This window comes from Kitasatospora sp. NPDC097605 (assembly GCF_040302725.1).
Classification (GTDB): Bacteria; Actinomycetota; Actinomycetes; order Streptomycetales; family Streptomycetaceae; genus Kitasatospora.
On the sequence record NZ_JBEOSF010000003.1, the window covers coordinates 339279 to 385903 of the forward strand.

Here is a 46625-nt window from a genome sequence, read left to right on the forward strand (position 1 = left end):
AGTCGAGGAGCTTCTGGAACACGGCCACAACGTCACTTCAGCCGTTCTCTTTGGCCCTTTGAGCCCAGGCATTCCCGCTCCGAGGCCGTTCGCCGAAGTCGACCACTATCGCATCCTGGATGCTGACGGCGACGACGACTACGACCTCTACCGCACGCTGAAGAGAATTACCTCGGTGCTCGAAATGAGGCCATACGAATTCGTAAACCTCAGCCTGGGGCCCGATCTTCCGATTGAGGATGATGAAGTTCACCCGTGGACAGCAGTTTTGGACGAATACCTGTCACAGGGTAATACGCTTCTGACCGTGGCTGCCGGAAATAACGGCCAGAGCGACAGGGAATCCGGAAACGCCCGAGTCCAAGTTCCGTCCGACTCCGTAAACTCCCTAGCCGTTGGTTCTGCCGACAGCCGGCGGACCCGCTGGGAACGAGCTTCCTACAGCGCTCTCGGACCAGGGCGATCCCCCGGAATGGTCAAGCCCGACATTCTCAACTTCGGAGGAGAGACATTCGAGCCGTTCTGCTTTGCGCCTCGTAGTGCTGCAGCTTCACCCACCCAGGGCCGCGGAACGAGCTTCGCTGCGCCCGCCGCCCTGCGGATGGCTACTGCGATTCGCGCGCACTTCGGCAGTGAGCTCCGCCCCCTCGCGCTTAAAGCTCTCCTAATTCACTGCGCCGAGCGGGACGACCTGTCCATCGAGGAGGCCGGCTGGGGACGTATCCCAGACCAGATCGACGACTTCGTCCTCTGCCAGCCAAACGCGGTACGCGTTGTGTATCAAGGGTCGATCGAGCCAGGCCAGGCGGTACGGATGCCCATTCCTCTGCCCGAATCTGTTAGTGAGGGCGACGTGCGGATTTCGGCGACCTATTGCATTAACTCCCCTGTGGATGCAAGGACACCAAGCACATATACCGGCAGCGCGATTGAACCGTTCTTTCGCCCTCATGCAGAAAGAATGACATCCGAGAACTCTACCGTTGCAGCCACCCGGGCATTCTTCCAGACTGCAGACTACGCAACGGAAAGCGATCTCCGGAAAGACGCTCACAAGTGGGAGACAATCAAACATAAGACGCTTACCTTCAGGGCGTCCTCGCTCTACCAGCCCGTATTCGACGTCCGGCATGTTTCGCGAGTTGACCAGCTTGCGGGACCCGCAGCCGAGCGGGTCGAGTACGCATTCGTCGTCACTCTCACCGCTCCGAAGCATCCTGAGATCTACAACCAGGTTGTAAGGTCTTTTGCAGGCCGGCTGGAAATTCTTCAGCCGCAGATTGAGATCCCGATCAACATTCGCCCGTAGAGCGCCACCCGAATGGTCGGTGTTCAGGTCGGACCATTCTTGCAGCAGGCGGGCGAGCCTGAGGCCTGGGTCGGGCAGCTTCGGCTGCCCGACCCAGGCCTTTCTGCGTTCTCCTCAGGCCAAGGCGTCAGCGATTTGCTGCATCGAGTCGACGACAACCACCGCCCCGGCGGCAGCCAGCTTGGCATCCTTCCCCGGCTTGTTCGCGTAGCCAATCGTCGGTACACCTGCAGCGGAACCGGCTTCCACGTCCCGAGCTGCATCACCGATGAACACGCACTCAACCGGCCTAGCACCCATGGCTTCCATGGCATCAATGAGGAGGCGTGGGTTCGGCTTCATGGACGACGGGTCCCCGGGGACTCGCCCGAAGACGCCAGCCACGTAGCCGCTCAGCCCGTGGTCCGTTAGGTATGCCTCAATCGCCGCGCCGGCGTTGTTGCTGACCACCGACACGGATCGGCCGGAGCGCGCGCAAGCCAGCAGCACCGCTTCGCCACCCGGGTTCGGCGTACCGATCCAGACGGCCTCCGTCTCCAGCGCCGCCAGCGCCACATCCGCGCTGGCAGCGAGATCCGGCTTGGCGTCGGCGACGAGCCGCAGCAACACAAGCGGGTCGCTCTCAGTCCCGCCCACAGATGAGGCCTGCTCGCTGACGGCGAGCAGACCCTCGCGAAAGCGCCGAGCCACCTCAGGGGCGGGCAGACCGGCGAACACTGAGCAAATCGGGCCGTCGAAGTCAAGGAGCACGTGCTTCACCGGCCGCAGCACATCAGCGAGTTGCTGAGGGGTGGCGTTCATGACTGCCGCTTGTACGCGATCGTGCTCCACACGCTGTCGAACCACATCTGGGCCTGCTGGACGTACTGCGAGCCGAGCGAGGCATCGTCCGGGCCGGCGGCGTGGTGGAACAGGGTGGTGTCCTTGCCGGTCACGTCGTAGAAGGTGTGGGCCGTGTCGTCGATCGCCACGGTGCGCTCGCGGAGCGGGTAGAAGCCGAAGAACGCCTCCTGCCGGTTCAGGATGTACAGCTTGAACAGGCTGGACGCCCGATGGACCTTGACCTCGACGCGCGCCTTCTGGATGAGGCCCAGCTCGGCCAGCATCTCCACCGAGTGCGCGATCCCGCCGGCGTTCGTCAGGGCGATGTTCCGCGCGCGTTCCCGGAGGGCGGCCTCGTCCTGGAGCCCGTCGACGAGCACCGGCACGGCCATGGGCACCGTGGTGTCCGGCAGCAGGAGCCGGATGGTGATGGACTCCGGCGCCAGTCGACCGGAGCGGACCTTGTCCAGTGGCTCCTGGAGCGCGTTGTGGAGCGTCTCGCTGGAGAAGCCGGCGAAGTCGAGGGTCACCTGCTGCTGCTCGAAGGCCGCTTCGAGGTGAGGCCGCAGCCCGACCGGCCGGGACGTCCGCTCCCGGACGAAAGACCCGCTCCCCTGCCGGGTCACGATCAGCCCCTCGGTGCGGAGCAGGTCGAGCGCCTTGTCCACCGTGCCGCGCGCCACGCCGAAGTGCTTCGCCAGCTCGGGGCCCGAGGGGAGCTTGTCGCCGGTCTCGAAGCCCGGCTTCTTGGTGAGGATCGAGGCCCGCAGTGAGCTGCTGACCTGCTGATACGGGGGGCGCGAGTCGTCCGGGTCCAGGGCCATGGACCAATGCTAGGGCAGGTACCCAACAGGCGCGAGAAACCCAAGTCTCTTGACCTGCATAAGCAGGTTCTCTATGTTGTGAGTGTCGCACCGAGTGAGACAGGGGTGACACAGAGGGGCCTTCTTTGGGCTGCTCTGACCTGCACGAATGCGCCCGTAGATGGCCGGTCTTCCGCCGTGCCCAGGGCGAAGGGGCCCGGGACAGATCGGGCCGAGGTATCCCGGCGCCTTGTCAGATCGGAGACCTAGATCAAAAGGCCGCGCCCGCCTTCAAGCGGCGCAGACCTGCTGGCCGTCCACGGCAACCAGGGCGGCCAGTGCTGTTGATCAACGTTGGCCGGGCCTGTGAGAACGGGGCCGCCGCGCCTTCCTTGGCCGGAGCGCGGCGGCCCCTCACGGGCCCACACCCCAGAGAAGAGGTAGGCCCATGAGGCTGATTATCGCGGGCCAGACGGCCGCGGACGACTACGAGTTCGCCGAGTTGGCGCTCGGCGTGGACGAGCAGCTGTTCGCCGGCGTCGCTGGCGAGGACGAGTTCGAGCGCGAGGCCCGGATGGACGCCGCGGCCGACGTCCTGGCGGACCTGCGTCGGGAGGACCCGGTGCTGGCCGCGTTCGCCGAGCGCCTGCTGCGGTGGGCGCCGGTGCCGTTGCGACGGCCGGCCGTCATCCGCCGCATGGCGAGCACCGACCGGGTGGCGGTGTGAACGCCGGCGTGTTCGCCGCGCTCACGGTCGCCGTGAGCGCGCTCACGGGCCGCTCACGGCGCCCGGTTCGGGGGTCGCGATGAAGACGGCGATGAGCCCCGCGCAGATCCGCTCGGCCGAGCGGGCGCTGAGCGTCGGAACGTGGGCGATCACGTTCGGCGCGGTCCTCTACAGCGTGCTCACGGTGACCCCGTTGATGGCCGGCCACACCCCGAAGGGCTGGGAGTGGACGGCGCCGATCCTGCCGCTCGTGGTCGACGCGGCGGTGGTGATCGTGGTGCGCATGGACGCCACGCTCGCCCGCCTGAACGGCGACGGCGGGCGCTGGCCGGTGGTCCTGCGCTGGATGACCGGCCTCATGACCGTGTTACTCAACATCGGTTTGAGCGCCCTGGACAAGGACGGGGTCGGGGTCGCGGTGCACTCGGTGGCGCCGCTGCTGCTGATCGTCACGGCCGAGACCTCCCTCGCCTACCGGCGGGCGATCGGTGCCGCGCTGGCCGCCCGTGAGCACGGCGAGCGGGCCGAGCGCGAGCAGCGCGAGCAGCGGGCCGAGGCCCGGCGGCAGGAGGAGAGGGCGGAGCGGATCGCCCGGTTCGACGCCGCCGAACGGGCCGAGCGCGAGCGCCGTGAGCACGACGCGCTCATGGTCCGCGAGCAGCGTGAGCACGAGGAGCGCATCGCTCGCGAACAGCGCGAGGAGACCGCGCGCCGGGAGGCCGCCGCGCGCGAGGAGAAGACCCGGCGGGAGGCCGCCGAGCGGGCCGAGCGCGAGCGGCGTGAGCGGGAGGCGAGCGAGCGTGAGCACCGTGAGCGCGCTGCCCGGGCCGAGGCCGAGCGGCGTGAGCGGGAGGCCGTCGAGCGGAGCCGTGTCGAGTTGCTGGCTGCCGGACCGGCCGCCGGGAAGCTGTCGGAGGAGCGGGCCCGGGAGGTCGCCGGTGCTGCCGCCGAGGCCGGGCTGCCGCAGCGCCAGGCCGTCGAGCTGACCGGCTGGTCGGCCGGCTGGATCGCCGCCCGCTACCAGGAACACCGCGCCGCCCTCGCGGCCTGAACCCCACCCCACCCCCCGTGAACTGCTCCGCTGCCATCCGCGACAGGAGACAACTGTCATGTCCGTGACCGCCATCGAGGTCATCAGCTTCGGCTACCTGCACGGCGCCCCGCCCGCCGCCCACCTCACCCTCGACCTGCGCACCCACTTCCGCGACCCGCACGTCGACCCCGCCCTGCGCCACCGGACCGCCGCCGACCTGCCCGTGCGGCGGGCGGTCCTCACCACCCCGGGCATCCGCGAGACCATCGACGCCGCGGCGCTGCTGGCCGAGGCCTACGACGCCGGGCCCGCCGGGGCGTCCATGACGATCGCGGTCGGCTGCGCGGGCGGCCGGCACCGCGCCGCCACCGTCGCCATGGCGCTCGCGAACCGTCTCGCCAAGTCCGTCGCCCCGGTCCTCCTGACCCACCGCGACCTCGACAAGCCCGTCGTCGAGCGCCAGGTCCAGCAGCTCGACGCTCTCGCCCCGCAGCAGCCCGCGGGCCGGAGCTGACATGGGACTCCTCCTCCTGGTCCTGCTCTGTGCCGCCGACGCCGGCCTCATCCTGTGGGGCATCCGCGAACTGACCCGGCGGTGGTCACGGTGACCACGCCCCACGACGACGACACCGAGCCGTCCGTCTACGCCGACGCCGGGGCTGGCGCGGTCCTGGCCCTGCCCGGGCCGGGCACCCCCGCGCACGACCCCGCGCCGTCCTGGTGGACGGCCCTGGTCGACGCCGCGATGGCCGACCCCGCCGCGGACCCCGGCCCGGACGGCGGCGACGACCTGGACGCCGTGCTGGAAGGCATCGTCATCCCGGCCCCGACGGCCCCGCCCGCCCAGGACATCCCGCCCCCGCCGCGGGTCATCCGGGGCCAGGCCGAGAAGCCCACCCCGGCCCCGGCCGCTCCGGTCGCGCCGCCGGTTGCGCCCGCTCCTCCCACCCCGCCGCCGGCCCCCGCCGCTCCGCCGGTTCCCCCGGTACCGCCGACTCCTCCCGCACCGCCCACGCCGCCGCCCCGGGTCCCGACCGCCCCGGCCGGGGGCGGCTCCGGCCAGGTGCCGCCCCCGCCGGCGGCTCCGGCCGATGCCGCACCCTCGCCGGACCAGCAGCCCGACGGCGACGGCCAGGGGCCGCAGGACGTCACGCCGCCCGCCTGGTGGACCAGCGGCGCCCGCCGCGCGGCCACCGACCGTGTGGCACGGGAGGTCGGCGGCCCCTACGCCGCCCGGACCGCCGCCCGCGTCGCGCCGCTCTTCGACGTCCCCGACACCGAGGACGGCGCCGAGCCGGTGAAGAAGCCGAGCCGGGCCGAGCGTGACAAGGCCCGCGACGCCGCCGGCGCCGAGCGGGCCCGCCGCTTCCGCCGCTGGGCGGCCCTCACCGTTCTGTCCGCCGGCATCGGCGCCGAGGTGCGCCTGCCCCAGGCCATGGGAGCGGTGATCTCCGGCGTGTGGGAGCAGAGCGGCCAGTGGGCCGGGACCGGCGCCGCCGGCTTCCTCCTCACCATCACCTGGTCCGTCGACTGGTACCTGCGCGGCGGCACCCGCGAGCAGGGCGCCACCCGGATCGGCGACGTCTGCCGGGCCCGCCTCCCGTTCCTCGTCGTCGTGCGCGTGCCCTTCGCCTCCGCCCTGATCGCCGGTCTCGGCGCCGACGGCCTCCTCGACGCCGTGAACCTCAGCGTCCACCAGCTCTTCGCCTGAACCCGCACCGCCGCACACCACCCAAAAGCACGCTCAAATCAAGGGAGTTCGCACCATGGACGGGATCATCGCCCTCGGCAGCGGCGGCGCCGCCTGCGTCGGGACCCTCACCCTCCTCGTCGGCGTCCGCGGCAACAACAAGATCAAGATCGACAAGGAGTACGTGCCCTACTGGGCCTACGGCATCGGCCTGCTCAGCGCCGGCGCCGGGGCCGCGTTCTCCAACCTCGGCACCATCGGCAACCAGTTCACCCAGGCCTTCCAGCAGACCAACGGCCTCGGCGAGTGGAAGACCGGCGCCACCGCCGCCGTGCTGACCATCTGCGTATTCGGCTTCAAGGCCCGCCCCTGGAAGGACGCCCTGTTCGGATCCATCGCGCCGTCGGTGTTCACCGCGGCGGGCGGTCTGTGGATGCTGCCCGTCACCCTGCCCGCCGGCCTGCTGAAGGCCCTGGTGGGCGCCTGATGCTCCGCCAGGCCGTCACGAACGCGGCCGTCCCGGTCCGCGCCGTCATCACCGGCAGCCCCGTCCTGGCCGCCCGCCTCTGGGCCCCCGCCGCCACCCGCCTCGGCCAGGCCGCCGAGGAACGCGCCGCCATCGCCAAGGCCCTCGCCGAGACCCGCGCCACCGAACTCGCCAAGCTCACCGACGAGAAGGCCATCGCCAGGGCCAGGGCCGGACACGCCCAGGCCGACAAGACCGCCCGCGCCGCCAAGCGCGGCCGCGCGGCCGACGCCGCCGGCGGCGCCGTCCTGGCCGCCGTCGTCGCCGGACCCGTCTCCTGGTCGCTGGTCGGCCCGTGGGTACCGGTGGCCACCTGGTCCGGTATCGGGCTGTGGTGCATCGGCGCCATGATGCACGCCCCCAAACCCCCGGGGGAGCAGGGACAGCAGGCCGACACCGCCCACGGCTTCGACACCGGCCACGACGACGAGCAGGCGGACGCCGGCGGCGGCCAGGAGCGGGCCGAACCGACCGTCTCCCCGACCCTCGCCCCGGCCGAACTGGCGGCCACCGTCGAGCACATGGTCGCCCTGCGTGCGCAGAGCGACGGCGGGGCCGGGAAAGTACTCCTGTCCGAGGTCCTCGCCAGCCTCCAGCGGCACGGCCGTTACCCCGGCGCCAGCACCCGCGATTTCGGGGCCGCCGTGAGGGCCGCCGGCCTCCCCGTCGAGAAGCGCGTCCGGGTCGGCGAAGCCATCTCCCCCGGCCTCACCGCGGCGGGCCTCACCACCCACTTCGGACACCCCCCGCGCCTGCCCGCCCACGCCGTCCCCGACCACACCCCCACCGCGGCTGCCTGAGCACCCCCCACGAGTCCCCGTCCGGCGCTCCCGGACGGGGACTGCCGGGGCGCCTCCAGCCCCTTCCGCGCCCCCGCTCCCCCGGCCCCGCCCAAGCCCCCTCCCGCTCGACCACACCTCTGTTCCGACCTGCGTAAACCACACGACCACACCCTCGACCACAGCCCGACTACACCCCCGACCACACCACCCCGGGAAGGGGCCGGCGGAGCGTGCCCGCCGGCCCCTCCCCCGCCCGCACCACCGTCCGAGAGGAAGCCTGCATGGCCACCGAGCACGACGACCCGTACGACGCCTGGGACGACTACAGCGACGTCGACGGGCTGACCCGCGCCGAGGAGAAGGCGTTCGAGATCGCCCTCGACGTCGCCGACGAACAGCGCCGCGCCGAGGAGGAGCGGACCGCCGGCCCGCAGCCCGGTCACACCGAGATGTGCGAGGGCTGCCACGGCACCGGCGGCGGCTACGAGAACGAGGTCCAGGACGACGACACCGGCGACGTCGTCACCGTGGACCACGACCGCTGCCCCGAGTGCGGCGGCTGCGGCTTCTACGACTGCGACGGCACCTGCGAGACCGACCAGGACTGACCCGGCCCGCCCGGCCGGCCGTGCCGTCCGCACCCCCGCCGCAGCCGGCGGCCCGGGGCGCGGGCGGCGCGGGGACCGGACAGACCGGATCCGTACCACCCCTGGAAGGACCAGCCATGGCCGACCCGCACACCCCGTACTTCAAGGACCTCCTGACCGCACTCGGCGACAACGCCGACCGCACCGAGTCGTTCGCCCAGTACGGCAACGACGACGGCGAGCAGATGCTCGCCGAGATCTTCATCCAGCTCGACAACGACCGCGCCAAGGCCGCCGGCCACCCGCACGGCCTGGGCCTGTTCTGGAACCAGGTCACCGGCTGGCTGTGGATGCGCGGCACCAGCGACGGCCGTCTCTCCAACGAGCAGCCCCTGGTCCTCGCCTTGGTCGCCACCCCCGCCAGCATCGCCGCCGCCGTCGACGCCCTCCTGACCGATCGGGCCACCGAGCTTCCCCTGCTCGGCGAGGACGCCTCGGCGACCGCTTACCCGGCGGTCGAGGACCTGGCCGCCGCGGCCCGGTCCTCCGAGGACGACGACCAGGCCCCGCTCGACATCTGACCTCCCACACCGTCGGGCGGTCCGCGCCCGACGTCTTCCGTGGCTCGGGCCGCCCTGCTCCGCACGAAAGGAGCCACACGTTGAGCGCTGAGCCCGCGCACCCGAACGTGATCCCGTTCCGGCCCGAACCCGCCGAGGTCAAGGCCGCCGAACAGGCCGTCATCGGTGCCGCCCTGCTCGACCCTGTCCAGATCCCCGCGCTCGCCGCCCAGCTCGGCGGCCCCGGGGCGTTCTACCACCCCGCGCACGAGACCATTTGGCGTGCCATCACTCGCATGGCCGGCGGTGAGCGGCCGGTGGATCCGCTGCTGCTGACCGGTGTCCTTCGCGCGCAGGGCGACCTCGGCCGGATCGGTGGGCCCGGCTACCTGCACACCTGCATCGAGGCGACGCCCACAGCGGCGAACGGCGACTACTACGCCGAGATCGTGCGCGCCGCCGCCGAACGCCGCCGGATCAACACCGCCACCAGCCGCCTCGCCCACATGGCCGGCGACGGCCAGGCCGACCTCGACGACGTGCGCGCCGCCGCCCTGGCCGCGCTCGCCGACCTCGCCACCGGCGAGACCTGGCTCGACCCCGTCCCCCTCGGCTCCCACGGCACCCTTCCGACCTTCCCCGTCCACGCCCTCCCGACGTGGGTCGGCGCCTACGTGGAGGCGGTGGCGGAGTTCACCCAGACCCCGCCCGACATGGCCGCCACCATGGGCCTGGCCGCGCTGTCGACGGCCGCCGGGGGACGGGTGGGGGTGGAGATCCGGCCCGGCTGGCGGGAGCAGTCGAACCTCTACCTGGTGTGCGCGATGCCTCCGGCCAGCCGCAAGTCCGACGTCTTCGCGTCCATGGTTGCGCCCGTCTACCGGGTCGAGGACGAACTGCGGGCCGAGACGCGGGCCCGGATCATCGAGGCCGAGACCGCCAAGGAGACCGCCCTCGCCGAGGTCGACGCCCTCATGGCCAGGGCCCGCAAGAACCCCGACCTCGACCGCGCGCACCTGGTCGCCGAGATCGCCGGCGCCCGGATGCTCGCCGACGAGATCGTCGTCCCGCCCAGCCCCCGCCTGACCCTATCCGGGGACATCACCCCCGAGACCGTCACCCACCAGCTCGGCGTCCACCGCTGCCTGGCCGCGCTCTCCCCCGAGGGCGACCTCTTCGACAGCATCGTCGGCCGCTACAGCAGCAAGCCCAACCTCGGAGTGTTCCTCCAGGCCCACAAGGGCGAGCGCCTCCAGGCCGACCGGATCACCCGCGAACAGCCCACCGTTGACAAGCCCGCGCTGACCATCGGCGTCACCCCGCAGCCCGCCGTCCTCCAGGAACTCGGCGCCGCACCGGGCGCTCGGGACCGCGGCCTGCTCGCCCGCTTCCTGTACTCCCTGCCGCCGTCCAACCTCGGCTGGCGCAAGATCCGCACCACGCCCGTTCCGGAGCAGGTGGCCGGCGCCTACGACCTGCGCCTGACCGAGCTCCTGCGCGCGCTCGTCGCCCTGGACGAGCCGGTCACCGTCAGGATGACCGCGGCCGCCGACCTCGCCGTCGAGAAGCTGCAGGAGAAGTTCGAGGTCCAGCTCCGCCCGGACGAACCGCTCGCCCACATCAAGGACTGGGCCGGCAAGCTCGTCGGCCACATCGCCCGCATCGCCGTCCTCCTCCACCTCGCCGACCGCACGGGCGGCGACTGGCGCGCGCCCGTCGAGGCCGCCACCGTCGACCGGGCCGCCGAGATCGCCGAGTACTACACCGCCCACACCCTCGCCGTCTTCGACCTCATCGCCGCCGACCCCGCCACCGAGGACGCCCACGCCCTCCTCCAATGGCTCCGGCGCCCCAAGAAGGACGGCACCCACCGCACCCACATCAAGGCCCACGACGCCGTCGCGTCGTCCCGGCGGTTCAAGAAGGTCGCCGACGTCGAACCCGCCCTCGCCCTCCTCGAACAGCACGGCTGGCTCCGCACCGACCAGCCGCCCGCCGGCGGCCAGCGCGGCCGGGCCCCGGCTGTCACGTTCCGTGTCCACCCGGCCGTGAGCACCCCCACGGACGGGGCCGAAGCCCCGTAACCGTCAGGGATGTCAGGGGAAATCCCTGACCAGCCAAAACACCGCCGGACGGCCTGTCAGGGCACGTCAGGGATGTCAGGGAAATGCCGAATTTCCCTGACATCCCTGACAATCCCTGACGCCCTGCCAGGAGCCAACGCCGCAGGTCAGCGATTTTCCCTGACATCCCTGACACTTTCCGCCCTCCGCCTCCGTCCGCGAGAGGGCCAGTAACAATCCGCAACCACCATTCGCACCCGCCGATGGAGTCGCCGCCATGCCCACGCAGGACCCGAAGCTCAAGCTCGCCGCCGTCCTCGAAGAGCTCGACATGTCCCGCTCCGCCTTCTACCGCATGGTCGCCCGCGGGAAGGCCCCGAAGCTCATCAAGCTCCCCAACCACCAGATCCGCGTCCGCCGCAGCGACCTCGACGCCTGGTGGGCCGCGCAGGAGCAGAACGCCGCCGCCTGACCTGCGCCCCGCCCTTCCCTCGCAGCCCCGGCCGACTCGGCCGGGGCTGCTCTCTTTCTGGAGCCCCATTGCTCACCTACGACGTCCAGATCCACGCCATCCGCGATCTCGGACGCGGTCGACGGCCGCACCAACTCCGCTGGCGCGTGGGGAAGAACCCCCACTCCTCGACCTTCGCCACCTTCCCGCTCGCCGACGGCCGGCGGGCGGAACTGCTGACCGCGATGCGCAAGGGCGAGCAGTTCGAGACCGAGTCCGGACTGCCCGCGTCCGAGTTCCGGAAGCTGAACCAGGTGTCGTGGTTCACCCACGCCAAGGAGTACGCCGAGGCGAAGTGGACGCGCTCGTCGGCGAAGAACCGCGCCACCCGGGCGGATGCCCTGGCCACGCTCACCGAGGCGCTGGTGACGGATCGTCGAGGGAAGCCGGACCGAAAGGTGCTCCGCCGTGCGCTCTCCTGCTGGGCGTTCAACTTCTCTGAGCACCTGGCCGAGCCGCCCGAGGAGATCAGCTCGGCCCTGGCCTGGATGACCAAGAAGTCCATCCCCCTCGACCAGTTGGACGACTCCGAGAACGTCCGCCTCGGCCTGGAGGCCATCGCCCGGTTGATGGACGGGAGCGTCGCCGCGGACACCACGCTCACCCGGAAGCGGATGGTGTTCAACAACGCCCTTCGGTACGCGGTCGAGCGCCGCCGACTGCCCACCAACCCGCTCCAGTTCGTCGACTGGACGCCGCCGGCCACGAGCGACGAGATCGACTTCCGACGGGTGCCCAGCCCGGAGCAGGGCCGCGCGCTGCTGGCAGCCGCCGGGCAGATCTCGGCCCGGGGGCAGCACCTTCGGGCGTTCTACGGGTGCATCCTGTACGCCGCCACGAGGCCGGCGGAGGCGACGAACCTGCGGCTGGTCGACTGCACCCTGCCGGACAGCGGGTGGGGCGAGCTGGTGCTCGGCAGCAGCTCGCCCCGGGTCGGGTCCCGCTGGACGAACGACGGCCAGTCGCACGAGGAGCGCGGCCTCAAGCGGCGGGCCCGGAACGCCACCCGGGAGGTGCCGATCCCGCCCGTGCTGGTCCAGTTGCTCCGCGAGCACGTCGACGCCTACGGGGTGGCGCCGGACGGCCGGCTCTTCCGGGCGGCGCGGGGCGGGCGGCTGTTGACCAAGGAGACCGCGGCCGTCTGGAAGCGGGCCCGGGAGATCGTCCTCACCCCGAAGGAGCTGAAGACCAAGCTCGCCGAGGTGCCGTACTCCTGCCGCCACACCGCCGTCTCGGGGTGGCTGGCGGCCGGCGTCGACCAGACCGAGGTGGCCCGGCGGGCGGGGCACAGCGTGGCCGTCCTGCTCCGGTTCTACGCGAAGGTCATCAACGGGCGGCAGGAGCGCGCGAATGGCCTGATCGAGCGGTTCCTCGACGGCGAGGAGCCCTCGGCGTAGGGCCCGAATCCGTTCCACGGGCGTTCCACACAGGGTGGTCCGGAGGGGCATCCGGGTGGGACACCCCGGGACGGAATCGAAAAGGGCGGGTATCGGCCTGAGGCCGATACCCGCCCTGATCTGGGCTTTCTCCTACCGGCGGAGAGCGTGGGATTCGAACCCACGGTACGGGGTCACCGCACGACAGTTTTCAAGACTGTTCCCTTAGGCCGCTCGGGCAGCTCTCCAGGCGGAGGTCAGCCTAACGGGTCCGGCGGGGTTCGGTGCACAGGGTTTCCGGGGTGGGTCGGGGGTCAGTTGTCGCCGACGCGTTCGCTGAGGGTGACCTTGGTGGTGGCGGTCTGGCCGTTGCGGGTGTACTCGACGTCGACGGTCTCGCCCGGCTTGTGCGTCCAGATCTTGCTGACCAGGGCGGGGCCGTTCTCGATCGGGCTGCCGCCGAGCTTGGTGATGACGTCGCCGGGCTTGAGGCCGGCCTTGTCGGCGGCGCCGCCGGGGGTGACGGCCGGCTGGCCCTGGATGTCGCGGGTCTGGATCTGCGCGCCGTCGCCCTTGTAGTCGTCGTTGCGCAGCACGTCGAGCTTGGCGTAGACCGGCTTGCCGGTCTTGATCAGGGTGTCGGCGACCCACTTGGCCTGGTTGATCGGGATCGCGAAGCCGAGGCCGATGGAGCCGGCCCGGCCGTTGCTGGAGGCGTTGGACTGGATCGCCGAGTTGATGCCGATCACCCCACCGCCGGAGTCCAGCAGCGGGCCGCCGGAGTTGCCGGGGTTGATGGAGGCGTCGGTCTGCAGGGCGTTCATGTAGGAGGACTGCGCGCCGGTCTCGTCGCCGGAGGCGACCGGGCGGTCCTTGGCGCTGATGATGCCGGTGGTGACGGTGGACTCCAGGCCGTACGGGGCACCGATGGCGATGGTGGAGTCGCCCACGTTGACCTTGTCGGAGTCGGCCAGCGGAAGCGGCGTCAGCTTCTCCTTGGGCGGGTTGTCGAGCTTGATGACCGCGACGTCGTAGCCCTCGGCGCGGCCCAGCACGGAGGCCGGGTAGGAGCTGCCGTCGGCGAACTTGACGGTCAGCTTGCCGCCGCTGGAGGCGGGCGCGACCACGTGGTTGTTGGTGAGGATGTGGCCCTCGGTGTCGAAGACGAAGCCGGTGCCGGTGCCGGACTCGCCGTTGCCCTGGGCCTTGATGGTGACGACGCTGGGCAGCGCCTTCTGCGCGATGCCGGCGACCGAGCCGGGGGCGGCCTCGTTCTTCTGCGAGTTGTTGGCCTGGACCGTGGTGGAGGTGCGGTCGGCCTTGGCGCCGACCGTGGTGCCGTCGCGGTCCGCGATGGCCACGCCGACCGCGCCGCCGGCCACGCCGGCCACCAGCGCGACGGCTGTGACCAGGGCGATCAGGCCACCGCGCTTCTTGCGCGGGCCGCCGGGAACGGGCGCGCCGGGGTACTCGCCCGGGTAGCCCAGCGGGCCGCCGGGACCGCCGGGGGCCCCGGGCGCGCCGGGGGTGATGTCGTGCGGGGCGCCCCAGCCGCCGAGCGGCTGGCCGGCGCCGAACGGGTGGTGGTGCTGGCCGGTCGCGCCCGGGCCCTGCGGGGCGCCCGGGGCGGCGTACGGGTCGTGCGCGGTGAGCGCCGGGGGCAGCGGCGTGCCCGGGGCCGGGGTGGCGTACGGGTTGCCGCCGTGCGGGGCGGCGACCGGCGCGGCCGGGGCGACGGGGGCGGCCGGCGCCGCGGGCGGCAGGACCGGCGGCGGGGCGTCGAGGTACCCGGCCTCGGCGGCCGGGGCGGGCGCCGGGGCGGCGGCCGGCTCGGGGGCGGTCAGCTTGCCGAACGCCAGCGTGGGCGTGAACCCGCCGGACCCCCCTTCGGCGGCCGGCTGGGACGGCTGGTCGGCTGCGGGCGTCGGTGCGGGGGTGGGGGCGGGGCCGGCCGCAGGCTGCTGCGCCGGACCGTCAGAAGTGGAACCCACCACCCCCTGGCCGCCGGAGGGCTGCTCCCCCTGCGGCCCGGTGGACCCAACCTCGCGCTCGGTGCTCACGGACGACCTCCATAGCTGACAGGACCAACAACCATAGTTTTTCGCACACCCGATTCGATTGCCGTAAGGACCCTTCTGAAGAACTCATAAGAATCCTTAGCCGGTCCCGACGGCGGCCGCAGCGCCGCACCCGGACCCGCCCGCCTTGGCGTTCTCCCCCGCGCCGACTAGCCTGTCGCTCCGAACTGACACGCGGGAGCTTGGACCCACCAGGCTGAGAGTGCGCCGGTCGACCGTACGCCACGGACCCCGTGGGCGGCCGTCGAGGGGGCGCAGACCGCCGGAACCTGTCCGGGTAATGCCGGCGTAGGGAGAAATCGGCCATGCCGTCTGCTTCGCCATCCTCGTCCTCGGGCGTGCCCGCGTCCTCGCCCGTCCCCCCGCAGCAGGACGCCGCGGGCACCGCCCCCGGTTCCCGCGGCGCGGGGACCGCCGCCGTCCTGGAGCCCCCGGCCCGGGCCGAGGCGCCGCTGGTGCTGGACACCGAGCCGCCCCGCACCCTCGGCTTCCGGGACCACTTCGCGCTCTGGATGAACCTGGGCGTGTCGCTGATCGGCTTCACCACCGCCGCGACCGTGCTCGGCGCCAAGGGCAGCGAGCTGTCGCTGGCCGCCGCCGTGACCGCGATCGTGGCCGGCACCGCGGTCGGCACCGCGATGCTGGGCGTGGCCGCGCTGATCGGCGCGCGGACCGGCGCGCCCGCCATGGCCAACCTGCGCGGGCTGTTCGGCACCCGGCTGTCCTACGTGCCGACGGTGCTCAACATCGTCCAGTGCATCGGCTGGGGCGTCTACGAGCTGCTGACGATCGCGCTCGGCGCGCAGACCGTGGTCGGCACCGAGGGCTACCGCTGGGTCTTCGTCGTCCTGGCCGGCGCGCTGACCACCGCGCTGACCATCTGGCCGCTCGGCGCGATCGCGGTACTGCGGCGGTTCGTCGCGGCCGCGGTGGCGGTCGCGATGGTCTACTTCACCGTCCAGCTCGGCCGGCACGGCGTCCCGGACCCGGGCGCGGGCAACTGGCACGGCTTCCTGCGGGCGACCGACGCGATGATCGCGGTGTCGATCTCCTTCGTGCCGCTCGCCGCCGACTACACCCGGCACTCGCGCACCCCGCGCTCGGCGTTCTGGGGCAGCTTCTCCGGCTACACCATGGCCCAGGTCTGGTGCTACGTGCTCGGGCTGATGGCGCTGCTGCAGGCGGACGGGGACCCGGAGCGGATCTTCGACTCCTTCCTGGGCGTCTGGGCCGGCTGGCTGTTCCTGCTGGTGCTGGTGCTGCGCGAGACCGACCAGTCCTTCGCCAACGTCTACTCGACCGCGATGTCGATCCACAACCTGCTGCCGAAGGTCGACCGCCGGGTGCTGACGGGCGGCACCGGCGTGCTGATCACCGTGCTCGCGCTGCAGATCACCGCGTTCACCGACTCCTACTACGCCTTCCTGGGGCTGATCGGCTCGGTCTTCGTGCCGATGTTCGCGGTGCTGGCGGTCGACTACTTCCTCGGCGCCGGGCGGCGCGGCTGGAACCTCTCCGCCGACGCGCCGTCCCGCTGGCTGATGCTGCTGCCGTGGGCGCTGGGCTTCGCCACCTACCAGCTGATCGCGCCGACCGCGGTGGCCGGCTGGTGGACGGACCTGTGGACCTCCGCGCAGGAGGCGCTGCACTTCACCCCGCAGGAGTGGACCTCGGCCTCGCTGTTCGGCTTCCTGGTGCCGGCCCTGGCCACCTGGGCGCTCACCCCGCTCACCCGGGGCCGGGACGCCGCCGCGCGCTGACGCCCGACGAGCCCCGGACGCGGAGGCGAAGACGGCCCCCCGGGTTGGGGCGGTCTTCGCCTCCCCGTCATGTCCACGGCCTATCGTGTAGGGCGTGACCAGCCCTGATGTCTCGCCCGTGACGGCCCGCACCGCGCCGCCCGTCCAGGTGATCGCCCACCGCGGTTCCTCGTTCGCCCTGCCCGAGCACACCCTCGCCGCCTACCGCCAGGCGCTCACCGAGGGGGCGGACGCCCTGGAGTGCGACGTGCGGGTGACCGCCGACGGGCAGCTGGTCTGCGTGCACGACCGGCGGATCGGCCGGGTCTCGGACGGCCGGGGCACGGTGTCCGCGATGACGCTGGCGGAGCTGGAGGCGCACGACTTCGGCGCCTGGAAGACCGGCCGGCCGAGCGAGGACCCGGAGCTGCGCGGGGTGCTGCGACTGGAGAGCCTGCTGGAGCTGGTCGTGGACTGCGGGCGCCCGGTGGACCTCGCGATCGAGACCAAGCACCCGGTGCGGTTCCGCGGCCGGGTGGAGTCCGAGCTGCTGCGGATGCTGGACCGGTTCGGGATCGGCGGCGCGGGCAGCGGCGGCGCGGGTAGCGGCACGGGCGGCGGCCACGCAGGCGACGCCCGGGGCCACGGCGTCAACGCCCGGATCATGAGCTTCTCCTCCGTCGCGCTGGCCCGGGTGGCGGCCGCCGCGCCGCAGTACCCGCGGGTCTTCCTGTTCGAGCGCGGCCTGGTGCTGCGCGGGCGGCTGCGCCCGGGCGCGCCGCTGCCGGGCGGGGCGCGGATCGCCGGCCCGGGCATCGAGCTGGTGCGGGCCCGGCCGGGGCTGGTGACCAGGCTGCGCGAGCTGGGCCACCAGGTGCACGTGTGGACCGTGGACGAGCCGGCCGACGTCGAGCTCTGCCTGGAGCTCGGGGTGTCGGCGATCATCACCAACCGCCCGGCCGAGGTGCTGGCCCAGCTCGGCCGCTGAGCCCGGTCGCAGCCTCTCCGCGGGCCCCGGTGGTCATCACGTGGTGCGTGGTACCGCTGTGGTGAACCGTTCACCCCTGTGGTGAACCGTTCAACCACTGTCGGCCGTTGACCGCCTTGGTAGGGACTCAAACCTTTCGGCAACGATTTCTGGCGCAATTCATACAGTTTCACGACGCAGGGTGAGCATCGAATCACCTGTCGCGCACCGACGGTGGACGGGCCTGAAATGTCCGCGCGGGATCGCCGCACGGTCGTTTCCGACGTATTGCCAAGGGGCATCCATCCCTCGGCATACGCTGAAGGAGGTCCGGGGGTGGCGTTGATGGTGGCGCGTGAAGTGCCGACTTCATCGACCATGGCAGTGCCGCACGGCCCAGCGAGTGTCGGGGTCGCGCGGCGCCGACTGCGTCGAGATCTGGGAGACCGCGAGATACCGGAACCGGTCATTGATGATGCTGTTCTGATCCTTTCCGAGCTTTTGAGCAACGCCTGTCGTTACGCCCGGCCGCTCGGGCCGCTGCCCGCGCTCGGCCGGGGCGCCCGCGCCGAGGTCGTCGGACCGCTGCTGGTCGGCGGGGCGTCGCGGACCGGCGGGCCGGTCGGACCGTCCACCGCGCCGGGCGACGGCGGCGAGGACACCGGCGGCGTCCTGGTCCGCTGGCAGATGCACGCCGACGGCGTGCTCACCCTGGAGGTCACCGACGGCGGGGCGCAGACCCGGCCGTCGCCGTCCAGCCCCTCGCTGACCTCGCACGGCGGCCGCGGGCTGAGCATCGTGGACCAGCTGGCCAGCGACTGGGGCGTGCGCGACGCCCCCGGCGAGGTGACCGTCTGGGCGGCCCTGCCGGCCCGGGCCCGGCACGCCCGGCGCACCGCCGGCGGCTGAGCGGCGGGACGGCGAAGCGCCCGACCGCACGACGGCACACCAGCACGACGGCACAGCGCGGAGCACGACGGCACGACGACCGAACGGCGGGCCGGGCACCCGCGGCGCGCCCGGGCAGCGGGCACGGCGGGCCCGCCCGCGCCCCGGCGCACGACCACACGCCCGGGGAACGTCAGTAGGCTGCCGGGAGCACAACACCACCGTTCCCGGGAGAGCCGCACCATGGGCAAGAAGGCCGCCAAGAAGGCGCCGCAGCGCAGCCAGTCCACCCCCGCCGCCACGGGCGAGATCCCCGTGGTCGGGGCCCGCGAGAACTGCCCCTGCGGCTCGGGCCGCCGCTACAAGGCCTGCCACGGCCGCGAGGCCTCGCACGCCGTCCAGGAGCTGGTGCACCGCCCGTTCGAGGGCCTGCCGGGCGAGGCCGACTGGGTGGCGCTGCGCGAGCTGGTGCCCGCCGCCACCGTGCCGCTGACGCTGGCCGCCGGGGTGGCGGAGGCCGCCGAGGGCGAGGTGCCGTCGGTCACCCTGGCCACCGTGCTGCCGCTGGCCTGGCCCGCGCTGCGCCGCCAGGACGGCTCGATCCTGCTGGGCCTGCAGACCCAGTCCTCCTCCGGCGACCTGAGCCGCGACCTCGCGGACGCCCTGGAGCTGGCGCTGGCCACCGCGCCGGGCACCCCGGTGCCGGCCCGCCGGACCGTGCCGGGCGGCCGCCGCCTGCAGGACCTGCTGGACACCGCCGCCGCCTTCGAGCCGGCCGTGCACACCGGCTTCGAGTTCTGGCTGGAGGACGCCGAAACCGCGACCGGCGAGGTGGCCGCCTCGCTGGAGCGCGCCAACGCCTCGGCGATCCCCACCGAGAAGCTCTCCGGCGTCGACTCCGCCTACTGGTGCGGCACCCCGGAGAAGAACCACCTGCGCTGGGTGATGACCGTGCCGGAGGAGCAGCTGCTGGACGCGCTGGCCCGGCTGACCGCCGCCGAGCAGTCCGCGATCGGCCCGGACACCCGCCTGGTCGGCTCGTTCCGGGCGCACGGCCTGACCGTGCCGGTCTGGGACCTGCCGGTCGGGATGACCGCGGCCGACTGCGAGAAGCCGGCCGCGGAGTTCGCCGAGCGGCTCGCCGCGACGCTCGCCGACCCGGCCCCGCTCACCGCCGAGGAGCGGCGGGCCCGCGCGAACCTGGTGAACCGTCAGGTCACCCTGAACTAAAGGCGGGACGGAACGCCGGGCGCATCCGGCGGATCGAACGTGATACGCGTCACATTGTCGCCCGTGACCCGCAATTTCCGGGCTGCGAGGGCGTCTTGGAAATTGGCGCGGGCGCGGATCCTTGTTACTGTCTAAAGAGTCCGGTCGCTGGTGCATCCCCCGTCGCCAGCGGCCGGATCTTTTGTTTTTCCGAACGCCCCACGCCGGGACCGGTCGGCCGTGCCCGATCAGTACGCCGGCGACGGGTCGTCAGTACGCCGAGCGGCCGCTGTCCAGCTGGACCGCCGCCGCGACCAGCTCGCCCAGCAGCGGCTCGACCTCCGGCAGCCAGACCCCGCCGTCGGCACCCTGACGGGGCGGCAGCACCCAGCGCACCCGGTCGCCGTCCCCGCCGCCGGGCGGCAGCGGCAGGAAGCCGCCGCTCCCGTGGTAGCGCAACGATCCGGGCACCCAGGGAAGTTGGACGAGCATCTCGCCGAGCGCGTCGAGCGACCAGGGGGCGACCAGCATCGCGTAGCGGCCGGGCATCGCCAGCACCGGACCGAGCCGCAGCCGCAGCGCGGCCAGATAGGCGAGCGCCCGGGCGCCGGCCGCCGCCGGGAGGCTGACCGCGCAGACCGTCCGGCCGGTCGCGGCCAGCACCGGGGCGTCCGGGCAGCGCTCCTCCCACCACCAGCGCACCATCCGGGCGTCGGTGGTGGCCGCGAGCAGCGGCGGGTCGTGCGGGTGGGCGCCCGGGACGGAACAGTCCGGGTCGCCGCAGGAGCAGTGTCCGCCGGCGAGCAGGACGGTACCGGGGACGACGGGCCAGCGGTGCCCGGTGGCCGCCGTCAGGGCCCCGGCCAGCCGGGCCGCCCGGGCCGCCGACCGGTTCCTCGGGTCGTCGCGCAGTGGGTTGTCGCGCATTGGCACCCGTTCCTTTCCGTGACCGCTCGGTGGCTCCGCCCCGCGGTCGCCGGACCGGCCGCCGCCGCGTGTCCGGCGACCGCGGGGCCGGCCCGCGAACCGGACGGAGGGAACCGCCCGGGAGCCGGGGCGGAACGGACCGGAGGCCGGGCCGGAGCCGGGCGGCGGGCGGGGCGGGCGGCGGTACGGACGGCGGTGCGACGACGGCGCGGGCCTGGAGCACGCGGTGGAGCACGATGTGAAAGGGCTGCGGAATAGAACAGCCCTTGGAACGAGAATCCCGTATGCGACCGGATGGACGCCGCCCGGCCGCGGTTGGTTCCACCGTACGAGTGAGTCGCTTCCGGCCGACCCGGCCGGCCGGCGCCAGGGGCATACGATCCGGACGGCCGCCGGAGCCGTCCCCCCGGTTCTGCCCGCTCACCGGCCGCTCCATGCCCGGCGCTCGGAGGCACCGCGTCCCGCCGGACCGCGGCGCAGCCGACCGGCGCGCGTGAAACGGAACGCGCCCCCTGGCCGGGCCCACCACGGCGCGCCACCGGCCACCAGCCTTGTCATGGCTCTGGACATGCCCCGAATGGCCTGTGTAGAAGTGGTGGCATTGCTGTCGATCAATGACGAGTAGTAGCGAATCGAGGCGAAACGCGCCCTTTGGCCGTGCTCGCTCCAAACGGCCGTACCTGGGGGTTCCGCATGATCCGCGTGACACGCACCACCGCGTCAGGAGTGGCGGCATGACCGAGTCCCACCCACCGTCGACGTCATCCGAGCCGGCCGAGGCCGGCGGCACCAGCGGGCTCTCCGTGCTCGACCCGCCGGGCTTCCCCGATCCGGCCGATCCGGCCGGGCCCGCCGTCCGGCCGGACGGCCGAGCGCCCGCCGGGCTGCCGGGTGACGGCGAGGGCGCGGAGCGCGTCACGGGCGCCCCCGGCGCACCCGACGGCGCCCCGCCCGCCGGGTCCGCCACCGGAGTGCAGGACCGTTTGGCCGGACGCCTGTCCGATTTCACCAGCCTGCACGAGCACACCGAACGGCTCGCCCGCGCCCGCGGCCTCTCCGCCACCCTGGACGCCGTGCTCGCCTCGGTCGCCGCGCTGCTCGGCGCCGACCGCGCCCTGCTGGTCACCGCGCTGCCCGGCGGCGGCCCCAGCCAGCCGGTCGGCCTCGGCCTGGACCGCGCCTGCCTCGGCGCGCTGGAGACCGTCCCGCCGGACCAGAGCCTGCTCGCCCGGCTGCTGCGCGAGCACGACCGGCCCGCCGAACTGCAGTCGCCCGACCTCGTCGGCGACCCCGCGATCGGCGCCCGGCTGCGCGAGCTGGCCGGCCACCTCGGCCTCGGCGGCTGCTACGGCCTGCCGTTCGCCACCGAGGAGGAGGGCCCGCTGGCCGCCGCGCTCTGGTTCTACGACCGGCCCGGCCTCCCTACCGAGCGCCAGCGCGAGCTGGCCCGCCGCTACGTCGAGGTGGCCGCCCCGCTGCTGGCCAAGCAGCTCGACGCGGAGAAGGTCCGGCGCACCACCGAGGCGCTGTGCCGCGGCCTGCTGCCCGACCGCCTCCCCCGGCCCGCCGGCCTGCGGCTGGCCGCCCGGCTCGTCCCGGCCGGCCTGGACCGCTCCTGCGGCAGCGACTGGTACGACGCCATCCCGCTGCCGGACGGCACGGTCGGCCTCACCGTCGGCTCGGTCTCCGGCGACGGTCCGGGCGCCGGGCCGGGCTCCGCCCCCGGCGCGGCCGCCGCGATGGGCCGGGTGCGGGCCGCGCTGCGGGCGTACGCGGTGCTGGAGGGCGAGGACCCGGTGTCCGTCCTGGGCGACCTCGAACTGCTGCTGAAGACCACCGAGCCGGCCCGCACCGCCACCGCCGTCTACGCCTGGGTGGAGCCGGAGGGCCGGCGGATCACCCTGGCCGGGGCCGGCCACTGCCCGCCGGTGCTGGTCACCCGGTACGGCGCCGAGTTCGTGGAGACCTCGCTCTCCGCGCCGCTCGGCGTGCTCTCCTGCTGGGAGGCGCCCGGGGTCGAGTTCACCGCCGAGCGCGGCGACACGCTGGTCCTCTACACCGAGGGCCTGGCCCGCCGCTTCGGCCCGACCCTGCACGCCGGGCAGGCCAGTCTGCGCCGGGCCGCCGCCGACGCCCCGCGCGACGTGCGGATCGACCCCGAGCGGCTCTGCGCCCACCTGCTGGCGATCGCGGCGGAGCAGGACGCGGCCGGCACCGGCCCCGGCCCGGCCACCGACGACCTGATGCTGCTCGCGGCGCGCTTCGAGTAGCCCGGCCGCGCGACCGAGGCCCGAACGGGTGAACGGCCGGGCGTCCGTACCATGGACGCACGGCCGCCCACCTGTGTCGCGATCCGACGCGCCCCGGGCGGCACCACGCGCAAGGAGGCGACGTACGTGACCGAGGACCGCACCCCCGCGGTGGCCGAGAACCCCGAGGCCGTCGGCGGCGACGAGGAGCCGCAGCAGTTCAAGGGCCGCAAGAACGGCCTCTACTCCGAGGTCTCCGACGAGCTGGCCGCCTCGATGAAGTCCGGCTGGGCGGACACCGAGCTGCACGGCCTGGCCCCGGTCCCGCAGGCCCCGTACGCCGCCGAGCGCCGCGCCAAGCTGTCCGCCGCCTTCCCCGGCGAGCGCCTGGTCGTCCCGGCCGGCACCCTCAAGGTCCGCTCCAACGACTGCGACTACAGCTTCCGCGCCGCCAGCGAGTACGTGCACCTCACCGGCGACCAGACCGAGGACGCCGTCCTGGTCGCCGAGCCCACCGGTGACACCGGCCACGCCTTCCACCTCTACCTGCTGCCCCGCTCCGACCGCGAGAACGGCGAGTTCTGGCTGGACGGCTACGGCGAGCTGTGGGTCGGCCGCCGGCACAGCCTCGCCGAGCAGGAGCAGCTGCTCGGCCTGCCGGTCCGCGACGTCCGCAAGGCCGCCGACGAGCTGGCCGAGCGCGCCGGGGACGGCGTGCCGACCCGGATCGTGCGCGGCTACGACGCCGGCCTGGAGGCCGCGCTCGCCGCGGTGCTGGACGCCGACAAGGACGCCGGGTTCAAGGAGTTCCTGAGCGGCCTGCGGCTGGTCAAGGACGCGTGGGAGATCGGCGAGCTGCGCGCCGCCTGCGAGGCCACCGTCAAGGGCTTCACCGACTGCGTGCGCGAGCTCGGGCAGGCCGTCGCCACCTCCGAGCGCTGGATCGAGGGCACCTTCTGGCGCCGCGCCCGGGTCGAGGGCAACGACGTCGGCTACGGCTCGATCTGCGCCGCCGGCCCGCACGCCACCACCCTGCACTGGGTGCGCAACGACGGCGAGGTCCGCCCCGGCGAGTTGCTGCTGCTGGACGCCGGCGTGGAGACCAGCACCCTCTACACCGCCGACGTCACCCGCACCCTGCCGATCAACGGCCGCTTCGACGCGCTCCAGCGGAAGATCTACGACGCGGTCCACGACGCGCAGGAGGCCGGCATCGCGGCCGTGAAGCCCGGCGCCCGGTTCCGCGACTTCCACGACGCCTCGCAGCGGGTGCTCGCCGAGCGGCTGCTCGCCTGGGGCCTGCTGGACGCGTCGGTGTACGACGTCGAGAAGGTCCTGGAGCTCGGCCTGCAGCGCCGCTGGACCCTGCACGGCACCGGCCACATGCTCGGCCTGGACGTCCACGACTGCGCCCACTCGCGCACCGAGGAGCACGTCGACGCGCTGCTGGTGCCGGGCATGGTGCTCACCGTCGAGCCCGGCCTGTACTTCCAGCAGGACGACCTGACCGTCCCCGAGGAGTACCGCGGCATCGGCGTCCGGATCGAGGACGACATCCTGGTCACCGCCGACGGCAACGAGAACCTCTCGGCCGGCCTGCCGCGCCGCGCCGAGGACGTCGAGGCGTGGATGGCCTCGCTGGCCTGAGCCGACGGGCCACCGCGCCCGAGCCGCCGGCGGTCCGGCCCCCGAGCAGTGGGGGCCGGACCGCCGGCGGCGTTTCAGGGGGTGACCGGGGCGGTCACGAGCCGGTGGAACCCCGGGGAGACGACGGCCGGCGCGGCCTCCCGGCCGTCCCCCCTGGCCCCCACCAGCACGCTGTAGTCACCGGGCCCGTCGGCCCGCCAGTCCTCCGGCACGCTGAGCACGAACGTGAAGGTCGTCGACTCGTTCGGCCGCACCAGCCGTTCCAGCAGCGAGGTGTCGACCACCGCCTGCCCGTCGCCGGCCGGTGCGACCGGCAGGGTGCGCATCCCCTCGGCGCCGGAGCCGTACCGGGCCTGGACCACGATCCTGGCCGCCTCCCGCCCGTTCAGCCGGATGGTCGGGAGCACCGAGGCCAGCGGCGCCGCCCCCGGATTGTGGACGGTCATCGTGAGCGAGCCGGTGGTCGGCGTCGCGGTCGTGAGCACCGGTGCCTTCTGGGCGTCGGCGGGGGCCTTGGACAGCCGCAGGGCGGCCAGCGTCGACGCCTCCACGATCCGTTGCGGCACGGACGGCAGCAGCGCCAGGGCCTCCAGCAGCAGCGTCCCCGCGCCGCTGTTGATCGCGGGGGACAGCCGGTAGCGGATCGTCCGGGTGGCTCCCGCGGCCAGCGGGAACGCCACCGCGTCGCCGGAGGCCAGGAAGGCGCCCGACGCCTCGGTCAGCTGGACGTCCGTCCAGACGCCGCCCCCGTCCTCGCGCTGCAGCGCGCCGCGCACCGACCGGTCGGTGCCGACCGGGTCGGCGAGCGCCCGGACCGCCACCACCGGCGCCACCGTCCCGTACGCCTGCTGGGTGGTGTTGTGCCAGGTCACCGAGAAGACCACCGGGTTGCCGCCGACGATCGCCTCCGCCCCCGCCAGACCGTCGACGGTCACGTCGATGCCCTGGGCCGGACGGACCGCCCCCGTACCGTCGGCCGGTGGCGGCGCGGCCGGGGCCGGCCCCCCGGACGTCCCTCCGGGCTGCTGGTCGGCGGGCCCGGTCCCCGGCCGGGTGCCGCCCCCGCTCCCCCGGCCCGGGGCCCGCGTGCCGCCGGGGACGGCCCCCTCGGAGGCGGCGTCCTGGCCCTGCGACGGGGCCCCGGCCGCCGGTGCCCCGGCCGGGACGCCGAGCAGGTCGGAGGGCTGCGCGGTCGGGGACAGCGGGTCCGGCCCCCGGCTCTCGCCCGGGCTGCCGCTCAGCGTCGCCGCCGGCGCGCCGTCGCCCTTGTCGGCGAGGGTGTCGGTGGGGACGGTGAGCACGCCGATGATCATCGCCGCGGCGAGCCCCATCAGCGGCAGGCCGACCAGGTAGGCGGGCCGGCGCCCGGCGCGGGGGCCCTGCGGCGGGGCGGCCGGGCGCAGGTCCTGGGTGGTGATCCGGGCGGCGCGGGCCGCCATGGCCTCCCGGAGCAGCCGCTCGACCGGGGACTCGCCGCTCGGGCCCGGGCGGCGGCCGCCCCGCTCCCCGTCGGCCGTGGGGCGCCGCTCGTCACTCATCGGGCGTCCTCCAGCTTCTTCTCCAGGGCGTCCAGGGCCCGGCTGGCGGTGGACTTCACGGTGCCGCGGGAGACCGCGAGGATCTCCGCGATCTCCGACTCCGACAGGTCGGACCAGTAGCGCAGCACCAGCACCTCGCGCTGGCGCGGGGTCAGCTCCTGCAGTGCCACCAGCACCCGGCGGTGCTCGTCGTGGAGCACCGCGTGGTCCTCCGCCGACGGCGCGTCCGCCTCGTGGGGCGGCACGTACTCGCGGGCCGTACGGCGGCGGCGCAGTACCGACCGGGCGCCGTTGACCACGGCGGTGCGCAGATAGGCCAGCGCGTTGTCCAGGTCGCCCAACTGCTCGCCGTGCCGCTGGTAGAGCTTGGCGAAGGCTTCCTGCACGACATCCTCGGCCTGCTCCTGGTGGTCGACCAGCAGCACCGCGAGGCGGACCAGGCTGAGCCGGTGGGTGAGGTAGAGGTCGGTCAGCGTCGGACCGCTCTCGCGCACCCGGCCGCCGCCGGGCAGCAGGCGGAACCCGGCGCGGCGCCGGCCCGGCGGCTGCGCGGCGACGGGCAGGTCGAGCACCTCGCCGGCGCCCGGCGCCTCCCGGGCGCCGAACAGCAGCGTCACCAGCCCCCGCAGGGTCGCCCGCCGCCCCTGGGCGGCCCGCGCGGCCGGCCCGATGGCCATGGACATCCGTCTCCGCTCTCCCCCCGACCCGTTCCGGTTCCACGCCGGTGCGTCAGGACATCGTCATCGGACGACCGGGCCGCCCGGGCCCGGTCGGGTCGTCGTCGGCGCGTGGCCGGCCGTCAGGAGGTCAGCGGCACCTGCGCGTACCGGGGCGACATGGCCTGGCCGTCGACGCTGTGGCCGACCGTCAGCTGCAGGCCCGAGCCGGCCTGCCAGCCCGCCGGGACGTTGACCCGGAACCAGTAGACGGCGGTCTCCCCGGGGCGGAGCGCCCGGGAGAGCCCGGCGGTGTCCAGCCGGACCAGGCCCTCCGCGTCGAGGGCGCCCTTGAGGCGGAGCCACTCGCCGTCCACCAGCGTCTCGGCGATCAGGTCCTCGGGCACCAGGCCGTGCGTGGTGTACCCGCCGCGCAGGTCGGTGGCCGCCAGGGCGGGGGCGACGGTGTGGCCGGCGAAGCCGTCGACGTTGGCCAGCTCCATCCGCACCCAGGACGAGACCTTGCCCATGGTCGCCTCGGTGGGCCTGCTCAGCGAGACCCCGACCGGGTGGACCACCGTCACGTTCACCCGGGCCAGCGTGCCGCCCACCCGGACCGCGTCGGCGCCGCGCCCGGTCCAGCCCTCGGCCGTGATCGGCAGCCGCCCCGACATGCCGCCGGCGGCCAGGGTCAGCCGGTAGCGGACCGTCCGGCGCTCCCCGGGGTCGAGCGCGAAGGCGCCCTGCTGGGGGCCGCTGCCCACGCCGGCCTGGTCCAGCCGGACCTCGCGCCACTCGTCGAGGTCCTTGCGGTCGAGCATCCCCTTGGCTGTCGTCCCCGGACGGGCGACGGCGTCCGGGTAGTCGTACGGGAGCACCCGCACCACCGGGACGACCTCGTCGTAGCGCTGCTGGGTGGGGTTGGTCCAGGTCACCTCGAAGTCGAGGTAGCCGCCGTCGGCCCGGGTCTCCCAGGTGCCGGTGAGCGAGCGGATCGAGACGTCGAGCTGCTCGCCGACCGCGCTGGGCGGCACCGGCTCCGGCCAGACCGGGGAGCCGCCGGACCTGAGGACGGACCCGGCCGCCGGGGACGCCGGGCGGCCGGGGGTGGAGGCCGGACCGCCGGGGGCAGGGGTGGGGACCGGCGCGGCGGCCGAGAACCCGGCTGGGAACCCGGCCGGAAGTATCGCGCCGAACACCGGGGCGGAGTCCTCGGCCACCGGCGCGACCAGCGACGACCTCATCCCTCCCACCGTGGCCGGGTCCTCCGGATCCAGCGCCGTCACCGTCACCGTCGCCGCCGGCCACGGGGCCTGGCCCGGTCCCCGTCCTTGGCCCGGTCCCTGTCCTTGGCCTTGGCCCGGACCCGCCGCCCGGGCCGGGCCGACGCCCGCGACGGACTCGACCGCCTCGACGGGAAGCAGCGCGTAGCCGGCCGCACCGGCGACGACGGCCGCCAGCGGAAGGGTCCTGACGAGAGACCGGACAGTGGACGGGCGCATGGTGGGTTCCCCGTGGTAGTCGGACGCTGCCTGTGCGGCGAGGCCCGCCGCCGGCTCGGTCGAACCCGCGCCGGATCGGCCCTCACCCTTTCAGACGCCCGAGTCCGCCCGGGGTTGTGGGGTGTTCGAAGAAAATTTCGCCCTGGCTGGAACCATCGCACTCATCGGTATCCGGCCGACACCCGTCCACCCGTCCACCCGTCCACCCGTCCGCCGTTACGCCTTCCCGCCGGTGCGGAGGTCCGCGTTGGCGAGCATGGCGTCGTGCAGCCACCGGGCGAGGCCCGGGGCGAGGTCCTCGTAGACCTTCGTGAAGCGCGGGTCGGCGAGGTACATCCCGGCGATGCCGCGGTGGATCTCGAAGGTGCAGTCGTAGAAGTTCCCGCAGATGTGCTGCCGGTGCGCCTCGGCGAGGTCCATGGCCGGGCCGCCATCGGCGGGCTCGCCGGCGGTGAAGACCTCGACCAGACGGGCGTTGAGCGCGTCCGTCCCGGCCTTGACCCGCTCCCAGTCGGCCTTGTCGTAGCCGCCGGTGCGGCGCTGGGACTCCGCCCAGGCCGCGGTGTCGCCCCAGCGCTGCTCGGCCTCGGTCTCCCACTCCTCGCGGTAGCCCTCGCCGAAGAACTCGAACTTCTCCTCCGGGGTCAGCCGGATACCCATCTTCTCTGCCTCCAAGGCGTGTTCGACGGCCGCGGCCAGTTTCCGGAGATGGGCGATGCGGTCGGTCAGCAGCTGGTGCCGGCGCCGCAGGTGCTCCCTCGGGCTCACCGAGTCGTCGTCCAGAACGGCCGCGATCTCCTCCAGGGGGAACCCGAGTTCGCGGTAGAACAGGATCCGCTGCAACCGGCCGAGGTCGGCATCGTCGTACCGGCGGTAGCCGGCCGACGTGCGGCCCCGGGGGGACAGCAGGCCGATCTCGTCGTAGTGGTGCAGGGTCCGGACGGTCACCTCGGCGATCTTCGCCACCGCGCCGACCGAGTACCCGTCTCCGGTGTTCATCCGGCTTCTCCCTCCGTGCTGACCACGACCCTCCCTCCTCCCGCTGCGTGAGGGTCAAGCCGTGTCCCCCCGCGCCTCCGCCGGTCAGACGGCGGCCGGCTCGCGTTCGGTGCGCCGCCGTCCGTCGGTCCGGCCGGCGGCCTGCCCGGGCCCGCGCCGCCGTTGGGTGGGCCAGAGCAGCACGTACCCCGCCGAGAGCACCACGAAGGCGAGCCGGACGAAGCCGCGCGCCGCGTCGGACGGCAGGAACAGCGTGCCCCCGTAGAGGGCGGCCAGCGCGATCCAGCTCCACCACGGCACCAGCCGCCGCTGCCCGACCGTGTCCCAGAGCAATGTGCCGAGCAGGATCGACGCGGAGTAGTAGGTGTAGACGCTCGGGTCGAGCAGGATCCGGGCGTCCGCCCCCAGCAGGACGACGGCCGGCCAGCGGCCGCGCCAGACCGCCAGGGTGCCCAGGGCCAGGCCGAGGGCGAACTGCGCCGGGCGGTCCCACCACGGCGTCGCCGGATCGGTCACCCCGAACCAGCGCAGCGCCGAGGCGGGCTGGTTGGGGATGGTGAACGTGGCGGCCGCCATGGTGTCCAGGTCGCCGAGGTAGAACGGCAGCCAGGCGACGGCCACCAGCCCGGCGAACCAGAGCACCGTCCGCGGCCACCTGGCCCGGGGCAGTGCGAGGATCAGCGGCGCGAACGCCAGCGCCCACGGTTTGGCGTCCACCGCCAGCGCCAGGTACACCCCGACCCTGGTGGCCCGGCCGCGGCTGACCTCGTGGGCGGCGAGGGTGGTGAAGAACAGCGCCAGCACGTCGTCCAGGTGCGCGAAGCGGACCGACACCTCGACCCACATCGGGATGAACGCCAGGCCGGCGATCAGCAGCCGCTGCTGGAGCCGGCGGTGGTTGGTCCCGGTGCCCAGGTAGTGGCGGGCGGCGGTGCGGCCGACCAGCACCAGCATCGCCAGGCCGAGACCGGACATCACCGCCTCGGCCAGCAGTTCGCCGGTGTGCGGCGGGAACGGGGCGAAGAGCCGCGCCACCACCAGGCTGACCGGGCCGATCTGCAGCTCGGGGTGGTGGGCGTAGAGCGCCAGGCCGCCGTCCGGCCGGTCGCTGAAGAGCAGTTCCTCGCCCTGGCGCAGGTAGTGCCAGGAGAAGCCGCCGCTCGGCTCGACCAGCAGGAACCAGAGGACCGTCCAGGCGAGCAGCAGCACATGGTGTCTGCGGACCGGCAGACCCGCGATCCGGCCGGTGGCGGCCCCGTAGTCCGTCCCGCCCCGCCCCGCGTGCCTCGACCGTCCCACCGCCGAGCGCCCCGCGCCCCGTCCCCGCACCCGTTACCTCGCCCGCCCCGTGTCGGCCCCCTCGATGGGCATCCTAGGCACCCGCGGCCGCGGGAACGGACACCGCCCGTGTCCCCGGGTGGGCCGGGGACACGGGCGGTGGGCGTCGTGCGCGCGGGCGTCGGCGGGTCAGCCCTGCTGGGCGGCGCGACGGCGGCGGAGCACCACCAGGGTGCCGACACCGGCCGCGAGCACGGCGCCGCCGGCGATCGCGATGACGGTGGTGTCGTCACCGCCACCGGTGGTGGCCAGCGCCTTGTCCGCGTTGGAGCGCGCCTGGACGACCGCCTCCGGGGTGATCGGCAGCGGCGCGATGGCCGGGACCTTCACCGGGAAGTCGATCGGCTGGCGGACGCCGGTCCCGTCCTCGCCCTCGGTGTCCCCGGGGGCCGGGGTCGTCGGGGCGGTGGTGACGGAGGCGCTCGGCGAGGCACTCGCGCCGGACGTCGTCGTCGCAGTCGGCGAGGCGCTCGGCGACGCGCTGCCCGACGGCGACGCGGTCGCCGACGGCGTCGTGCTGGACGTGGCGGACGGCGTCGCGGTGGCGGACGGCGTGCCGGTGGCCGACGGGCTGGTGCTCGTGCTCGGCGTGGCCGTGGCGCTCGGGCTGCCGGTCGGGGTCGCGGTGGCGGACGGCGTGCCGGTCGCCGAGGGCGAGGTGGTGGCCGACGGGCTGCCGGTCGGCTTCACGGTCGGGCTCGCGCTCGGGCTGGTCGGCTTGGTGGTGCTCGGCGTCGCGGTGGGGCTCGGCTTTCCGCCCCCGGCCACGATCCTGAAGCGGTCGCCGCACGAGCCGTCACCGACGAACTCGCCCTGCCCGGACGGGTTGTTGCCCTCCGCCTTCGCGGCGAAGACCACCGGGACGACGCCGGCCGTGCCGAGCGGCGCGTCCTTGGTGACCGAGACCCGCACGGTGACGGTGAGGCTGCTGCCCTTGGTGACCGCGAGCAACGAGTTCTTGTAGTCGGGGAAGCCCCCCTCGATGAGCTTGGCGAGCAGGAACAGCACGCCGTCGTCGTCGCCCTCGCCACCGCCCGGGGCGGGCTTGGCCGGCAGCCAGGTCTTCGACTTGTCCAGCGACTCGGGCAGTTGGTACTCGACCTTGAGGTGCTCGCCGCGCAGCGTGCCCTTGGGGTTCTTGAACTTGAGCAGCGGGTAGTAGACGAAGTCCTGCTTGGTGTTGTTGTCGACGGTGAAGTTGAACAGCTTGCTGTCGCCGCCTGCGGCGAAGGTCCGCGGCACCCCGTCCAGGGACAGGTCGAGCGCGCGGGGGCTGACCTTGTCGGCCTGCGGCGCGACGGCGGCGGATCCGGTGGCGGCGGCCACCGCGCCCTGGGCGCCGGTCAGGGCCATCGAGGCGGCGAGCGCGGCGGCGCCGGCCAGGGCGAGACTGCGAGGTATGGAGAGGGACAAGGGAGACCTCACGAGAGTGTCCGGGCGCGGCCCGGGGGCGCGAAAGGACCAGGCGGCCGTTCGAGCCGCGATCCCCCCGCGAAGCTGAAAGTCCGACGGAGACTACCGAAGTCCCCGGCGGTGCCGGAAGGCGGGTGCCGGTTTCCGGCGGCCGCGCGCGAAATGCTGTCCGGTTGGCCCAACTCTGCCCCGTGACAGGGGTTTTGTTCCCGTCCTCACGGTGGCGCGGGGGTGGCCGGCAGCGGTCCGCGGGGCGTGCCGGGGCCCGAACCTACGCCGTTCCCCGGCCCGTCCCCCGGTCCCCGTCCCTACTACTCCGGGAGCCCGGCCCGACGCCGGGCGACGGCCGCGACCGCGGCCCAGTCCTTCTCGCCGTCCCCGTGCGCCAGCGCGTCCAGGAAGGCGTCCCGCAGCACGCTGCCGAACGGCAGCGGCACCCGCGTCGCCGCGCCGGCGGAGAGCGCGAGGTCGACGTCCTTGAGCCCGAGCGGCAGCTTGAACCCGGCGGGCTCGTAACGGCGTTCGGCCACCATCGAGCCGTACCCGGAGTAGATCGGCCCGGGGAAGAGCGTCCCGCTGAGCATCTCGATCAGATCGGTCGGCCGGACGCCGTTGGCCTCGGCCAGGCTGCACGCCTCGGCCATCGACTCGATCGCGCAGGCCAGCAGGAAGTTGGTGCTGATCTTGGCGGTGTTGGCCTGGCCCGGGCGCTCACCGAAGTGCCAGACGCGCCGGCCCATCGCGGCGAACAGCGGCTCGACCGCCGCCAGCGACTCCGCGCTCCCGGCGGCCAGGATGTTGAGCTCCCCCGCCTCGGCCACCGGCGGGCGGCCGAGCACCGGCGCGGCGACGTAGCCGATGCCGTACTCGGCGTGCAGGGCCTCGGCGCGCTCGGCCAGGGCGACCGAGACGGTGGCCATGTTGACGTGCACGCCGGCCGTGGCGGACTCCAGCAGGGCCGGGTCGAGCAGCAGCCGCTCCACCGCGTCGTCGTTGGCGAGCATCGAGACGACCACGTCGGCCGCGAAGGCGTCGGCCAGGCCGTCGGCGGCGCGGGCGCCCCGGGCGACCATGGTGGCCACCGCTTCGGGCGAGCGGTTCCAGACCCGGACGGTGTGCCCGGCCTTCACCAGATTGGCGGCCATGCCCTGCCCCATGGCGCCCAGTCCGACGAAGCCGACCGTCATCCCGCTCATCGCGCACTCCCGCTGTCGCCCGGCGGCCGGAGCGATCGTCCGGCCACGATCAACCGACTGTACGTCAGACCGCGGGCGGGCCCGGTCGCCGGGCCGCCGTCCGGCCGACCCGGCGGCCCGGCGACCGCCGCCCGCCCCGGTCAGGCGGCCGCGGCGTGCCCACCGTCCGCCGAGCCGGCCTCCAGACGGGCGAGCACCCGGTGGCGCAGCAGCTGGTACTGGGCCTGCAGCCGGCCCGGGCGCTGCGGGCGGGCGACCGGCCGGCCGGGGCCGACCCGCTCGTCCGGGCCGAAGCGCGAGCGGGTCATGTCGACCTCGGCGCCGGCCGCGGACCGGTTCCACCAGTGCAGGTCCGTCCGGACCCCGCCGGTGTACACCTCGCCCATCATCAGCTCGCCGCCGAGCAGGTCGTGCACCACCAGGGCGGTCGCCCGGCACTGGCCGTGGGCGGGATTGTCGGGACGCCAGTGGGCCTGGTCCTCGGGCGCGCAGGTGTCGACACCCCAGGAGGAGCGGATCGCACGTTCGATGTCGTTGAGGGTCCACGCCGTCATAGCGGGAAGCCTGCCACGCGGCACCGACAGCGGCAGCGGCTTTTCGGCCACGGACCCCGATGTTCTGCGGCGAGCCGCGTGACCTTCACCCGTACGGGGAGGCCGCCGGGGGCGGCGGAGCGCGCCGGGGCGGTCGGGGGTCCGCCCCGGCGCGCGGCCGGTGGGCGCCCGGCGGGCGCTGCTCGATGGGCCCTACCCCCGGAGCATCACTTGCCGAGCGCGTCGACGCCCGCCTGCGCGAACTGCTCGTCCAGGTCACCGCTGGGCGCGCCCGCGACACCGATGCCCGCCACCGGCGCGCCCTTGGACTGCACCGGCGCACCGCCGGCCAGGAACAGCGTGTCCGGGATGTCCTTGAGGTTCGGGGTCTGCGCGAGGCGCTTGGTCAGCTCGGAGGTGGGCGCGTTCCAGGAGACCGCCGTGAACGCCTTCCGCACCGCCGACTCCGGCGACTGCGGGCCGGCGCCGTCGCCCTTGAGCAGCACCCGGGTGACACCGTCGCGGTCGACCACCGCCACCGAGACGCGCTGGCCAGCCTTGGCCGCCGCGTCCAGGGTGGCCTGGGCGGCCTTGGTGGCGGCCTCGATGGTCAGGCCGGTGCTCTGGGCGAGGTTCTTGTTCTGGGCGTCGGCCTTGACCGCGGCCGTGGTGACGGCCGGGGTGTCGGTGGCCTCGGCGCTGGCCGAGACGGCACCGACGGTGGCGGCGGCCAGGGCGGCGGCGGCGACGGTGCCGGTCAGCACCTTGGCGCGAACGGAGGTCTTCTTCATGGTCCGGCTCCTCGTCGGATGGCGGTGGTGGGGACGGATTCGATCCTCCGTTCCAGGCCCCCCGCGCCACATCGGCGGTCCGGACACCGCGCCCGGGCATGATGGACGACGGGCCCGTCAGCCGATCGGTTGATGCGGCACCGGACCGGACGGGTCACCATCGAAGGATCGCCGCAGCCCGGACGGGCCGCCACGGGCCGCCACGGGCCGAACGGCTTGTACGGCGCCGGCGGCGCGCAGAGAGCGGACAGAGCGAGGAGCGGCCCCGATGCACCACCCCGGCCCCCTCCTCCCCTCCTCCCCGGCCTCCCCCGACCCGGACGCCGGCCGGCTGGCGGTGCTGCTCGACTCCGCGTTCCTCCTCCTGCTCGCCACCTCGCTCAGCCGCTTCCTCACCCACCACCCGGGCAACCCGCGCATCCCCCTGGTGCTCGGCCTGAGCATCGCCCTGGCCGTCGTCCAGCCGGTCGGTTCCTGGCTCGCCCACCGCCGCCCGGCCGCCCCCGGACAGCGCCGCCGCCCCTGGCCGCTGGTCGCGGTGACCGTGCTCTGGGTGGTCCTGGTGCTGCTCGCTCCGAGCTTCGCCTGGTGCGCCGTCCCGCTCGTCTACACGGCCCTGCGGACGCTGCCCACGCCGGCGGCGATCCCGCTGGTCGCGGCGCTCGCCCTGCTGGTCACCGTCGGCGAGGCCCGGCTGCCGGGCCCGGTGGACGCCAACCTCGTCCTGCTGCCGCCCGCCGTCGCCGCGCTGGCCACCGGCGTCTTCCTGTACATGGAGCGGCAGGCCGAACGGCAGCGCGCGCTGATCGCCGACCTGGTCCGCACCCGGCGCGAACTCGCCGCCACCGAACGGCGGGAGGGGACGCTGGCCGAGCGCGAACGGCTGGCGATGGAGATCCACGACACCCTCGCCCAGGGCCTGTCCAGCCAGCAGATGCTGCTCCAGGCCGCCGACCGCACCTGGGACGGCGACCCGGCGACCGCCCGGGGCCACGTCCGCACCGCCGCCGAGGTGGCCGCCCGCAACCTCGCCGAGGCCCGCCGTTTCGTCCACGACCTCGCGCCCGCCGAACTCGCCGACGGCCGCACCCTGGACCAGGCGCTGCGCTCGCTCGCCGAGCGGGAGTCTTCCGAGAGCGGGCTGCCGGTCCGCTTCCACCTGGACGGCGCGCCGGTGCCGCTGCCGGCGGCCGCGCAGTCCGCGCTGCTGCGGATCGCCCAGGGGGCGCTGGCCAACGTCCGCGAGCACGCCGGGGCGTCGGCCGCCGCGCTGACCCTCTCCTTCCTCGGCGACCAGGCCGTCCTGGACATCGCCGACGACGGCCGCGGCTTCGCCCCCGCCGCTCCGCCGTCCTCGTCCCCCTCCCCCACCGGCCGCGGCCACGGCCTGCCGGCCATGCGCGCCCGGCTGCGCCAGCTCGGCGGCACCCTGACCGTGGAGAGCGCCCCCGGCGAGGGCACCGTGGTCTCCGCGGCCGTCCCGCTCACCCCCGACCGCCGTCCCTAGTCCCCAGGCCTGGAGCCGTCCGATGAACCCCACCCCCGCCCCGTCCCCGGTCCGGCTGCTGGTCTGCGACGACCACGCCGTGGTCCGGGCCGGCCTGCTCGCCCTGCTGGCCAGCGCCGGCGACATCGAGGTGGTCGGCGAGGCGAGCAGCGGCGAGGAGGCGGTCGAGCTGGCGGCCCGGCTGGCCCCGCAGGTGGTGCTGATGGACCTCCAGCTCGGCGACGGCATCGACGGCGTGGAGGCCACCCGGCGGATCACCGCGGCCCCGAACGCCCCGCACGTCCTGGTCCTGACCACGTACGACACCGACGCCGACATCACCCGGGCGATCGGCGCGGGCGCGACCGGGTACCTGCTGAAGGCCGAGCGGCCGGAGGAGCTGTTCGCAGCGGTGCACTCGGCCGCGCAGGGGCGGACGGTGCTCTCGCCGCCGGTCGCCTCCCGGGTCATGGCGCAGATGCGGGCCCCGGCACCGCAGCTCACCGAGCGCGAGACGGACATCCTCGCCCAGCTCGCCCAGGGGCTCGGCAACCGGGAGATCGCCCGCGCGCTGTTCATCAGCGAGGCGACCGTCAAGACCCACCTGGGCCGGATCTACGACAAGTTGGGCGTCGACACCCGGGCCGGCGCGGTGGCCGTCGCCAAGGAACGCCGCCTGCTCCGCTGATTCCGACATTCCGTTCGGATTGTCGCAGTCCGAACGAACGTCCCCGCCCTCGCCCCGCCGCCCCTCCCCGCCCCGAACGACCAGCCCCGACCGGCCCTTTCGCCGCTCGGTCGGCCGCCCCTTGCCATCCGGAGAACCGTCCCCGATGGTGGGAGGTTCATGAAGAAGACCATTGACAAACCAACCATGCGGTTTGTTACCGTAATGATCAACGACGCCCCACCTCAAGGGGGCTTGCCGGGCCTGTGCGGAGCGCTCTCGCCGGAGAGCGGCGCCAGGGGGGACGGCGGGAGTCCGGGGCGATCGGGGGGAGCGGCGAGGAGCCGCGCGTCGACGCGGCGCGGAGCGGGTCCGGGGGGACTCGCTCCGCGCCTCCCTGTCTCCCGGCCGGTAAACTGCACCGAGTAGTGCAACTCACCGAGGAGGGGACCCGCCCGATGAGCACAGCGAACCCGGCACCGAGCACCGGCTCACGCCGCATGCCGGAGAAACGCCGGGCCATCGCCCGCGCGGCGAGCACGGTGTTCGGCCGCGAGGGCTACACCCGGGCCAGCGTCGACGCCATCGCCACCGAGGCCGGTGTCTCCAAGCGCACCATCTACAACCACTTCGGCGACAAGGAGAAGCTCTTCCTCTCCGTCGCCCTGGAGACCGCGGGCGAACTCACCGAGATCGTCGCCGGCCTGGCCGACCGTCACCTCCACAAGATCGTCGACCTGGAGGGCGACCTGGCCGCCTTCGCCGTCGACCGCGCCAGGGCCGTCCTGGCCGCCGGCGAGCACTACGCCCTCGGCCGCACCATCCGCGCCGAGGCCGGCAACATCCCGCCCGACGTCCTCGCCGCCTGGCTCGCCGCCGGCCCCCTCGCCTCCCAGCGCGACCTCGCCGACCACCTCGCCCGCCTCGCCGCCCAGGGCCTCCTCACCCTCGACGACCCCGACCTCGCCGCCACCCACTTCACCCTCCTCACCTTCAGCGGCGCGGCCGACCAGTCCTTCTACGGCGCCGTCCCCATCTCCGACACCGCCCTCCACACCACCGTCACCACCGGCATCCAGGCCTTCCTCCGCCTCTACCCCCGCCCCTGACCCACCACCCCGGACAACACAAAAAGCCGCAGGTCAGATGACCTGCGGCCCTCTCGCCTTCAGCGGCTCTACCACTCGTCATAAATGCCTCGCAGAGCGAGCTGTGAGGACTATTTCCACCGAAACCGTTCTCCCGCAAGGGCGTTGACAACCACGGCTTAACTCAGTTGAGTACTACGTTATGGACTTCACTGTTATAGCCCACGCCGTCGAAGTCGATCACGGCATCAAGCGTTTCTCGATGCGCTTCATCAAGCGCTACGCAGCACCCGACCGGGCACGACTCAGCGCCGACCTGTGCGAGCAGATCACCCAGGAGCTTGAGACCCTCGGGCTGATCACTCTGCCCCGCCGCCTTCCCACCTCGGAGCTCGAGTACGTCTTCGTCATACAGAAGGAGAGCCCGCTCGGCGAGGCCGTGATCATCGCAACCGCCGTCGCGATGATGGACAAGCTGGGAACGCCGGTACTGCCAGGGCTGCACGACCGATTTCCCGGCGTGCAAAGCCATCTGACATAGGTTTCGGCCAGAACTGAGTCCAGTACCAGCCAACCGAGAGGCCCTCAGGCATATCTTCAGACTCGGTCGAGCTGACCGCTCTAAAGTCGCTCGCACGCCACACAGAGCACAGGCGGCGTATCGGTCCCGGTACTGCGCCAGGGCTGCCCTCCCTACAGCTGCTGGCGTAACGGAGTTACCGAATGACCCTCAACGAGCAACGTGGCGCCCGCCCCCACGCCCAGGTGATCGTTCCAAGCTTCGAGGATTTCGCCTTCACCAACTTCCCAGCGCCATCCCCCTCTCCCCTGCCGAACAGTGTGTACTTCATTGACGACTCGGGAAATAGGGACATATCAGCATTTGGGTTCATACGAGTGCCGCAGATAGACGGATGGGCCACGGCCGACGCCGCCTGGACAGTGTTCCTGAAGGAGCTGGAGCTCAACCCGCACTTCGTCTACACACCCAACTACAAGCTGCACGCGGTCGATCTATTGGCCGGTCGAGGGAGGCTGCTGCATCCGGCGGGCGGATCCGCCCCCACCCCTCGGCAGCGGAACGAGGTCGCGACGATCGTTCTGCGCGGCCTCCGCACGCTGTCCCAGGTACCGAATCTCACTGTCGGTGCCGTCTACCGGCGTGGCGCGACCCGCGAGGATCTCTATGCCGACCTCGTGGACATGATCAACAACCGGCATGCGCTGGCCGGCAGTTCATGTCAGCTGATCGTCGATGGCAACGGTACGGAACAGGCGCTGCGATCGGTCCACGACCGACTGCCCACCGACCGGCGGCACGTCCTGGGGGACCCGCTGCTCGCCCCCGCACGGAGTCTTCCCCTCTTGCAGGCGGCCGACTTCGTGGCACACACCGCATACCAAGCCGCCGTCCAGCTTCCCCATCGCGCGTTCATGTCGCACTGGTACCGCCAGGTCTTCCCGGAGCCAGAAGCCCTGCTGGATCTCGGAGAGTTCCGCTGAAAGGTCCGGGCCCCCCGCGCGTGCAGGGAGCCCGGGTCGGACCTGGTGATCCGGAGTTCGGGCCAGGACCGCATCTGAAGTTTCCCACACCATCTGTAGCTCCAGACCGGAGGATGCATGTCCAGTCCCGAATTTCTGTCCGCGACGCTCTCCTGGAAGGGCGAGATGGTCGCGGTCTCGGGCATCGAACGCACCCTGCCCCCGCCGCCCGCCAGCTCGACGCACAGCGAAGTCACCACCGCCGGCCTCGCCAACCTCCGCGCCTCGCTGCCCGCCGATGCCTGGCGGGCCGTGGCCCGCGCCGTGATCAATCCGGAAGGCGTGGCCGTGGTGCTTCGGCCCACAGTTCAGGAGCCCGGCGGCCTCCTGATGGAGGAGGCCGTCGAAGGCGCCACGCTTCGGACCCTCACCTCGCGGATCTGGCTGAGTGAGCTACTGCCCGGCATCCAGCCCCGGACGGGGATGGAGGTGATGGAGGTCCCCGACCCCCAGGTGGTGGGTACGACCGATGGTGACGCACCTTGTGCGGTCGTGCGCTACCACTACCGCGACCTCAAGCACCTGAAGGACTACGTCCGGCAGACCATCCAGAGCACCCTGGCCCTCAACAGCTACGCGGTCTCCATCCTGGGGCGTAAGGTAACCCGTCCACTGATCACCCACCCGGTGGAGTTCACCTTCGAAGACGGCACCGAGCCGTTCTACGCCCTCGTCGTGCGGGACGGCATCACACGTCTCGCCAGTGCGTGGGCCGTTCTCGCCGGCCCGGAGGCCGAGGGTGTCGACGTCGCTGACCGGATGGTGGAAGCACTGTTCGGACGGATCTCGGGCGGATCCACCACCGACGGAAGCACCTTGGGTGACCGGCTTGCCACGAATCGCGAGCAGTGGCGCCGCACGCTGACGACCGAGTTCAATAAGGCCCTCGCAGGGCCGGAACCAGCTGACCGCGGGATACACATCGCCCAGACCTATGTGGTTCCCGCCCAGATAGCGGTCGGCGCCGAGGCGCACCCCGGCCAACTACTGGCCCCAGAAGACATCTTCGACGACGCCATGCGCTCGATCCTGGCGAGCGTGCACGTCGAGTTCAAGGCATGGGACTCGGCGGCCCAGAATGTTGAGGTGGCCACCCGGGCACTCAAGCGCGTCATCCAGCTCGGCGACGCGTCCGTGCAGAAGGAGGACCTGCAGGTCGTCTACGGCCTGGCGGTCGGCCGTACCGTCCCGGAAGACCTTCCCAAGGTATACGGCCTGCGCCAATTGCCGGGCACCGCGCTGTGGCGCGGAATCCAACTGGTTCATGCCTTGTCCCGGCCTGAGCTCTACGAGCGGCTCAAGGACCAGTCGAAAATCATCAAGGGCGGCTCCCGCATGAGCGCCAAGGGCTTCGCCGAACTGCTCGGTCCGATCATCGATCTGCCGTGGCGCACCGCCAAGAAAGCCGTCTCCAAGCAGGCGCGCAATGCCTGGGGCAACGGCGGCGTGCTCACCCGGGAGGTGCTCAAGGAGTGGGAACCGGCTCTGACCGATGACTTCACCACACTCATCGCCCCCGCCATAGCGGGCAATATAGATGCGCGCTGCACCCTCGCAGTGGCCGGCGGCATCGCGCTGATCGCCGACAAGCTGCTCACCCGTAACGTTGGGTCGGCCCTGATGGTCGCCAAGGAGAAGGGCGGCGTACCTTTCCGGTCCGATGTCCACCTGGTCATCGAAAACCTCTCGGCCGAAGGCAACGAGCTCGGTTTCTGGACTCTGGCACTGACCGCCAATCGGTTCCAGGCCGACGCACTGCCCGAAAACGCCCAGTCCGTACGCCAGTTCATTCGCCGGGAGCGGACGGAGGAAGACCGCCCGGCATACGTCCACCTCAAGGTCGACCTGGAGCAGCCGGACAAGATCGCCCGGGACGGTAACGGCGTCCCGGTGCCATTGTTCGAGTGGGACGTCGTGTGGGCCTCCGACCAGGAGCGCGCCAGTATCGCCTACACGGAGCAGCAGCGGCGCAACATGCCGTCGGCCGAGCCCGCCGACGATGAGGCCCAGCCAGCCGCCGGGAACCAGGAAGCCAGCGGTGTCGACGTCAATCGGGCAGAACCGGCACCTGGGGCTGCCTTGTTCATCGAACCCAGCGGAGAAATCCCTAGCAGCCGAAGGGCCGCCGACTACCGCCGCACGCTGCGCTCCGCCCTGGAGAACGCCCGGATCAGCCTCGATGGCCTGGCTCAGATCGACAGTACGGCCGGCAGCTGGCCGCCGGTCATCGAATCCGCCGACTTCGATGCCCTTCGCCACTCATTGCTCGACCTGCAGACCGACCTGGAGAACCTCCGGCGCAATATTCAAGGCGAGGACCCGGTCCACCCTGCGGAGACCGAGCAGGACGAGGACTGAATAGGCTGACCCGTTCGGTTTCACCTCCGCCCAGGCGCGGGTGAAACCGAACGGGCCGGCAATCCGGCGTCCGTGCTCAGCCGAATCAGTACCACCGAAGCACCCAGGCGCGGCTCGACCAACCGCACTCATCCGGATCGAGACAAACAAAAAGCCGCAGGTCAGATGACCTGCGGCGTTCACAATGGAGCGGGCGACGAGAATCGAACTCGCGCTCTAAGCTTGGGAAGCTCATGTTCTACCATTAAACTACGCCCGCCTGATGAGCCGTCAGAGACCGCTCGATCTGTCCCTCACTGTACCCCATCCGTGACGGTGGTTGCACAGGTGGGTGGGGGGTGTGGTGGAGGGGCGGGGGGTGGGGGCGGAGGCGTACTGTGTGGGCCGCGTGAGAGTGCCCCGGCGGGTGGGGGCGGGGCGGCGAGCCTTGGTGTGAGATGTCCGGTACATCCCCTAATGTGACGCTGGTCCCGGGGGCTCCGCCGTTCGGGGCGACGAGTACGGGTGAGTACTGGGGTAAGGATGGGAAGGGGACCGATGGAGCAGCGCGCCGTCGTTCGTTGTGCCGAGGGGCACCTGTTCAGCACCACCACGTTCCCGATGCAGAACCTCGGGCCCGGCCGGCTGGGGCCCGGTCGGCTGATCAGGTGTCCGCAGTGCGGACGGCTTCGGAGCTCGGTGCTGGCCGATCCGCGGGAGCTGTCCGAGCCGCAACTGGCCCGGGCGCTGCGGCTGGAGGCCGCGGAGTTCCTCGCCTGACGAGGGCGGACACGGGAGAGAAGTGACAGGTGCGGCCCCGGGCGATTCGTCCGGGGCCGCGTCGTGCACGTAACCTCGAGACGTGCTGCTCTCTGACAAGGACATCCGGACCGAGATCGACAACGGCCGGGTGGTGATCGACCCGTTCGACCCCGCGATGGTCCAGCCGTCGAGCATCGACGTGCGACTGGACCGCTTCTTCCGGGTCTTCGAGAACCACCGCTACCCGCACATCGACCCCTCCGAGGAGCAGCCGGACCTGACCCGGCTGGTCGAGCCGGAGGGCGACGAGGCGTTCATCCTGCACCCGGGCGAGTTCGTGCTGGCGTCGACCTACGAGGTCATCACGCTGCCGGACGACGTCGCCTCGCGGCTGGAGGGCAAGTCCAGCCTGGGCCGGCTCGGGCTGCTGACGCACTCCACGGCGGGCTTCATCGACCCGGGCTTCAGCGGGCACGTCACGCTGGAGCTGTCGAACGTCGCGACGCTGCCGATCAAGCTCTACCCGGGGATGAAGATCGGGCAGCTCTGCCTGTTCCGGCTCTCCTCGCCGTCGGAGCATCCGTACGGCTCGGAGCGGTACGGCTCGCGCTACCAGGGGCAGCGCGGTCCGACGCCGTCCCGGTCCTACCTGAACTTCCACCGCACGCAGGTCTGAGCGGCGCGCGGAGGACGAGGAGCACACGGCGCGGGCGGTCACCCCTGGGGAAGGGGTGACCGCCCGCCGGTGTGTCAGGCCCGCTTCGGGCGGGTGACGGCGACCAGCTCGCTGCCGTCCTCGGAGAGCCGCAGCTCGGTGCGGAGCTCGGCCAGCTCACCCAGGTGGTGCAGGTGGGTGCCGCCGCAGAAGATCTGCGCCGCGCCCTCGGGCAGCTCGCAGTGCCACTGGCGGCGGGCGGTCAGCTCCGGGCCGGGGACGTCGACGCGCACCGGGGCGTCGGCGGCGACCCAGGCGGCCAGCCGGCGGTTGACGGCCTCGGTGAGCCCGGGCAGGGCGTCGGCGAGGGCCGGGAGGTCCTCGGTGGCCTCGGTGGTGAAGCCCTTCTTGCGCAGCGACTTGCCGAGCCGGTAGGTGTCGGTGCTCGCCTCGGTGTCCATCACCGAGCTCGCCATCGCGAGGCTGTCGAAGTCCGGGTGGCCGAAGGCGTCGGCGCGGCCCGGGTCCTTGCGCCAGCGCGGCGCGAGCGCCTCGTTGAGGGCGAGGGCGAGCAGGTGGCAGCCGCTGTGCGAGGCGCTGAGCGCGGCGCGGCGCCCGGCGTCGACGGTGAGGACGGCGGTGCGGCCGACGAGGTCGCCCGGGTCGGCCGCGAGGACGTGCAGGACCAGCCAGGACCACTCCTCGTCGCCCCGCCGGACCGGGATGTCGGCGCCGGCCAGCGGTGCGCCGCCGTCCGGGCCCACCGCGCCGGTGAGGCAGTCGACGACGGCCAGCTCGACGCCGTCCACGGTGAGGGTGCCGAGGTCGGCCGGCTGGTCGGGCCAGGTGTGGTCGAGCGGGTGGAACGGGGTCGCCCCGGTGACCACGGCGTAGCGGCCGTCGTCCAGCGGGTGCACCGCGAGCACCGTCGACTCGCCGGTCACCGCCCCGGCCGGGAAGCTGACGTGGGTGGTGGGGAGGGTCATGCCTGGCTCCGTGCGGGTGAGGGTGGACGGACGTGGTCGGGACAACGCGACGGGCCCCGCGAGGCGAGGCCCGTCGTCCATTGTCGCCGAGGGCCGCCGCGCGGCGGCGCGGCCCCCGGGCCGGTCAGCCCAGGGTCGGCAGCTTGATCAGCACCAGCAGTGCCAGCAGCTGCAGCGCGGCCGCGCCGGCCGCCTTGCCCCAGGGCAGGTCGTGCACCCGGCGGACCATGCCGGCCAGCAGGTAGCCGCAGAGCAGCCAGGTGGCCCAGCCGACGACCTGGACGAGCAGGTTGTCGGCGGGCAGCACCAGGGCCAGCAGCAGCCGGGGGGCGTCGGTGACCCAGCCGATCAGCACGGCGAGGCCGACCGTGGACTGCCACGGGCCGTCGCCGCCGAACTGCCGGGCCAGCCCGTACGTCACGGCGCCGAGCATGGCGCCGGCCAGGGTGAAGCCGACCGCGGCGGCGAGCATCGCGGTGAGCGCCACGGTGAAGGTCGAGTTGACCACGTCGTCGCGGGTCAGGCCGATGCCGAGCACGGCGAGGGCGCCGTACAGCAGGGAGACCGTGACGGCGGGGAGCCAGACCTGGTGGTCGCGGGTGCGGTCGAAGATCGCGGTGGGGGTGCGGAACAGGCCGGTCAGCAGCTCGCGCCAGCTCGGCCGGGGGCCGGTGACCTGCGGCGCGGACTGGCCGCCGGCGCGGTAGACGGCGACGTTGTCCTGGCCGTACCCGTCCGCCTCCGGGGACGGGGGCGGGGACGGATACGGGTAGGACGGCTGCTCCTGCCCGTACGGCGCCCGGCCGTAGGAGGACGGCTCGCCCGCGTACGGGTCCGCGCCGACCGGGAAGGCCCGGGTGTGGCCCGGGTGGTCGGCCGCGTACTGGTCCCGGTGCGGTGCCTGCGGACCGTGCGGGGCCTGCGGAGCGCGCGGACCGTACGGGTCGTACCCGGGGTAGGGGTCCTGGGGCCCCTGCTGCGGGCCGGTGAAGTACTCCGGCCCGTCCGTCGGCCCGTACCCCCCGGGCGCCGCCTGCTGCTGCGGGGGCGCCGACCACCCGCCACGGGGGTCGGCGCCCTGACCGCTGTCGTATCGATTGCCAGCCACGTTCCGAAGGTACCCGCCCGGCGGGCACCCCGGCGGCCCGGCGACCGCTTTGCAGCGAGCCTGTGACGCCCGGGACTACCGCCGCACGCCGACCTTCGGCCCGTGCACCGCCGCCGCGGCGCTGGTGCCGGCCGGACACCCGCCCGGGCCGGCCGAGGTGCGCACGGCGCCCACCGGCAGCAGCGTGCCGCAGGCGATCCGCACGCCGTTCGGCAGCTCGTTGTCGGACTCCACGACCGCACCGTCGCCGATCACCGCGCCGTCCAGCGCGGTGCGGTCGCCGATGGTCGCGAAGGCGCCCACGATCGAGTCCTTGACCAGGGTGTCGGGACCGATGACGGCGCCGGGCAGGATCACGCTGCCCTCGACGATCGCGCCGGCCTCGACCACCGCGCCCTCGGAGACCACGGTGCCGCCGCTGAGCACCGCGCCGTGCCGCACGGTCGAGCCGGGCAGCAGCAGCGCGTCGCCGGTCGGGCCGGGGACGGCGGGCGAGTCGACCTTGCCGAGCACCAGGTCGGCCGAGCCGCGCACGAAGGCGCCCGGGGTCCCGAGGTCGAGCCAGTAGGAGGTGTCGACGACGCCGCGCAGCAGCGCGCCGGTGGCCAGCAGCTCGGGGAAGGTCTCGCGCTCGACGGAGACCTCGCGGCCGGTCGGGATGCGGTCGATGACCGAGCGGGTGAAGACGTAGCAGCCGGCGTTGATCTGGTCGGTGACGATCTGCTCCGGCGTCTCCGGCTTCTCCAGGAACTCCAGCACCCGCCCGTCGGCGTCGGTGGGGACGAGCCCGAAGGCGCGCGGGTCCTCGACCCGGGTGAGGTGCAGGGTGACGTCGGCCCCGGCGGCCACGTGGCCGTCGCGCAGGGCGGCGATGTCGACGCCGGAGAGGATGTCGCCGTTGAACACCAGGACCGGTTCGTCGGGGCCGCAGGTCAGCCCGGTGGCCGCGTTGCGGATGGCGCCGCCGGTGCCGAGCGGCTCGCGCTCGGTCAGGTAGACCAGCTCGATGCCGTAGGGCGTGCCGTCCTGGAAGTGGTCCTCGAAGACCTCGGCGAGGTAGGAGGTGGCGAGCACCACGCGGGTGACCCCGGCCGCCGCCGCGCGGGCCAGCTGGTGCGCGATGAACGGGACGCCTGCCACCGGCAGCATGGGCTTGGGGGTGTGGGTGGTCAGCGGACGCAGTCGCGTGCCCTTACCACCGACCAGCATGATCGCCTCGGTCATGGTCTGCGCTGTTCCCCTTGTGCTCTCTGCGGCCCGGCCCCGCGGGCCGATACCTCCGTCGGTGTGCTGTACGCCGTTCCGGGGGCCGGAACGGATCGACCGGCTCGCGGCCGGTCCGGCGCCTACTGTATTTCCTTCCGACAGCCCGGCCCCCCGGCGGCCCGGTGCCCGGCGGGCGCTCCGCCGCCCGCCCCCGTGGCCGCCGGAGCCGAAAAGCCCGGCCCGGGCCGCAGAACTAGGCCACTGAAGGATAGGGTAACTCTCATGCTAGAGGCGAAAGATCCAGTTCTACTGGACGAGGCAGGACCATA

Annotated in this window: 41 protein-coding genes, 2 tRNA genes and 1 pseudogene (1 of these 44 only partly in view); 26 read left to right on the forward strand and 18 right to left on the reverse strand. The window is 73.2% G+C overall.

The window, feature by feature from the left end; all coding sequences use genetic code 11:
- Positions 1-1309, forward strand: the 3' portion of a protein-coding gene (locus tag ABTX81_RS05275; protein WP_350541612.1) for a S8 family peptidase. It extends 617 nt beyond the left edge of the window; 1309 of the gene's 1926 nt are visible here — the last part of the coding sequence; its start codon lies off the left edge, out of view; it ends in the stop codon at positions 1307-1309.
- A gap of 114 nt (positions 1310-1423) precedes the next feature.
- On the opposite strand, the gene ABTX81_RS05280 is transcribed toward ABTX81_RS05275, so the two are convergent.
- Together ABTX81_RS05280 and ABTX81_RS05285 are read right to left on the reverse strand one after the other, a co-directional pair.
- Positions 1424-2110 carry an HAD family hydrolase gene (locus ABTX81_RS05280; RefSeq protein WP_350541613.1) on the reverse strand — a complete coding sequence of 229 codons (687 nt, stop codon included), beginning with the start codon at positions 2108-2110 and terminating at the stop codon, positions 1424-1426.
- The gene (locus ABTX81_RS05285) at positions 2107-2955 is read right to left on the reverse strand and encodes a GntR family transcriptional regulator (protein WP_350541614.1); all 849 of its coding nucleotides are present in this window, start codon (positions 2953-2955) and stop codon (positions 2107-2109) included. The genes ABTX81_RS05280 and ABTX81_RS05285 overlap by 4 nt, the downstream gene beginning before the upstream one ends.
- 427 nt (positions 2956-3382) lie before the next feature.
- Here ABTX81_RS05285 and ABTX81_RS05290 point away from each other — a divergent pair, with 427 nt between their 5' ends.
- From ABTX81_RS05290 to ABTX81_RS05340, 11 genes are all read left to right on the forward strand, one after another.
- The gene (locus tag ABTX81_RS05290; RefSeq protein WP_350541615.1) at positions 3383-3661 is read left to right on the forward strand and encodes a hypothetical protein; all 279 of its coding nucleotides are present in this window, start codon (positions 3383-3385) and stop codon (positions 3659-3661) included.
- A gap of 91 nt (positions 3662-3752) precedes the next feature.
- Entirely contained in the window at positions 3753-4712 is a 960-nt protein-coding gene (locus ABTX81_RS05295) for a DUF2637 domain-containing protein (protein WP_350541616.1), read from the forward strand.
- Positions 4713-4770: 58 nt separating this feature from the next.
- Complete coding sequence (locus tag ABTX81_RS05300; protein ID WP_350541617.1) at positions 4771-5208, forward strand: RapZ C-terminal domain-containing protein; 438 nt, start codon at positions 4771-4773, stop codon at positions 5206-5208.
- A gap of 90 nt (positions 5209-5298) precedes the next feature.
- Positions 5299-6405: a hypothetical protein gene (locus ABTX81_RS05305; protein WP_350541618.1), complete on the forward strand. Its 1107-nt coding sequence runs from the start codon at positions 5299-5301 to the stop codon at positions 6403-6405.
- Positions 6406-6460: 55 nt separating this feature from the next.
- Positions 6461-6871: a hypothetical protein gene (locus ABTX81_RS05310; protein WP_350541619.1), complete on the forward strand. Its 411-nt coding sequence runs from the start codon at positions 6461-6463 to the stop codon at positions 6869-6871.
- The gene (locus ABTX81_RS05315; RefSeq protein ID WP_350541620.1) at positions 6871-7710 is read left to right on the forward strand and encodes a hypothetical protein; all 840 of its coding nucleotides are present in this window, start codon (positions 6871-6873) and stop codon (positions 7708-7710) included. Before ABTX81_RS05310 ends, ABTX81_RS05315 begins: the two co-directional genes overlap by 1 nt.
- Before the next feature lie 263 nt (positions 7711-7973).
- On the forward strand, positions 7974-8300 hold the full coding sequence (locus tag ABTX81_RS05320) for a hypothetical protein (RefSeq protein ID WP_350541621.1): 327 nt from the start codon (positions 7974-7976) through the stop codon (positions 8298-8300).
- Positions 8301-8416: 116 nt separating this feature from the next.
- Complete coding sequence (locus ABTX81_RS05325; RefSeq protein WP_350541622.1) at positions 8417-8860, forward strand: hypothetical protein; 444 nt, start codon at positions 8417-8419, stop codon at positions 8858-8860.
- 80 nt (positions 8861-8940) lie between these two features.
- The gene (locus ABTX81_RS05330; protein WP_350541623.1) at positions 8941-10923 is read left to right on the forward strand and encodes a DUF3987 domain-containing protein; all 1983 of its coding nucleotides are present in this window, start codon (positions 8941-8943) and stop codon (positions 10921-10923) included.
- A gap of 256 nt (positions 10924-11179) precedes the next feature.
- A complete protein-coding gene (locus ABTX81_RS05335; protein ID WP_350541624.1) occupies positions 11180-11374 on the forward strand; it encodes a helix-turn-helix transcriptional regulator in 195 nt (64 codons plus the stop codon).
- Positions 11375-11520: 146 nt separating this feature from the next.
- On the forward strand, positions 11521-12810 hold the full coding sequence (locus ABTX81_RS05340) for a tyrosine-type recombinase/integrase (protein WP_350541625.1): 1290 nt from the start codon (positions 11521-11523) through the stop codon (positions 12808-12810).
- Positions 12811-12949: 139 nt separating this feature from the next.
- On the opposite strand, the gene ABTX81_RS05345 is transcribed toward ABTX81_RS05340, so the two are convergent.
- A tRNA-Ser gene (locus ABTX81_RS05345) sits at positions 12950-13037 on the reverse strand.
- 66 nt (positions 13038-13103) lie between these two features.
- Positions 13104-14849 (reverse strand): S1C family serine protease, encoded by a 1746-nt coding sequence (locus ABTX81_RS05350; RefSeq protein WP_350541626.1) that lies wholly within the window; start codon positions 14847-14849, stop codon positions 13104-13106.
- A gap of 323 nt (positions 14850-15172) precedes the next feature.
- On the opposite strand from ABTX81_RS05350, the gene ABTX81_RS05355 reads away from it, so the two are divergent.
- From ABTX81_RS05355 to ABTX81_RS05370, 4 genes are all read left to right on the forward strand, one after another.
- Positions 15173-16627 carry a purine-cytosine permease family protein gene (locus ABTX81_RS05355; RefSeq protein WP_350541627.1) on the forward strand — a complete coding sequence of 485 codons (1455 nt, stop codon included), beginning with the start codon at positions 15173-15175 and terminating at the stop codon, positions 16625-16627.
- A 94-nt stretch (positions 16628-16721) separates the two neighbouring features.
- Entirely contained in the window at positions 16722-17594 is an 873-nt protein-coding gene (locus tag ABTX81_RS05360) for a glycerophosphodiester phosphodiesterase family protein (RefSeq protein ID WP_350541628.1), read from the forward strand.
- 315 nt (positions 17595-17909) lie between these two features.
- On the forward strand, positions 17910-18482 hold the full coding sequence (locus tag ABTX81_RS05365) for an ATP-binding protein (RefSeq protein ID WP_502892708.1): 573 nt from the start codon (positions 17910-17912) through the stop codon (positions 18480-18482).
- 222 nt (positions 18483-18704) lie between these two features.
- A complete protein-coding gene (locus tag ABTX81_RS05370) occupies positions 18705-19691 on the forward strand; it encodes a DUF5926 family protein (protein ID WP_350541630.1) in 987 nt (328 codons plus the stop codon).
- 249 nt (positions 19692-19940) lie between these two features.
- Here ABTX81_RS05370 and ABTX81_RS05375 read toward each other — a convergent pair whose 3' ends face one another.
- The gene (locus ABTX81_RS05375; RefSeq protein WP_350541631.1) at positions 19941-20597 is read right to left on the reverse strand and encodes a bifunctional DNA primase/polymerase; all 657 of its coding nucleotides are present in this window, start codon (positions 20595-20597) and stop codon (positions 19941-19943) included.
- Positions 20598-21331: 734 nt separating this feature from the next.
- Here ABTX81_RS05375 and ABTX81_RS05380 point away from each other — a divergent pair.
- Together ABTX81_RS05380 and ABTX81_RS05385 are read left to right on the forward strand one after the other, a co-directional pair.
- Positions 21332-22867 (forward strand): PP2C family protein-serine/threonine phosphatase, encoded by a 1536-nt coding sequence (locus ABTX81_RS05380; protein WP_350541632.1) that lies wholly within the window; start codon positions 21332-21334, stop codon positions 22865-22867.
- Between the two features lie 126 nt (positions 22868-22993).
- Entirely contained in the window at positions 22994-24493 is a 1500-nt protein-coding gene (locus ABTX81_RS05385; RefSeq protein ID WP_350541633.1) for an aminopeptidase P family protein, read from the forward strand.
- A gap of 74 nt (positions 24494-24567) precedes the next feature.
- Here ABTX81_RS05385 and ABTX81_RS05390 read toward each other — a convergent pair whose 3' ends face one another.
- The 9 genes from ABTX81_RS05390 to ABTX81_RS05430 all read right to left on the reverse strand — a co-directional run bounded on the left by ABTX81_RS05390 (position 24568) and on the right by ABTX81_RS05430 (position 34459).
- The gene (locus ABTX81_RS05390; protein WP_350541635.1) at positions 24568-26031 is read right to left on the reverse strand and encodes a hypothetical protein; all 1464 of its coding nucleotides are present in this window, start codon (positions 26029-26031) and stop codon (positions 24568-24570) included.
- Positions 26028-26714: an RNA polymerase sigma factor gene (locus ABTX81_RS05395; protein ID WP_350541636.1), complete on the reverse strand. Its 687-nt coding sequence runs from the start codon at positions 26712-26714 to the stop codon at positions 26028-26030. The genes ABTX81_RS05390 and ABTX81_RS05395 overlap by 4 nt, the downstream gene beginning before the upstream one ends.
- Positions 26715-26830: 116 nt before the next feature.
- Positions 26831-27931, reverse strand: coding sequence for a hypothetical protein (locus ABTX81_RS05400; protein ID WP_350541637.1), 1101 nt, complete (start codon positions 27929-27931; stop codon positions 26831-26833).
- 474 nt (positions 27932-28405) lie between these two features.
- On the reverse strand, positions 28406-29188 hold the full coding sequence (locus ABTX81_RS05405; protein ID WP_350541638.1) for a MerR family transcriptional regulator: 783 nt from the start codon (positions 29186-29188) through the stop codon (positions 28406-28408).
- 84 nt (positions 29189-29272) lie between these two features.
- Positions 29273-30487 carry a hypothetical protein gene (locus tag ABTX81_RS05410; protein ID WP_502892709.1) on the reverse strand — a complete coding sequence of 405 codons (1215 nt, stop codon included), beginning with the start codon at positions 30485-30487 and terminating at the stop codon, positions 29273-29275.
- Between the two features lie 168 nt (positions 30488-30655).
- Positions 30656-31939 (reverse strand): LPXTG cell wall anchor domain-containing protein, encoded by a 1284-nt coding sequence (locus ABTX81_RS05415; RefSeq protein WP_350541639.1) that lies wholly within the window; start codon positions 31937-31939, stop codon positions 30656-30658.
- Between the two features lie 311 nt (positions 31940-32250).
- Positions 32251-33135: an NAD(P)-dependent oxidoreductase gene (locus tag ABTX81_RS05420; protein WP_350541641.1), complete on the reverse strand. Its 885-nt coding sequence runs from the start codon at positions 33133-33135 to the stop codon at positions 32251-32253.
- A 140-nt stretch (positions 33136-33275) separates the two neighbouring features.
- Positions 33276-33689, reverse strand: coding sequence for a YunG family protein (locus tag ABTX81_RS05425; protein ID WP_350541642.1), 414 nt, complete (start codon positions 33687-33689; stop codon positions 33276-33278).
- A gap of 206 nt (positions 33690-33895) precedes the next feature.
- Positions 33896-34459, reverse strand: coding sequence for a GlcG/HbpS family heme-binding protein (locus ABTX81_RS05430; protein WP_350541643.1), 564 nt, complete (start codon positions 34457-34459; stop codon positions 33896-33898).
- A 268-nt stretch (positions 34460-34727) separates the two neighbouring features.
- Between ABTX81_RS05430 and ABTX81_RS05435 the strand changes: the two genes are divergently transcribed.
- The 6 genes from ABTX81_RS05435 (at position 34728) to ABTX81_RS05460 (ending at position 41600) form a co-directional block, all read left to right on the forward strand.
- On the forward strand, positions 34728-35966 hold the full coding sequence (locus ABTX81_RS05435; protein WP_350541644.1) for a sensor histidine kinase: 1239 nt from the start codon (positions 34728-34730) through the stop codon (positions 35964-35966).
- A gap of 22 nt (positions 35967-35988) precedes the next feature.
- Positions 35989-36633 carry a response regulator gene (locus tag ABTX81_RS05440; RefSeq protein WP_350541645.1) on the forward strand — a complete coding sequence of 215 codons (645 nt, stop codon included), beginning with the start codon at positions 35989-35991 and terminating at the stop codon, positions 36631-36633.
- 437 nt (positions 36634-37070) lie between these two features.
- Complete coding sequence (locus ABTX81_RS05445) at positions 37071-37721, forward strand: TetR/AcrR family transcriptional regulator (RefSeq protein ID WP_350541646.1); 651 nt, start codon at positions 37071-37073, stop codon at positions 37719-37721.
- A 181-nt stretch (positions 37722-37902) separates the two neighbouring features.
- Complete coding sequence (locus tag ABTX81_RS05450; protein WP_350541648.1) at positions 37903-38241, forward strand: hypothetical protein; 339 nt, start codon at positions 37903-37905, stop codon at positions 38239-38241.
- 182 nt (positions 38242-38423) lie between these two features.
- Positions 38424-39203, forward strand: coding sequence for a hypothetical protein (locus tag ABTX81_RS05455; protein WP_350541649.1), 780 nt, complete (start codon positions 38424-38426; stop codon positions 39201-39203).
- Positions 39204-39320: 117 nt separating this feature from the next.
- Positions 39321-41600, forward strand: a complete 2280-nt coding sequence (locus tag ABTX81_RS05460; protein WP_350541650.1) for a hypothetical protein — start codon at positions 39321-39323, stop codon at positions 41598-41600.
- A 185-nt stretch (positions 41601-41785) separates the two neighbouring features.
- Here ABTX81_RS05460 and ABTX81_RS05465 read toward each other — a convergent pair.
- A tRNA-Gly gene (locus tag ABTX81_RS05465) sits at positions 41786-41859 on the reverse strand.
- A 278-nt stretch (positions 41860-42137) separates the two neighbouring features.
- Between ABTX81_RS05465 and ABTX81_RS05470 the strand changes: the two genes are divergently transcribed.
- On the forward strand, positions 42138-42359 hold the full coding sequence (locus ABTX81_RS05470) for a hypothetical protein (protein WP_350541651.1): 222 nt from the start codon (positions 42138-42140) through the stop codon (positions 42357-42359).
- Positions 42360-42441: 82 nt separating this feature from the next.
- Positions 42442-43017 carry a dCTP deaminase gene (gene dcd / locus ABTX81_RS05475; protein WP_350541652.1) on the forward strand — a complete coding sequence of 192 codons (576 nt, stop codon included), beginning with the start codon at positions 42442-42444 and terminating at the stop codon, positions 43015-43017.
- 74 nt (positions 43018-43091) lie between these two features.
- Here the strand turns inward: dcd and ABTX81_RS05480 are convergent, their stop codons facing one another.
- The 3 genes and pseudogenes from ABTX81_RS05480 to manB all read right to left on the reverse strand — a co-directional run.
- The gene (locus ABTX81_RS05480; protein WP_350541653.1) at positions 43092-43982 is read right to left on the reverse strand and encodes an alanyl-tRNA editing protein; all 891 of its coding nucleotides are present in this window, start codon (positions 43980-43982) and stop codon (positions 43092-43094) included.
- Between the two features lie 124 nt (positions 43983-44106).
- Positions 44107-45090 carry a Yip1 family protein gene (locus tag ABTX81_RS05485; protein WP_350541654.1) on the reverse strand — a complete coding sequence of 328 codons (984 nt, stop codon included), beginning with the start codon at positions 45088-45090 and terminating at the stop codon, positions 44107-44109.
- A gap of 150 nt (positions 45091-45240) precedes the next feature.
- Positions 45241-46314 (reverse strand): annotated as a pseudogene (gene manB, locus ABTX81_RS05490) (mannose-1-phosphate guanylyltransferase); the annotation flags it as partial.
- Positions 46315-46625 lie beyond the last annotated feature (311 nt).

Bases quoted from the DNA above. Each gene is read 5' to 3' on its own strand.
- ABTX81_RS05320 (WP_350541621.1), top strand. From the start codon at position 7,974: ATGGCCACCGAGCACGACGACCCGTACGACGCCTGGGACGACTACAGC.
- ABTX81_RS05375 (WP_350541631.1), bottom strand. From the start codon at position 20,597: ATGCGCGACAACCCACTGCGCGACGACCCGAGGAACCGGTCGGCGGCC.
- ABTX81_RS05295 (WP_350541616.1), top strand. From the start codon at position 3,753: ATGAGCCCCGCGCAGATCCGCTCGGCCGAGCGGGCGCTGAGCGTCGGA.
- ABTX81_RS05420 (WP_350541641.1), bottom strand. From the start codon at position 33,135: ATGAGCGGGATGACGGTCGGCTTCGTCGGACTGGGCGCCATGGGGCAG.
- ABTX81_RS05445 (WP_350541646.1), top strand. From the start codon at position 37,071: ATGAGCACAGCGAACCCGGCACCGAGCACCGGCTCACGCCGCATGCCG.
- ABTX81_RS05280 (WP_350541613.1), bottom strand. From the start codon at position 2,110: ATGAACGCCACCCCTCAGCAACTCGCTGATGTGCTGCGGCCGGTGAAG.
- ABTX81_RS05315 (WP_350541620.1), top strand. From the start codon at position 6,871: ATGCTCCGCCAGGCCGTCACGAACGCGGCCGTCCCGGTCCGCGCCGTC.
- ABTX81_RS05325 (WP_350541622.1), top strand. From the start codon at position 8,417: ATGGCCGACCCGCACACCCCGTACTTCAAGGACCTCCTGACCGCACTC.
- ABTX81_RS05300 (WP_350541617.1), top strand. From the start codon at position 4,771: ATGTCCGTGACCGCCATCGAGGTCATCAGCTTCGGCTACCTGCACGGC.
- ABTX81_RS05380 (WP_350541632.1), top strand. From the start codon at position 21,332: ATGACCGAGTCCCACCCACCGTCGACGTCATCCGAGCCGGCCGAGGCC.
- ABTX81_RS05470 (WP_350541651.1), top strand. From the start codon at position 42,138: ATGGAGCAGCGCGCCGTCGTTCGTTGTGCCGAGGGGCACCTGTTCAGC.
- ABTX81_RS05405 (WP_350541638.1), bottom strand. From the start codon at position 29,188: ATGAACACCGGAGACGGGTACTCGGTCGGCGCGGTGGCGAAGATCGCC.
- ABTX81_RS05450 (WP_350541648.1), top strand. From the start codon at position 37,903: ATGGACTTCACTGTTATAGCCCACGCCGTCGAAGTCGATCACGGCATC.
- ABTX81_RS05400 (WP_350541637.1), bottom strand. From the start codon at position 27,931: ATGAGGTCGTCGCTGGTCGCGCCGGTGGCCGAGGACTCCGCCCCGGTG.
- ABTX81_RS05395 (WP_350541636.1), bottom strand. From the start codon at position 26,714: ATGTCCATGGCCATCGGGCCGGCCGCGCGGGCCGCCCAGGGGCGGCGG.
- ABTX81_RS05440 (WP_350541645.1), top strand. From the start codon at position 35,989: ATGAACCCCACCCCCGCCCCGTCCCCGGTCCGGCTGCTGGTCTGCGAC.
- ABTX81_RS05480 (WP_350541653.1), bottom strand. From the start codon at position 43,982: ATGACCCTCCCCACCACCCACGTCAGCTTCCCGGCCGGGGCGGTGACC.
- ABTX81_RS05290 (WP_350541615.1), top strand. From the start codon at position 3,383: ATGAGGCTGATTATCGCGGGCCAGACGGCCGCGGACGACTACGAGTTC.
- ABTX81_RS05335 (WP_350541624.1), top strand. From the start codon at position 11,180: ATGCCCACGCAGGACCCGAAGCTCAAGCTCGCCGCCGTCCTCGAAGAG.
- ABTX81_RS05460 (WP_350541650.1), top strand. From the start codon at position 39,321: ATGTCCAGTCCCGAATTTCTGTCCGCGACGCTCTCCTGGAAGGGCGAG.
- ABTX81_RS05435 (WP_350541644.1), top strand. From the start codon at position 34,728: ATGCACCACCCCGGCCCCCTCCTCCCCTCCTCCCCGGCCTCCCCCGAC.
- ABTX81_RS05370 (WP_350541630.1), top strand. From the start codon at position 18,705: ATGGGCAAGAAGGCCGCCAAGAAGGCGCCGCAGCGCAGCCAGTCCACC.
- ABTX81_RS05455 (WP_350541649.1), top strand. From the start codon at position 38,424: ATGACCCTCAACGAGCAACGTGGCGCCCGCCCCCACGCCCAGGTGATC.
- ABTX81_RS05390 (WP_350541635.1), bottom strand. From the start codon at position 26,031: ATGAGTGACGAGCGGCGCCCCACGGCCGACGGGGAGCGGGGCGGCCGC.
- ABTX81_RS05355 (WP_350541627.1), top strand. From the start codon at position 15,173: ATGCCGTCTGCTTCGCCATCCTCGTCCTCGGGCGTGCCCGCGTCCTCG.
- ABTX81_RS05285 (WP_350541614.1), bottom strand. From the start codon at position 2,955: ATGGCCCTGGACCCGGACGACTCGCGCCCCCCGTATCAGCAGGTCAGC.
- ABTX81_RS05430 (WP_350541643.1), bottom strand. From the start codon at position 34,459: ATGAAGAAGACCTCCGTTCGCGCCAAGGTGCTGACCGGCACCGTCGCC.
- ABTX81_RS05310 (WP_350541619.1), top strand. From the start codon at position 6,461: ATGGACGGGATCATCGCCCTCGGCAGCGGCGGCGCCGCCTGCGTCGGG.
- ABTX81_RS05425 (WP_350541642.1), bottom strand. From the start codon at position 33,689: ATGACGGCGTGGACCCTCAACGACATCGAACGTGCGATCCGCTCCTCC.